This window comes from Azorhizobium doebereinerae UFLA1-100, from assembly GCF_000473085.1.
In the GTDB taxonomy this organism is placed as follows: domain Bacteria; phylum Pseudomonadota; class Alphaproteobacteria; order Rhizobiales; family Xanthobacteraceae; genus Azorhizobium; species Azorhizobium doebereinerae.
Genome location: NZ_AXBA01000017.1, coordinates 1 through 55,544, shown reverse-complemented (window position 1 = coordinate 55,544; position 55,544 = coordinate 1). Strand labels below are relative to the sequence as shown.

Sequence of the window (55,544 nt, the reverse complement as noted above, 5' to 3'; positions counted from 1 at the left end):
CTGGGAGGAGTTCCAGCTAGGCGATGTGCTGACCGTCACCTTCCAGGTGGTGTTCCTGGTGGTGTTCCTGTCCGGCCTGATCGGAGTACCGGCGGCTTATGCCATGGCGCGGCGGGAGTTTCCCGGCAAGAGACTGGTGATGCTGCTGTTCCTGCTGCCGCTGCTGGTGCCGCCCATCACCTTCGGCATCCCGCTCGCCACAGTGCTCTACCGGGCCGGGCTGGCCGGCAGCATGACCGGCGTGGTGCTGGCCAATCTGGTGCCCACGGTGCCGTTCGTGGTGCTGGTGATGATCCCGTTCGTGGAGCAGATCGACCAGCGCATCGAGGCGGCGGCACGGGTGTTCGGGGCCAGCACCTTCCAGCTGTTCCGCTATGTGCTGGTGCCGCTGCTGCTGCCCGGCATCCTGGCGGCGCTGCTGCTGGTGCTGGTGCGCACCATCGCCATGTTCGAACTGACCTTCCTCACCGCCGGCCCCACCAGCCAAACCCTTGTGGTGGCGCTCTATTATGCGGTGTTCGCCTCGGGCGTGCGCTCGGTGCAGTCCATCGATGCCATGGCCGTGGTCTATATGATCACCACCCTGGTGTGGCTGCTGATCGCGCTGCGCTTCGTCAACCCCACCCAGATCGTGGCGCGGGCCAAATCCGAGCACGCCCACTGAAGGCCCCGTGATGCGCCTGTCCCTCGCCACCCTGAACCGGCTGCCGCCCGATGTGCGGCGGCCGGGCTATGATGTCTCGGCCGCCACCGTGGGCGTGGTCCATTTGGGCGTCGGCGCCTTCCACCGCGCCCACCAGACGGTCTATCTGGACGACTGCCTGGCCCGCGGCGCGAATGGCTGGGCGGTGTGCGGGGCCAGCCTGCGCTCGCCCGACACCTCGCAAGCCATTGATCCGCAAGACGGTCTCTACACGCTTGCGGTGCGCTCCGGGGCCGGGGACGACCTCCGGGTGGTGGGCGCCCTGCGCCGCCTGCTGGTCGCCCCGCGCGACCCGGAGGCGCTGCTCTCGGCCATGAGCGACCCCCGGGTGCGCATCGTCACCCTCACCGTGACCGAGAAGGGCTATTGCCACGACCCGGCCACCGGCACCCTGGACGAGGCCCACCCGGACATCGTCGCCGACCTCGCAAACCCTTCCGCGCCAAGGAGTGCGCCCGGCTATCTGGTCGAGGCGCTGGCCCGCCGCCGGGCCGCCGGGACACCGCCCTTCACGGTGCTGTGCTGCGACAACCTGCCGGCCAACGGCGCCACCGTGGCCCGGGTGGTGGCGCGCTTCGCCACCCTGCGTGACTCCGACCTCGGGCGCTGGGTGGAGGGCGAGGTGGCCTTCCCCTCGACCATGGTGGACCGCATCGTGCCGGCCACCACGGATGCCGACAAGCTGATGGTTTCCAACAGGTTGGGCCTGCAAGATGCTTGGCCGGTGATGACCGAGCCGTTCAGCCAGTGGGTGATCGAGGACCGCTTCCCCACCGGCCGCCCTCCGCTGGAGGAGGTGGGGGCGGAGCTGGTCGCCGATGTGCGGCCCTATGAGGACATGAAGCTGCACCTGCTCAACGGCTCGCACTCGACCCTCGCCTATCTCGGCTATCTCGCCGGCAAGGCGACGATTGCCGAGACGATGGCCGTGCCGGCCTTCCAGCGTCTGGTGGAAAAGCTTCAGGATCAAGAGGTTACGCCGACCGTCCCGGCGCCGCCGGGGGCCGACCTTCAGGCCTACAAACGGGCGCTCCGGGCGCGCTTCGCCAATCCGGCGCTCAGGCACCGCACCTGGCAGATCGCCATGGACGGCTCGCAGAAGCTGCCGCAGCGCCTGCTCGCCCCGATCCGCGAGCGGCTGGCGGCGGGCGCGCCCATCGACCTGCTGGCGCTCGGCGTGGCGGGCTGGATGCGCTATGTCTCGGGCGTGGATGAGACAGGCCAAGCCATTGATGTGCGGGACCCTTTGGCCGCCCGCTTCGCGGCGGCGGCGGCCGGCGCGGGTGGCGATGCCGGCCGGCTGGCGGATGGATTGCTGGCCATCCGCGAGGTGTTCGGCGCCGATTTGCCGGCCGATCCCCGCTTCACCGGCCCGGTCCGGGCGGCGCTGGCCGGGCTGTACCGGGAGGGGGCGGCGGCGCGGGTCGAGGCGGCGGTGGCCGGCTGAGGCCGAGGGTAGCCGATTGCGGATAACTCCGCCGCGCCGTCATGTATCACACATGGATTCCGCGCCTGTTCCGCGCAATTCCCCTTTTGAGACACCGTGTCATGCGACACGCCTGCTTGATGCCCGCGAAGGAGACCCCATGACCGGCCCAGACGCCCCCGCCGCCGAGACCGCCTTGCCGGTCTTCCCCGACCTCGCCGGCAAGGCGGTGCTGGTGACCGGTGCCTCCACCGGCATCGGCGCGGCGGCGGCGGAAGGCTTCGCCCGCTCGGGCGCGCGCGTCGCGGTGCATTACAATTCCAGCCGCGAACAGGCCGAGGCGGTGGCCGGGCGCATCCGCGCCGCCGGCGGCGAGGCGGTGCTGGTGGCCGGCGACGTGACCCAGGCCGACGTCCCCGCCCGCCTCATCGCCGAGACCGTGGCCGCCTTCGGCCGGCTGGACGTGCTGGTGAACAATGCCGGCGGCCTTGTTGAGCGCACGCCCATCACCGGCTATTCCGACGCCTTCGTCGCCCGCGTGCTGGAGCTGAACGTCACCCAGGTGATCGCCTTCATGCGCGAGGGCGTGAAGCAGATGACCGCGCAGGGCACCGGCAGCATCGGCGGCGGGGCGATCATCAACGTCTCCTCCATCGCCGCGCGCAACGGCGGCGGCAACGGCGCGGTGCTCTATGCCGCCGCCAAGGGCTTCATCTCCACCGCCACCAGGGGCTGGGCCAAGGAACTGGCGAGGAGCGGCATCCGCGTCAACGCGGTCTCGCCCGGCGTCATCGCCACCCCGTTTCACGAGCGCTTCTCGACGCCCGCGCAGATGGAAGCCATGCGGGCCAGCGTGCCCATGGAGCGCATCGGCACGCCGCAGGAATGCGTCGGCGCCTTCCTGTTCCTCGCCTCGGCGGCGGCGAGCGGCTATGTCACCGGCCAGATCCTGGAAGTGAACGGCGGCCAGTACATGCCCTGACGCCGCCGCGCGGCTCCGGCGCGCGGCCTGCGCGACGCATCGCCCGCAGCGCCCGAGGCGCCCGCGCCGGACGGTCCTATACTTACGCTTAAGCTTTCGCGGCCCGCGCCGGCTCCAGCCCGCGCGGGCCGCGTCGTGTCCGGCGCCCGTCGGAGACGGGGGCGACGCCCGTTGCGCAGATCCCGGCGATGTGAAAGCATGACGTAAGCTTTCAGACATCAGCAGGAGCCGCGGCAAATCAAGCTCTAAGCCGGAAAACGTCAATAATGAATAATAACCGTTTCGATGCGCGCCAACTCATCATGCGGAGAACAGGACGTTGGACGACCAGCAGAAAGACGCCTTCCGCCTGGTGGTGGAAGCGGTGCCCACCGCCATTATACTGGTGAATGCCCAGGGCCTGATCGAGATCGCCAACTCCGAGACGGAGCGCATTTTCGATTACACGCGGGCCGAGCTGGAGAACCGGCCGGTCGAGATGCTGATCCCGGAACGACTGCGCGGCGGCCATCCCGCCCATCGGCAGGGGTTCGCGGCGGCGCCCGCCACCCGCGCCATGGGCACCGGGCGGGAATTGAAGGGGCGGCGCCGGGACGGCAGCGAATTCCCCGTCGAGATCGGCCTCAACCCACTGTTGTGGCCGCAAAAGCCGAAGGTGCTCGCGGCCATCACCGACATTTCCGAGCGGGTGGAGACCATCCGCCGGCTGGCCGAGCACCGGGAGGAGCTGGAGCGCAGCAATGCGGAACTGTCCACCTTCGCCTTCGTCGCCTCCCACGACCTGAAATCGCCGCTGCGGGGCATCTCGCAACTGTCGAACTGGATCGAGGAGGACATCGGCGAGGGCAATTACGCCGCCATCCCCGGCCAGCTCAACACCCTGCGCGGCCGCATCCGGCGGATGGAGAACCTGCTGGACGACCTGCTGGCCTATTCGCGCGTCGGCCGGGTGGAGGGCGTGCTGCGCCAGGTGTCGCTGGCCGATCTCGCCCGCAGCGTGTTCGAATTGCAGGCGCCCCCGCCGGGCATCGCGCTGGAGCTGCCGGAGGCGCTGCCCGAGATCACCACCCTGGTCACCCCGCTCGAACAGGTGGTCCGCAACCTGTTCTCCAACGCCATCAAGCACCATGACCGCCCGCAGGGCGTCATCAGTCTGCGGCTGGCCGCGCCGCCGGGCGGCTTCTGGACATTCCAGGTCGCCGACGACGGCCCCGGCATCCCGCCGCAATATCACGAGCGGGTCTTCCAGATGTTCCAGACGCTGCGCCCGCGCGACGAGGTGGAAGGCAGCGGAATGGGCCTGGCCTTCGTCAAGAAGATCGTTGAGACCTATGGCGGAACAGTCTCGATCAACCCTGAAGAAGGGCGAGGTTGCTGCATCTCATTCACGTGGCCGAAGAATATCGAGCGGAGATATGGTCATGAACGCGCATCAACACCCTAGTTATCACGAAGCGACAATTTTCATTGTTGACGATGATGATATCGATGCGATGACATTGACTCGCTCATTGAAAAAAATGAAAATCCTTAACCCCGTATGCCGGGCACGCGACGGCCAGGAGGCGCTGGAACTTCTGACATCCGGGCGCATTGCTGCGCCGTTCATCATCCTTCTCGATCTCAACATGCCCCGCATGGGCGGAATCGAGTTCCTGAAGGCCATCCGGGCCGATCCGGACCTGACGGGCACGGTCGTCTTCATGCTGACGACATCGAAATCAGATGAAGACATTTCGGCCGCCTATCGTGATCATGTGGCCGGATACATCTACAAGCAGGAAATCGATGGATCATTCATGGATGTGGTCCGTCTGATCGAACATTATTGGAAGATTGTCGAACTTCCTTACGACGGTCGCGTTATTTCGAAATGAAATTGCTCCTGATCGACGACGACGAGATCGACCGGCAACTGGTGTGCCGGCTGCTGCGCGGCTCGCACATGCCGATGGACATCGTCCAGGCCAGCACCGCGCGCAGCGGCCTGCAATTGTTCGAGGAGATGCGCTTCGACGCGGTGCTGCTCGACGTGCTGCTGCCGGATGTGAACGGCCTGGAGGTGCTGGACCTGATCCAGCGGCGGCCGGAGGTCCGGGCGGCCGTGATCATGCTCACCGGCGCCACCGACGAGACCATGGAGATCCGCTGCCTGGAGGCGGGGGCGCAGGACTTCCTGCTGAAGGGCGAGGTCAGCGCCCGGCATCTCCAGCGCGCGCTGCTGCACGCCCGCACCCGCCATTCGCTGGAGGTGAAGCTCATCGAGAGCCGGGAGAGCCTGCGCGTGCTGGCCGAGCAGGACCCGCTCACCGGGCTCGGCAACCGCTATTTCTTCGACCAGAGCCTGCGGCTGGTGCTCGCCCGCGCCAACCAGGAGGGGGGCAAGGTCGCGCTCACCCTGCTGGACCTGGATAATTTCAAGGTGATCAACGACAGCATGGGGCACGACAGCGGCGACCTCATCCTCGCCGCCGCCGCCCGCCGCCTGCTGGAGGTGGCGCCGCCCGGCGATCTGGTCTGCCGCCTGGGCGGCGACGAGTTCGCCATCATCACCCAGACGGTGGAGACCGAATTGTCCCTCGCCAAGCTGGCGGAGGACCTGCTGGCCGCCATGCGGGCGCCGTTCCATATCCACGGCACCGGGCTGGTCGTGCAATGCAGCATCGGCATCGCCATCTCGCCCGACTGCGGCGACACCGTCGACCAATTGCTCAAGAGCGCGGACCTCGCCATGTACCAGGCCAAGCGCGAGGGCCGCGACCGCTTCCAGTTCTTCTCGGCCAAGCTCCAGGCGGACGCCACGCGCAAGGCCTCGCTGGCCAACGACATGCGCACGCCGGACTTCCTCGGCCAGCTCCGGCTGTTCTACCAGCCGCTGGTGGATGCCCGCTCGCGCCGCATCTGCGGGGCCGAGGCGCTGGTGCGCTGGCAGCACCCCACGCTGGGCATGCTCATGCCCGCCGACTTCATCGTGGTGGCCGAGGAATTCGGCCGCATGAACATCATCGATTCCTGGTCGCGCCGGCAGGCCAGCCTGCAGATGGCCGACTGGCTGCGCCGGGCGGTGGTGGGCGAGGGCTTCAGCATGAAGTTCAACGTCTGCGCCCAGACGCTGAAGGACGAATGCCTGTCCTGCGCCATCCTGAGCGACCTGGACAGCGCCGGCGTGCCCGGCGCCTGCATGGAGATGGAGGTCACCGAGAGCCTGCTGATCGCCAGCTTCCAGACCGTCTCGCCCATGCTGAACGACATCAGGGCCCACGGCCTGCGCATCGCCATCGACGATTTCGGCACCGGCTATTCCTCGCTGGCTTATCTCAGCAAGATCCCCACCTCCACCATCAAGGTGGACCGCTCCTTCCTCGCCAACGTGCCGCAGAGCGAGACCGACTGCCGCGTCCTGCGCTCCATGATCGTGATGGTGAAGAGCCTGGAGCTGCGCGTGGTGGTGGAGGGCGTGGAGACCCGCGAGCAGGCGGACGTGTGCAGCACCTATGGCGCCGACATGCTCCAGGGCTACCTGTTCTCCCCGCCGGTGCCGCGCGACGAGTTCGAGCGCATGCTGACGGCGCGGCCGCAGCTCGCCCTGTCCTGAGGCGTGCTGCCGCGGTGGCGTCCGGCGCGGATGCAACCTCCGGGCAAGATCGCCCGCCTAGGCTGTGAGGTGCTCCGGCTCAACAATGCCGGGAGACGCACCCGTGCGACCGCCCAAGGCGGCCCGCCGGACGAGCGAAGGCGGGCACGCCGAACCGGGTCCGAAGCGATCCGGCCGGCGGCGACGCGGTCGCTGAGCGAGGGGATGGGGAGAACCCTCATGTGGGGATTGCTGGCGCGCAAGGCGCCGAAGACCGAGACCAAGACCACCGCTTCGGCTCAGCCGCACGGCAACCGGCCGCACGATGCCCAGGCAGGAGCAAGGCCGCAGGCCGGATCCGCCGAGGCCAAGATCGGCGAAGGCAAGATCGGCGACGCCAAGATCGCCGGCGCGCCGCCGGCCGGCCAGGACGAGGCCGAGCTGATCCACCTGCTGGAGGCCGACATCCGCCGCGCCGAGGGCAAGCTGGCGAGCGCCGGCGCCACCATGCGCGCGGCCGCCGCCGCCGGCGTGCGCGACATGGAGCGCATCCGCGGCGACAGCGACGAGATGGCCGCCGAGACCACCTCGGCCAAGGACAATGCGGCCGGGCTCGCCCGCGCCATCGGCGCCTTCGCCGAGACCACCAGCGAGATCGGCCGCCAGGCCCAGGCCTCCGGTCGCCTCGCCGGCGAGGCCGAGACCGCCAACCGCGACGTCACCGCCGCCACCAAGGAATTGCAGACCGCCATCACCCAGATCCAGGCGGTGGTGGCGCTGATCTCCGACATCGCCTGCCAGACCAACCTGCTGGCGCTGAACGCCTCCATCGAGGCGGCGCGGGCGGGCTCCGCCGGAGCCGGCTTCGCCGTGGTGGCGAGCGAGGTGAAGGCGCTGGCCAGCGAAACGCAGAAGGCCACCAAGGAGATTTCCGAGAAGATCGGCCGCCTGGAAGCCGCCGCCAAGGCCAGCAGCCACGCCGTCAACAAGGTCAGCAGCACCATCGCCGAGATCAGCCCCGTCGCCGCCCGGGTGGCGGATGCGGTGGCCGGCCAGGTGGCGGCCATGGACGACATCGGCCGCAGCGCCGAGGACGTGGAGCGCTTCGCCGAGACGGTGGCCGCGCGCGCCCTCTCGATCCGCGCCGCCACCGGCGCCGCCGCCGAGACCGGCGTCGAGATCGAGCGCTCCACCGCGCTCGTCGCCAGCGGCGTGCAGGAGATGGCCCGCCATCTGCTCAGCGTGCTGCGCCAGACCTCCATGGGCGACCGCCGCCGCTTCGAGCGCTGGCCGGTGGAGATCCACGGCCGCATCGCCATCGCCGGCTCCAGCCAGCCGGTGAAGACGCTCGACCTGTCGCAGGGCGGCGCCCTGCTCGCCGCGCTGGTGCCGCCGCCGGCGGTGGGCGCCCGGGCGCAGCTGGAGCTGTCCGGGCTCGGCACGCTGGCCGGCCGGGTGGCCGGGGTGAGCGAGCTCGGCTGCCACATCGCCTTCGACGACCGCGACAACGGGGCGGTGAAGGCCCGCCTCGCGGCGGTGGCCGCCGAGGCCGCCGAGGTCATCGCCCGCGCCACGGCGGGGGCCGAGAAGGTGCGCCTCGCCTTCGAGGCGGCGCTGAAGGACCACCGCATCTCCACCGAGCAATTGTTCGACACCCATTACCGCGCGCTGCCGGACACCTATCCCGAGCAGGTGGAGACGCGCGCTTTGCCGTTCCTGGAGAGCGTGCTGCCGCAGGTGCAGGAGCCCATCCTCGGCGAGGACAAGCGCATCGCCTTCTGCGCGGCGGTGGACATCAACGGCTACCTGCCGGTGCACAACGCGCAATATTCCAAGCCGCAGCGCCGCGGCGACCACGAGTGGAACAACGCCAACAGCCGCAACCGCCGCATCTTCGACGACCGCGCCGGCCTGCTGGCGGCGCGCAACACCAAGCCCTACCTGGTGCAGGTCTATGCCCGGCAGATCGGCGGCGGCGTGGTGATGATGCGCGAGGTGGACGTGCCCATCATGGTCAACGGCCGCCACTGGGGCGCCTTCCGCATCTGCTACAAGCTGTGAGGCGGGCGCCGCTCGCCGCCCTGCCCTGAACATCGCGCCGGCCCCCTCGGGCCGGCGCGGCCTTGACCAACTATCCATTATAATGGAAATTCCCGGCATGATCGTGGCGCGCGCGCCGATGACGGGAGGCTCCATGGACGTGGTCACGCAGACCCTGGCCCGCCGGGTGCGGCAGGAGCGCGAGGCGCGCGGCTGGTCGCTGGCGGAGTGCGCCGAACGCTCCGGCGTGTCGCGGGCCATGATCTCCAAGATCGAGCGGGCCGAGGCGAGCCCCACGGCGGAGCTGCTCAACCGCCTCGCCACCGCGCTCGGCCTGACGCTGGCCGCCATCTTCGCCGATCCTGAGGCGGACGCCGACCCTGCCGCCACCCGCCTCGCCCGCCGCGCCGCGCAGGGCGAGTGGCGCGACCCGGCCACCGGCTATCTGCGCCGCACGGTCACCCCGCCCGGCGCGCCGGGGGCGAAGATCGTCGAGGTCGAGTTCCCCGCCCACGGGCGGGTGGTGTTCGACACCGTGGCGGACATCGGCATCGCCCAGCAGGTCTGGATGCTGGAAGGCGAGATGGAGCTGACGCTCGCCGGCGAGACCCACCGCCTCGCCGCCGGCGACTGCCTCGCCATGACGCTGAGCCAGCCCGTCGCCTTCGCCAACCCCGCCGGCCGGCCGGCGCGCTATGCCGTGGTGCTGGCGAGGCCGGAGGCGCGGCGATGATCATCCGCGCACTCGATGGGGTAGAGGCCCGCGCCGCCGTCCCCGCGCTCTCCGGCATCCTGATGGACTGCGTCGCCGGCGGCGCCTCGGTGAGCTTCATGGCCGATCTGGCGCCCGCCGAGGCGGAGGCCTTCTGGCACGGCGTCGCCGCCGATGTGGCGGGCGGCGGCCGGGCGCTGCTGGTGGCGCAGGACGAGGGCCGGCTGCTGGGCACGGTGCAGGTGATCCTCGCCATGCCGCCGAACCAGCCGCACCGCGGCGAGATCGCCAAGATGCTGGTGCATCGCGACGGCCGCCGGCGGGGCCTCGGCGCGGCGCTGATGGGCGCGGCGGAGGACGCCGCCCGCGCCGCCGGCAAGCGCCTGCTGACCCTCGACACGGTGACCGACGGCGACGGCCACCGGCTCTACCGCCGGCTCGGCTGGCAGGTGGCCGGCACCATTCCCGACTATGCGCTGGGACCGGAGGGCGGGCCGTGCCCCACCACCTTCATGTGGAAACGGATCAGCTGACCTTCGGATCAGCGGACGCCTAGCCGCCGGCCTTGAAGAACTTCAGCCCACCGCCCAACCGGCAGCGGAAGCCCACCTGCACCTTCCGCCGCGCATAGTCGGGCAGGTCCATGATGGTCATGGTGAAGATGACGCTCTCGTCCGGCTTCACCTCGTAGCGGATGAACTGGATGATGGGCTTGCCGTCGCGATCCAGCGTGACATGCTGATCGGCGAACATCAGTGTGTTGTCCGGCAGGATGCGATAGGCGGCGATGCGCAGGCCGCCGCGCACCGTGCCCGGCGCGGGCGGCGTGGCGGTGGAGAGGCATTGGGTCAGATCCACCCTCGCCCGCCACGCGCCCGGCCTGCGCGTCGTCGGCCCCTGGCCGCAGGTGAGCGGCCATGCCGGCATCCGCCGGGTGAGCAGCATGTCCGTGGCCTGGGCATGACCCGCCGGGGCGCGGCGAAGAATTTTCCGGAACCCGCCCTTGCGGATGGCGGATGAGGCCCCATCTTAGGTTCACCAGCATCGTGGCGCTGCCGCAGGTTCCGGGCCGAACGGCCTGAGAGCGCGGCAGGACGGCGGGAGACGGACGGATGTACTCCGATCCCGCCCGCGCCCGGCTGGGACCTCCCATCCCCAATGCGTGGCCGGCCTTATAAGCCGTCGTGCCGTGCGGATGGCGGGGACACCCTTTGAGCTTCACCCGTGGTGCGTGGCACCGCCGCGGGGTCCGGGCCGATGGCCCGGGCGAGCGGCGGGACGGCGGGAAATGGACGGATGGACTCCGATCCCGCCGGCGCAAGGCTGGGACCAGCTTGCCATGGTGAAGTCATCCTCGATCGATAGCCCCAGCTGATCGAAAGACGCGACGCGCGCAACGGGACACGGACGGATGTACTCCGGTCCCAGGCCGCGCGAAGCGGATGCCAGCATCTTCGTGGACCCATCCGGCGATCGCCGGGGATCGAACGCGGCGATGTGCACGGCGGGAGACGGACGGATGTACTCCGCCCCGCCCGTGCCCGGCTTTCCCTCACCCTTCCAGGGTCATGTCGTCCCACGCCAGCCACGGCTAGAGCACGTTCCGTTCAAATGGCATCGCCATTTGAACGGTAAAACGTTCTCTATCAAAGTGTTAGAGGGCGATTCACCGATCAGATTGAGTCAATCTGATCGGATCGCGCTCTGGGACCACGGCAGCGATGCGCGGCAGGAGACGGACGGATGAACTCCGATCCCGCCCGCGCATACACGCCATCCTCTCATTCGCCCGATCAGCAACGGCCCGGCGCGGGATCCCTCGCGCCGGGCCGTCGCGCGTCCCGCGCGGCCGGCCCGCAAGGCCGGCCGCGTGATCGTCCGCTCATCAGCAAGCCCGTGACCCCGCTCAGAAAGCGCGGGCCACGTAGAGCAGGCCGCGATGCGCCTTGGTGGAGGCCAGCGCCGGCGAGAAGTCGGTGGCGACGGCATTGTTCAGCTCGATGGCGGTGTAGTCATACTGGATCGCGATGGTGAGGTTGGCCACCGGCGTCCAGGCGAGGTTCCCGCCCACGTTCCAGTTGCGCCCGCCGCTCGCCCCATAGGCCAGCTGGGCCACGCCGTCCTCCACTTCGAAGGCGGCATAGCCGGCGAACAGCGCCGTGCTCCACTTGTCGTTCCAATTGTGCAGCACTTGCCCGGTCACGTTCCAGCCGCGCAGCAGCGAGAGGCCGGCCGGCCCGAGATAGGCGTCGGGCACCGCATAGGCCCCGCTCGGGTCCTGCAGGCCGAGATAGGACATGGCGCCGTCCGCATAGGCGGTCTGGAGATAGAGATTGTCGCCCTCCCCCAGCATGGGCAGGTTGACCATGACGCCGCCTTGCAGGGCATAGCCCCAGCGGTCGGTGGTGGTGAACAGGTCCGCCTGGGTCAGGCTGCGCACCTGATGCAGCGCGCCGGACAGCTGCGCCGCGCCCCATTTGCCCTCGATCCGCAGATTGCCCACCACGTCGGGGGCGGTGACGCCGGCCTGATAGTCCGACAGCGCGTCGGGCAGGGCCGGGTCCTGCGGCAGCACGCCGCCCAGCCGGTCGGAGGCATCCTCCAGCGACAGCGTGGCGCTCACCCCTTCCGCGAACTCGGCGGTGTAGGCGAGAAGGTTGATGCGGGTGTCGTCGCCGATGGTGGCCGGGTCGGTGCCGAGCACATTGGCATTGGCATAGAAATCGAAGAACGACTGGGCATGGCCGAAGGTGAAGCCGGCGAACTGGATATAGGCGTTCCACACCTCCATCTCCGAGCCGTTCGGCCCGTCGGACCACGGGTCCGAGGTGCGCCAGCGGAACCGGCCTTCGAAATAGGAGCGCAGCGTGCCGTATTCGGTGTCGGTGCGCGCGTCGAGGATCAGGCCGGCGGTGGCGATGGAATAGGTCTTGTTGTTGGCCGCCGGATAGTCGGTGTAGCTGTTGTAATAGCCCTCGCCCCACAGATAGCCGCCGATGCGCAGGCAGGTCTCGGTGCCGGGAATGTAATAGAAGCCCGGGCCATAGGCGGTGCACTGGCGCACATAGACCGTGCCTTGGGCCGCGCCTTGCGCCTTCACCGGCAGGTCCGCCGCCCGGGCACCGGGCGCCCCGCTGAGCCCCGACGCCAGCGCCACCAGGCCGCAACCGGCCGCGATTGCTTGAAATTTCATGCCAGCCTCCTCCAATGCGGAGAAACTGATACATTATATCTTTTATCGAGGCCAGAGGCGGTGGATGCCGCCCCCCGCCCCCTGTGGACAGCGCCCGCCGCCGGCACGCGCCGCGCGGGCCAAGTCCCGGCCAACAAAAATCGCCGCCGACGCCTCCAAAAAGGCCCGTTGCGTCCCCATCTTTCCGCAACGGCGCCGAACGCGCCCTCGCGCGGCCGTCCGGCGGCGCGGCGGGTGCCCGTAGCGCCATTGAGACCGGAGAAAGAGAAGACGATGAACCGCCTGTTGACCATTGCCCGCGCCGTGGCCGCCCTGCTGGTCGCCGCCGTGGTGGCCGTGCTGGTGTTCACCGTGCTCGGCAGCCTGCTGATGGCCGCCGGCATCTTCATCGCCGTGGTCATGGTGGCCGGCGGGCTCTACGTGCTGTTCTTCGGCCGCCCGGTGACGGTGCGGCGCTCGGGCAGCTACGAGATCATCGACATCACCGCCACCGACATCACGCCCCCGCGCAAGCGCCCGGAGCGCTGATCCGCCGCCCGGAACCTCCGCCGCCGGCTGCGCAGGCTTGCTGGTGCGCGCCCGTCCTTGATACAAGGGCGTCCGTGATACAAGGGCGTCCATCGACGCACGATGATCAACGGCGCAGACGATCAACGGCGCAGACGATCAACGACATGGGGACGCGGGCCGGCGGCCCGCAGGCGACGCATTCGATGCCGGACGACGACAGTCTCAGCGAAGGCCCCGACCGATGCGGGCTGGCATGGCGCGCGCCCTGCCAGCGAACATGCCCTGATGCTTCCCCTCCCCGCCGCGCCGGCACGCCCGCGAATGCCGCGCGCGCCCGCCGCTCGCCGTCCCATCGGCTGAGCGCCCGCCGGCCGCCCTCGCAATCCCGGTCGCGGCCCGGCCGGCTTTCCCCGCTCATCCCTGAACCGCAGCCCCGCCCCGGCGTTTCGCCAGGGGCGGCCGGCGCGCGCCCGAACGCCTGAGGCAGGACACGCCATGGAGTTTCTCGCGGATCCGAACATCTGGATCGGCCTCGTCACCCTGGTCGCCCTGGAAGTGGTGCTGGGCATCGACAACCTCGTGTTCGTCGCCATCCTGGTGGACAAGCTGCCGCCCGGCCAGCGCAACCGGGCGCGCCTCGTCGGCCTGTCGCTGGCGCTGGTCATGCGCATCCTGCTGCTGCTCTCCGTGTCCTGGCTGGTGGCCCTCACCCAGCCGCTGTTCAGCGTCGCCGGCCTTGCCTTCTCCGGCCGCGACCTGATCCTCATGGTGGGCGGCGCCTTCCTGCTGGCCAAGGGCACCATGGAGCTGCACGAGCGGCTGGAGGGCGAGGCCAAGGCCAAGGACGCCAATGTGGTCCATGCCGCCTTCTGGCAGGTGATCGCCCAGATCATCGTGCTGGACGCGGTGTTCTCGCTCGACAGCGTCATCACCGCCGTGGGCATGGCCAACGAATTGTGGGTGATGATCACCGCCGTCTGCATCGCCATGGCGGTGATGATGCTGGCCTCCCGGCCGCTCATGAGCTTCGTCTCGCGCCATCCCACCGTGGTCATATTGTGCCTCGGCTTCCTGCTGATGATCGGCTTCAGCCTGGTGGTGGAGGGCTTCGGCTTCCACATTCCGAAGGGCTATCTCTACGCCGCCATCGGCTTCTCGGTGGCGGTGGAGGCCGCCAATCAGGTAGGCCGCCACAATCGCGAGAAGCGCATCACCACCAACGACCTGCGCGCCCGCACCTCGGAGGCCGTGCTGCGCCTGCTGGGCGGGCGCACCGGCGAGGAGAGCCTCGCCGACACGGTGGACGTGATCGCCGAGCAGGCGGCGCAGTCCGCCGTGTTCGAGCCGCAGGAGAAGGAGATGATCCGCGGCGTGCTGGATCTCGGCGCGCGCCCGGTCTCCTCCATCATGTCGCCGCGCAACGAGGTGGAGTGGCTGGACCTCGACGACGACCCGCAGGACCTCACCGCCGCCATCCGCCGCCTCACCCACGGCCGCGTGGTGCTGGCGCGCGGCCGGGTGGACGACTTCCTCGCCGTGGCCGTCACCAAGGAACTGCTGGACGCGCTGATCGACGGCCAGCCCATCGACTGGGCGCGGGTTTCGCGCCAGCCGGTCATCGTGCATGAGAACACCAACGTGCTCAAAGTGATGGAGCAGTTGCGCTCCTCGCCGGTGCAGATGGCCATGATCGTGGACGAGCACGGCTCGCTGGAGGGCATCGCCACCCCCACCGACGTGCTGGAGGCCATCGCCGGCGAATTCCCCGACCTGGACGAGGAGGCCGCCGCCGTGGCGCGCCAGGACGACGGCTCCTGGCTGGTGGACGGCTTCATCGACATCCGCCAATTGTCCGGCGCCATGGACCGCGACCTGGTGGACGACGCCAACCGCTTCTCCACCCTGGGCGGCTACGTGCTCACCCGGCTCGGCCACCTGCCGGAGGCCGGCGAGGCGTTCGAGGCCGACGGCCTGCGCTTCGAGGTGCTCTCGCTGGACAAGCGCAGCGTCGGCAAGGTGCGCATCGCCCCCCTGCAACAGGCCGCCTGAGGGCGACCGGCCGGGATGCGCTGCGCAGCGCCGCCGATCCGGCTATAGTCCGGGCGAGATGACCGCCCGCGCCGGAGCGTGGGGATAGCCGCGCCGGGGGGCCCCTTGCCAGAGTTAGCGTCCGTTGTCGGCGACATCGCCGCCGATCTGTCCGCCGTGACCGAGCGCGGCACGGTGGCGAGCTACATTCCCATGCTGGCCGAAGTGCCCATCGGCCAGTTCGGCATCGCCGTGACCACGGCGGACGGGCAGGTCATCACCGCCGGCGACGCCGAGGTGCCCTTCTCCATCCAGAGCATCTCCAAGGTGTTCACCCTCACCCTGGCGCTCGGCCAGATCGGCGACGCGCTGTGGCAGCGGGTGGGCAAAGAGCCCTCCGGCAACGCCTTCAACTCCATCGTGCAGCTGGAGTATGAGCACGGCGTGCCGCGCAACCCGTTCATCAATGCCGGCGCCATCGTGGTGGCGGACGCCATGCTGTCCGGCCACCAGCCGCGCGAGGCGCTGGGCGCCATCCTGCGCTTCATCCGCTTCGTCGCCGCCGACGAGGCCATCACCATCGACGAGGCGGTGGCCCGCTCGGAGAAGGAGACCGGCTTCCGCAACACCGCGCTCGCCAACTACATGCGCGCCTTCGGCGTGCTCCAGCACCCGGTGGACCACGCGCTCGGGGTCTATTTCCACCAGTGCGCGCTCTCCATGACCTGCCGCCAGCTGGCGCTGGCCGGGCGCTATCTCGCCTTCTCCGGCCGCCTGTCGCCGGGCGGCCCCACGGTGGTGGCGCCGGAGCGGGCGCGGCGCATCGCGGCGCTGATGCTCACCTGCGGCCATTATGACGGCTCCGGCGAGTTCGCCTTCCGCGTCGGCCTGCCGGGCAAGAGCGGGGTGGGCGGCGGCATCCTGGCCATCGCCCCGGGCAAGGCCTCCATCGCGGTCTGGTCGCCGGGGCTCGACCGGCACGGCAATTCGGTGCTCGGCTCGCTGGCCCTGGAGCGCCTCGCCAAGGCCATGCGCTGGTCGGTCTTCGCCGGCTGACCGGCGGCGATCTTCCGTTCGGGCATCCGCAACGGCACGCGAGGCCCGCCGGTCCGGCAACCGCAAGTGCAAGGCCCGGACAAGCCTATCCCCCTACCCTCGTTCGACATACCTCTGAAGCAACCACGGTACCCGTGGAGACGCCCTTGCGGCACGTGGTGCCGGGACGGTCGCCACGGGAACGCGAAGGAGCCAGTGCCAAGGGGCGGAACGCAACGGACGGGATAGCGGAGGCCGGGGTGCGGCGTGCGATCAGGATTTCGAGGCAGCTCGGACTGCTCGGATTCGTGGCGTCGGGTGCCATCCTGGTATCCATGGCGGTCACCCTGCGCCTGTCCTACCAGGACACGACCTTCGCCGCCCACCGCACCGCCGAGAACGTCCTCAAGTTCGTGGTCCTGGAAGTCGCCGACAGCGTGGGCACGGTCCGCGGCATGCTGGAGGATCTGCGCTTCGCATCCAAGAGCCCGGCCATCGCCGCGCTGCCGGACGACGAGGTGGAGCGCGTCCTCATCGGCCGCACCGAGCGCACGCGGCAGCTCAGCGCCCTCGCCATCATCGATGCCGAGGGCAAGGTGACGGTCAGCTCGACGCCGCTGCTTCCCGCCGGCTTCGACGCCTCCGACTTCGAGTCCTTCAAGGCCCAGCGGGACGATCCGGCGCAGGGGCTCTATATCAGCCGCCCGTTCGAGGCTCCGTTCGGCGAGCCCAGCGTCGCCATCACGCTGCGCCGCACCGATGCGCACGGCCGGTTCGAAGGCGTGGCGCTGGGGGTCCTGCGCCTCGCCGCCGTGTCGGACGTGATGGACACCGCCCAGCTCGGCAGCGACGGCAAGATCAGCCTGATGACCGCCGGCGGCACCCTGCTGGCCCGCACCCGCATGTTCGGCAAGCCGGTGGACGTGACGCAGGAGAACGAGAAGATCGATCCCCTGCGCGCGCTGCTCAAGGGCCCGACCGGAAGCTTCATCACCCACAGCCCGGTGGACGGGCTTGAGCGCCACTACGTCTATGCCGCCCTGCCGGACCTGCCGCTGGTCGTGTGGGTGTCCATGAGCGATCGGCAGATCTATGGCGAGTGGTACCGCCGCGCCGCCGGCATGGCCGGGGTGACCGGCCTGTCGGCGCTGGGCATCGTCACGCTGACGCTGCTGTTCCGCCGCGAACTGCTGCGCCGGGCGCAGATCGAGGCCCAGCTCGCCGCGCTCGCCACCGTGGACAGCCTCACCGGCATCGCCAACCGGCGCCGCTTCGACGAGCGCCTCGCCCAGGAATGGCGGCGGTCCTACCGGGCGATGCTGCCGCTCGGCCTGATCATGATCGACGTCGACAATTTCAAGGCGTTCAACGACCATTACGGCCACTGGCTGGGGGACGATCTGTTGATCCACATCGCCGATGCCGTCTCCCGCGCGCTGCGCCGCCCCGGCGACCTCGCGGCGCGCTACGGCGGCGAGGAGTTCGCCGTCATCCTGCCCGAGACCAACACGGAGGGCGCCATGCGCATCGCCGAGCAGATCCGGGCCGCCATCGCCGCCACCGGGATCGAGGACCCCACCGGCCGGGTGGTCGGCGCCACCGCCAGCCTCGGGGTGGCGGTGATGGTGCCCCGGCTCGGCACCGATGCCGGGACACTCGTGCAGCGTGCGGACGCCGCCCTCTACACCGCGAAGGATAGCGGGCGTAACCGCGTCATGGTGGCACCGGACGAACCGGCGGTATTGCCGACAGTCGCAGAGGCCTCGTAAAGAATGCGTGGCGCGCGGCGGCCATGGCGGAATGAAGGGAGGGGGGCGTGAGCAAGCACGGCAGCGCCGCACCCCTCGTCACGCCCGTGTCGGTGCTCGTCACCCTGCTGGCGACGCTCATCATCATGGGTATCACCTCCACCTCCTGGGAATTCCTGTTCCAGGAGCAGGTGCTGGCCCGCTTCGGCCTTTCGCTCGGCAACCCCACCGATTCCGTCGCCCGCTGGCGCTTCATCATCACCGCGGTGGCCTTCGCCACGCTCAGCCAGATCGGCCCGGCGCTGCTGCTGTTCCGCGCCATGCGCCGGCTCGACAAGGCCCGCATCGCCGTCATCAAGGCGCGCGAGGAGGCGGACGCCCTGGCCCGCCACGACCCCCTGACCGGCCTCGCCAACCGCCGCATCCTGCGCGAGACGCTGAAGCGGCGCCTGTCCGCGGCGCCTACCACCGGCCAGAACACCGCCCTGCTGCTGATCGACATCGACCGCTTCCGGCAGGTCAACGACCTGCACGGCCATTCTATGGGCGACCTGGTGCTGGTGGAGGTGGCCAACCGCATCAAGGCCACGCTGCCCTCCGATACGGTGACCGCGCGCCTCGGCGGCGAGGATTTCGTCGCCGTCCTGCCACGCCCCACCAGCATCGAGACCCTGGGCAAGCTGGCCCACCAGGTGATCCTGCGGGTGTCGGCGCCCTACCAGATGAACGGGCTCGACGCCCGCCTCGGCGCCACCGTGGGCATCGCCGTCTCGCCCGACAACGGCACCGACGAGGGCGAGCTGATGCGCTCCGCCGAGGCGGCGCTCTACCGCGCCAAGGCCAACCCAGGCACCTACCGCTTCTTCGAGCACGCCATGGACCGCGAGCTGAAGCAGGCCCACCGCCTCCAGCGCGACCTGCACGCGGCCATCGCCTCCGGCGCCATCGTGCCGTTCTACCAGCCGCTGATCCGCCTCAACGACGGCAAGGTGGCCGGGTTCGAGGTGCTGGCGCGCTGGAACCATCCGGTGCGCGGCCACATCTCGCCGGAGGCCTTCATCCCGGTGGCAGAGGAGGCCGGGCTGATCGGCCAGCTCACCACCCTGATCCTGCGCCAGGCGTGCCTGGACGCCTCCAAATGGCCGGCGCACCTGAAGATCGCGGTGAACCTCTCGCCGGTGCAGCTCAAGGACGTGTCGCTGCCGGACCAGATCTACCGCACCCTGCGCGCCGCCGGCTTCCCCACCCAGCGGCTGGAGATCGAGATCACCGAGAGCGGCCTCGTCAACGACGTGAGCACGGCCAAGAGCATCCTGACCAACTTCCGCACCTCGGGGATCGACGTGGCGCTGGACGATTTCGGCACCGGCTATTCCAGCCTGCAGAACCTGCGCAGCTTCCCGGTCACCAAGCTGAAGATCGACAAGTCGTTCGTCCGCGCCATGAACACGGACCCGCAGTCCAAAAGCCTGGTGATCGGCATCCTGGCCATGAGCCGCAGCCTCGGCATCGCCACCACGGCGGAGGGCATCGAGGAGGCCTCGGAGGGCGCCTGGCTGCAATCCATCGGCTGCGATTTCGGCCAGGGCTATTGCTATGCCAAGCCCATGCGCGGTGACGAAGTGCCGGACTTTCTCGGCGCCCGCGCCGCCTGAACGGACCACGCGGCCTGCGCCGGCCCGCGTCACGGCTCCCGGCGCAAGGCCTCGTGGAACGGGCCCGCCGTGCCCTGGGAGATGAAGCCGAGTCGGGCATAGAGCCGCGCCGCCGGCGCGCCGCGCACCACTTGCAGCGTCACCGGCCGCGCCCCGGCCCGCTCGATCACCTGCCCCATCAGGGCGGTGCCGATGCCCCGGCCCCGCACCGCCGCGCGCAGGGCGATGTCGATGACATGGACGCTGTCCCCGTCCCAGGCCACGGCGAGCCGCCCCACCGGCCGCCCTGCCCGCTCCACGATGCTGAAGTCGGCACCGGGATGAGCACGTGCATAATGCGCCTCGCGCAGCCGGAACTGGTCGTCCAGGAACGCCGCCTTCATGGCCTCCGGCCAGGCAGCCTGCGCCATCTCCTCGGCACGGCCCTCGGCGAACAGGGCGCGCAGGAAAGCCGCATCCGCCGGCGCCTGCCGCCGCAGCCGCAGGCGATCCGGCACACCGGGCGCGGCATCACGGACGCGGCGGGAAGACGCCGTCATAGCAGATGCCGGCCTTGAAGACCTGGTAGGGCTGGAGGTTGTCGTGCGCCAGCCCGCCGCCCACGGCCGTGACCGCCGACTGGTGCAACATCATGTTCGGCGAGCCCGTATTGGCCAGGGACTTGATGGTGCCGCCGTTCGACAGTGCCAGCGAGCCCGGCGCGGCGACGGAACTGGGGGTGTCGAGCTTCTGCGCATAGGGCTTGCCGCCGCCGGGACGCACCATCTGGTGGGTGTGCGGCGGCAGTTCCGGCACGCTCAGCGTCACGGTTTCCGCGCCGAAGACCTCGCCGCGCTGATAGGTCGGCGCGAGACCGATGGCCGCGCGCCCGCGCAGGTCGGGCACATTGAAGGTGGTGCTCCCGTCCCCGCCGTAGGCGTTGCCGATCACCGCGAACAACGCCGCGTAGGACCGGACGTTAAACTGTGTGCCGTCGCACACGAGCCAGCCTTCCGGCACGTAGTCGAAGCAGAAATACCGAATCTCACCGATGAAATCCGAATCGTTCATGATCCACGCCTTCCGATGCGGGGCATGTTCTCCAGAGCCGGCGTCAGGCCGGCTGCGGATAGATCCCGTTGAGGCAGATGATGTAGGCGACGACGAGACTCGGCATGCGGTTCTCATGCGGAACGGCCGAACCCTCGACGCCGATGGCGGACGGCGAGAACAGGGCATTGCCCGTGCCCGGCTGGGTCATGTCGTTATAGGGATGCACGTCGGGCACCGTGGCGGCGAGCAGGTTCTTGGAGCTGGGCACGCTGTCGGTGGCCGGGACCGTGGTGCCTTCCAGCACATGGCTGTGCACCGGGATGTGATTGCTCAGCAACGTGACCTGCTCCTGCCCGGCATGCTCGCCCCGAGGGTGGGCGGCGGCACCCGGGCGCTGCCCGGCGCCGATGGGCACGCGCCCGCTGAGGTTCGGCAGGGCGAACGTGCGCAAGCCGTCGCCGCCGTAGGTCGTGCCAATCAGCGAATAGAGCGCCTCATTCCCGGCGATATTCAGCACGCGGCCATCGCAATAGGCCCAGTTCTGCGGCTCCCAGTGCCCGGCGAAAGGACGGACCTCTCCGGTAAAAGCGTCCATCTCTGTCCTCCTCTGTCACGGACGGGGCGGATAGATGCCCTGAGTGGCGATGATGTACTTCATGGCGAGATAGGGTTGCATGTTCGAATGCGCCTGGCCTCCGCCCGTCTCCAGCAGGGAGCCCGGATAGAGCTGCACGACGTCGTTCGACACCTTCGGCTCTCCATAGAGCAAGGTCGGGCCGCTGGTCGCGGACACGGGTTCCGGCGCCGCATACCAGGCCCCCGCGACCCCCGCCACCGTCCCCGTGGTGGTGGAGACCTGGAAGCGGTGGGTGTGGGCCGGCACGTGGTCCGTGGCGAGGGTCACCGTCTCCACGCCCCCGGCGGTGCCGATCGCCTTGACGGCCGACACATGCAGCGGCGTGCGCCCCCTGAGATCCGGCAGTTGGAAATTGACCCGTCCGTCGCCGCCGAAGCGGTTGTTCAGCAGCGAGAACAGCGCCTGATTTGCGGTGATCGAAAGCAACTGCCCTTCGCAAGGGAGCCAGCCGCGGGGAAGGGCATCGAAGGCGACCATCCGGATTTCACCCAGATAGGGCTCTGACATGGGCATTTCCTCCAATTTCCGGCACGCGAAGGCCCGTCACCGCCACAACCGATGTTGAATGGCGATAAATCGTCTTGGACGATCAGAAATATACGGCGGAACGACAGGAAGCATTCTGAAGGCGCGAGGACAACCGCGCCGCGTTTCATCTTCTCCACTTGCTCTCTTGAAGCCGGAGCTTGGCGAAAGGCTAACCGGCCGATTTCAGATATGCAAGCGGGGCGATAGACGCGGAATAAAATAAATTCACGGTTGCATATTCGGCATGGAATGCACGTTCCGATAGGCCCGCCCGGCCGGCACGTGGCGCGCCACCGGCCCGGGACACCCGGTCCGCCTGCTGAGCAGGCGCATATCAGCCGGCGCGCGGGGCGGGACGGCGCGGGCCTCAGCCTCCGGCGCGCGCCGCCTGCGGCAGGATCACGCCGGAGGCGCGGGCGTGGCGCAGGATGATGCCGACCGTCTTGGGAATATCCGTGAAGACGTAATTGTCATGGCTGAGCAGGTGCGAGAAGACGCTGAACTCCGCATCTCCCGCTGTGGTGTCGCGCACGCACGTCGCCGGCAGGTAGAGGGCCGGCGCCGCCGCCTCCGAATGCCGGGCGATGGCCTCCCCCGGCGCCTCATGCAGCACGTACTCATTGCTGTGAACCACGCCGGGCGTGGCGTTGAACCAGCCCACCTTGTGCTGCACCGTGCCGTGGTGACAGAAGTAGAAATCGGCGTGTCGGCCCAGCAGCAGGCTTTCGGCGATGGTGAGCCCGACCGCCACATGGACGCGGCTCGCGGCCTGCGGCCCCAAGGCGGCGGCGATGTCCGCCCGCACCGCCTCGGCCGCGACGCGGTCGCGCGCCGCCGTCTCCAGCGCCTGGTCGCGCAGCACCGGATGGATGTCGGCGAGGTCGCAGGCCAGCGAATGGCCGTCGATGACGACGGCGCCCGTGGGCGCCAGTTCGAGGAAGCGGCCGCCCAGCGCCGCCAGCATCGCGCGCAGGTTCACGGCGGTGCGGTTGCGCGTGCGCACGCTCACCCACAGCACCGGCCCGGCGACCGCCGCGAGCGCGGCGTCCATCTCCCGGCACAGCGGGGAGGCACCCGCCTCGGCCACCGCGAACAGCCGGTCGACGAGGCTGCGGCGGATATAGCTGCCGCCCACCGGCGCGAACAGCGCGCCCGGCGCGTTCATCGCCTCCAGGTGGTAGTCCGGCGTCGCGGTCACCGGCCAGGCGGCCAGCTCGGGCAGGAGCGTGTGCAGCGGGCCGAGCGGGGCGTGGGTCATCACCAGGCGGATGTCCCCCGCCGGCACGCCCGCCCGCACCAGGTCCTCCAGGCCGGAGAGCTGGTTCCATACGTGATGGGCATAGTTCGGATCGCCCAGCACCAGCGTCAGCGGCGCGGTGGCCGGGCCCGGCTGCCAGCCGGTGGCCGCCACCACGGCGCGGAAGGCCTCCAGATGCCGCTCCGCGAAGCCCCAGTGGCTGGCCGCGACATCGACCCACAGCCGCCGGCCAGTCATCAGCACGGCGGTGATGGGAAAGCCCATGCTGAGATCACCCACCGCCACCAGCAGGCCGGGGCTGCCGGGAAAGGAGAAGACCGTGGTCTTGTCCGCCAGCATGACCGAGGCGCCGCTGCGCACCGGGCGGCCGGTCTCCGGGCAGGCCAGCTCGAAGCCGCCGTGCCGGACCAGGTCGTCCAGGTAGCGGCGCACGTTGCCGCCGGGGCTTGCCTGCATCCGCTCGATGCTGGCGTGGCACCGTGCCCAGTGCTCCAGGCCGTAGCGGGACTTGAACATGCCGAACTTCGCTGCCCGGCGGGCGGGAATCCTGGTGAAGTCGGACAGGTCGGGAATCATGCGCACACGGTCTTGCTCGGGGCGAAGGTCGGCGGGGACGAGCGGCGGCAGGATACCGCCGCCCGGGTCGGCAATACGTCATCCCGCCGGATTTCGCCATCCATATCCGGCGCCCCCGCGCGGTCCTGTGCTCGGTCCTGCTCTCAATCCTCCTGGAGCGTCACCCCCGCTTCGGTGAACATGAAGCGGGCGGCGGCGATCTCCTCGCTCCATTCGCCGCCGAAGCCCGCCCCGCCCACCACCACGCAGACGATGCCCGCCTGGATGATGCTGCGCGCGCAGGACGAGCAGGGATGATGCGTCACATAGAGCGTGCAGTCGGCGGTGCGGATGCCCTGGCGCGCGGCGAAGGCGATGACATTCTGCTCCGCATGGCTGGAGAACAGGTATTTGCGCGGCCGCTCGAAGCGGTCGGGCGTATCCTTCACCCCCTTGGGCGGGCCGTTGTAGCCGGTGAGGCGCAATTCGCCGTCCGGCCCCACCAGGGCCGCGCCGACCTTGGTCGTATCCTTGGAGCGGGTCGCGGCATGGGCGGCGAAGCCCATGAAATATTCATGCGGCGTCGGCCGCCGGGGCTCGCTGGCGGCGACAGGGCCGGCCTTGCCGGCAGCGCTCTTGGCCGAGGCACCCTTGGCAGAGCCACTCTTGGCAGGGCCACCTTTGGTCGAAGCCCCCTTGGCAGGGCCACTTTTGGCAGAGGCAGCCGGCGGCTTGGCCGGTGCCTGGGCGCGCGAAGCGGCCGGCTGCGCCGCAGGCTTGGGCGGCAGCGCCCGCACCGCCGGCTGGCCGGGGATCTTCAGCCGCCCCTGCCCCATGCACCGGGCGCAGGTGGTCAGCACACCGTTCGCGTCCGGCGTCGCGCCGGCACCGTCACAGTCCGGGCACCAAGTGTAGGGGCTCCTCGGCACCGGCATCGCAACGCTCTCCCTCGGCTCGGCCACGGCGGTCATGATGGCATTGCAGTGTGTATTGACACACACATTTCTATTGACGGCGAGGCAATTTGTGGTGTGTATTCATACACACATGGCGAGGCACGCACTTGGGGCGCAAGGGCAAATCCAACCAGCCGCGTATCATCCGCCAGATGCTGGAGCAGGCTGGGTGGGCGTTGGTCCGCAAAGGCCCCGGCGACCACCTTCAGTTCAAGCGGCCCGATCTGCCGGGGCGTGTCACCCTGGACATGGGGGCCAAGGCAATCCCCACCGGGACCCTCCGGTCCATCTACAGGCAGGCGGGTTGGGACTGGTAAGGAGCTTCCTCTCCTCCACGTACAGGAGCACAGGCACATGGCACATGTGATCGGCATCATCCACGGGGAGGACGGCGCCTTCGGCATCTCCTTTCCTGACTTCCCCGGCTGCATCTCCTCCGGCCGCACGTTGGACGAGGCGGTGAGCAACGGCACCCAAGCGCTGGCCTTTCATATCGAGGGCATGCTTGAGGACGGAGAGGCCGTGCCCGACTTCAGCCCTCTCGAAGTCCTGAAGGCCACCGAGGAGGATTGGCTGCGCGGCGGCGTCGCCGTCGCGGTACCAGTGGAGATTCCGGCCAAGTCGGTGCGAATCAACATCTCCGTGGACGAGACTGCCCTGGCGTGCATCGATCGCGCCGCAGAAGCCGAAGGCCTCAATCGCAGCAAGTTCCTGGTGACAACCGCTCTCGCCCGCGCGCGGGAGATCCAGTCCGCCCCCATCCTAGCCACCGCGACGCCCCGCAAGGCACGCAAGCAGGCCTGACATCAGCGCCGGGCGGCGGCAGCGCTACGCCTGCGGCCGTCCACGGCCTCCGGAAGAACGCGCTGACCGGCGGCGGGCGCCACCATGCCGAGCGCACGCCGAAACGCCACGTCGGCAAACGACGAAAAGAACGAGGCAGACCGGGCTTCTTGCGCAAAAAGCTCGCGCGAGAAGCCGAATTCCGAAGAACTTCCGGCGAACAGGATTGGGAACGCCCAGAAAAAATTGGGAACCGGCAATGCCGGAAATCTCACCACCTCCGGCGAAAACTGCTTGTTTTCAAGGGGAAAGTGGTGGGCGCACTAGGGCTCGAACCTAGGACCCGCTGATTAAGAGTCAGCTGCTCTACCAACTGAGCTATGCGCCCGCCCGGGGTGTTGGCCCCGTCTGGGAGCGCTCGTGTAGCAAACCCCCCTGCCCCTGTCCAGCGCCGAGGTGCGGAAAATCAAAGGCATCATGGCCGGCTGTGGACAACCGGCCCGGCCGCGCCCCGCGCCGCCGGGCCGCCGGCCTCACTCCTTGAAGGCCTCCTCGCGGGTCTTGCGCACCGCCGGCAGCAGCACCATCACCAGGGCCACCGCCGCCAGCAGCAGCAGCGTGGCGGAGATCGGCCGGGTGATGAACACCATGGGGTCGCCGCGGGAGATCAGCATCGCCCGGCGCAGATATTCCTCCAGCATCGGGCCGATGACGAAGCCCAGCAGCAGCGGCGCCGGCTCGCAGTCCAGCTTCACCAGCGCGTAGCCCAGCACCCCGAACAGGGCCATGGTGTAGACGTCGAAGGTGTTGTTGTTGACGCTGTAGACGCCGATGCAGCAGAACGCGATGATCGCCGGGTACATCACGTGGTACGGCACGGTCAGCAGGCGCACCCACAGGCCGATCAGCGGCAGGTTGAGCAGCACCAGCATGAAGTTGCCGATCCACATGGAGGCAATGACGCCCCAGAACAGGTCCGGCTTGTCGGTGACCACGTTCGGCCCCGGCGTGATGCCCTGGATGATCAGCGCGCCGATCATCAGCGCCATCACCGGGTTGGACGGGATGCCGAGCGTCAGCATGGGGATGAAGGAGGTCTGCGCGCCGGCGTTGTTGGCGCTCTCCGGCCCCGCCACGCCCTCGATGGCGCCGCGCCCGAAGCGCATCGGCGTCCGGGAGACCTTCTTCTCGATGGAATAGGCGGCGAAGGAGGACAGCATGGCCCCGCCGCCCGGCAGGATGCCCAGGAACGAACCGAGGATGGTGCCGCGCAGCACCGGGGCGATGATCTGCTTGAACTCGTCCTTGGTGAGCATCAGGCTCTTCACCTTGGCCGCCACCAGCGAGCGCTGGCTCTCGTCCTCCAGGTTGCGGATGATCTCGCCGATGCCGAACATGCCCATGGCCAGGGCCACGAAGTCGAAGCCGTCCGCCAGTTCGTCCACCTCGAAGGTGAGGCGCGGCACGCCGGTGTAGATGTCCTGGCCGGACAGGCCAAGCAGCAGGCCGAGCACGATCATGGCCAGCGCCTTGACCACGGAGCCCGACGCCAGGGTCACCGAGGCCACGAGGCCGAGCACCATGAGCGCGAAATATTCTGGCGGGCCGAACTTCAGCGCCAGGTCCGCCAGCGGCGGGGCGAACAGGGCCAGCAGGAAGGTCGCCACCGTGCCGGCGAAGAAGGAGCCGAGCGCGGCGGTGGCGAGCGCCGCCCCGGCGCGGCCCTGGCGGGCCATCTGGTGGCCGTCGATGGCGGTCACCACCGAGGAGGATTCCCCCGGCAGGTTGATGAGGATGGCGGTGGTGGAGCCGCCGTATTGCGCGCCGTAATAGATGCCCGCCAGCATGATGAGGGCGGAGACCGGCGGCAGCCCGAAGGTGATGGGCAGCAGCATGGCGATGGTGGCGATGGGGCCGAGGCCCGGCAGCACGCCGATCAGCGTGCCGAGCAGCACGCCGACGAAGCAGTAGAGAATATTCTGCAGCGACAGCGCGACGGAGAAGCCGAGCGCGAGATTATCGAGGAGTTCCATGGCGCCGCCTCCTCAATAGCCGCCGAGCCACGGGCCGAGCAGCGGCAACGGCAGCCCCAGCCCGAGGATGAACACCGCCCAGCAGAACACGCACATGACGGCGGTGATGATCAGCGCCGTCATCAGGTGGAACTTGCGGCTGGCGAGCGTGGAGAGGAACACGCTCGCCCCCAGCGCCGGCAGGAAGCCCAGAGGCTTCATGGCGAAGCCGAACAGCAGCGTGGAGAGGGTGAGCAGGATCAGCGCCCGCCACACGATGCCGGAGGGCGCCTCGCCCGGCGTGCGCAGCCCGTTGACCAGCACGATGAGGCCGAACAGGCCGAGCAGGCCGGACAGCAGCAGCGGGAAATAGCCCGGCCCCATGCGCATGGCGGTGCCGATGGTCAGCTCCCGCGACTGCCAGGCGAACAGCACCGCGAGGGCGATGAACAGCAGGCCTGAAATGACATCCTTCGGATTGCGCACGAAGCCCATGGTCCGTCCTCGGTCCCCCGTCAGAGAAAGGCAAACCGCCCGCCCCTTCCCCAGGGCGGAGAAGGGCGCGGGCGGCGCGTCGGTCAGGTGGTGATCAGTCGGCGTAGACGCCGGCGGCCTCGATCACCGGCTTCCACTTGGCCACCTCGGCGGTGAGGTAGGTCTTGTGGAATTCCGGGCTGCGGCGGTCCTTCGGCTCCGGCTCGGTGCCGAGGTCGGCGAAGCGGGCGACCACCTTGGGGTCCTCCAGCGCCACGCCCAGCGCCGCGTTCAGCTTGGCGACGATCTCCGGCGAGGTGCCCTTGGGCGCGTAGAGGCCGTGCCACACCGCCACCTCGAAGCCCTTCAGGCCGCCCTCCTCCATAGTCGGCAGGTCGGCCAGCGACTTCACCCGGTCCTTGGTGGTCACCGCATAGGCCTTCACCTTGCCGCCCTTGATCTGGCCGGTGGTGTTGGTGGTCTGGTCGCACATCAGGTCGATCTGGCCGCCGACAAGGTCGTTCATGGCCGGGCCCGTGCCCTGATAGGGCACGGTGGTGAGCTGGGTGCCGACCGCGGACATGAACAGCATGCCGCACAGATGCGAGGCGGAGCCGACGCCGGCGTTGCCGTAGGTCACCTTGTCCTTGTTCGCCTTCACATAGGCGATGACGTCGGCGATGGTCTTCGGCTCGTAGCCGGGCTTGGCGATCAGCGTCATCGGCACGGCGGTGATGAGGCCGGCGGTCTCGAAGTCGGTGACCTTGTAGGGCAGCTTGCGGTAGAGGCTCGGCGCGGTGGCCTGGCCGATATGGTGCAGCAGCAGGGTGTAGCCGTCGGGCGCGGCCTTCGCCACCTGGCCGGCGCCGCGCGTGCCGCCGGCACCGCCGACATTCTCGACGATGACCTGCTGGCCGAGCGTCTTGGTCATGGATTCGGCCACCAGGCGCGCCACCGTGTCGGTGGGCCCGCCGGCGGCGAACGGCACCACCACGGTGATGGGGCGGGCCGGATAGGCCTGGGCGCGGGCCGCGCCGGGCGCCAGCGCGAAGGCGGCCGCGGCGAGGCCGAGAACAGCGGCGCATGCCGCGCGGGTCGTCCTGGCGATCATCAAACCCTCCTGTCTGCCCCTCCCGGGGAATGGCCGGCGCTTGAACGCGCCCTTTTGTCTGTTGAAAAGCGGTGCGGCCCCTGCGTCAAGTCCTCCTTTCGGCCGGATCCCCGCCGGCACCTGACGCAGCCCCCGACGGGCATTTTCGGGCGCCCTGCCCTGCCGCGCTACCGCCTGTCCCGCAATTGCCACGCAACCGCCGCGTCCGTGGCGACAACGCCTTGTTTTATCTTGCATTTTCCCACGCCTCGCCACGGAACCCAGGCTTCATCTCAGCCGTTCTGCATCCCGAACGAGGAGGCGACCCTGATGACGGTGGGACCCGAATTGAAACGGCCGGCGCGCGTGCTGGTGGCCGGCATCGCCGCGAGCTTCCTGCTCGGCGGCGTCATCGCCCCGGCCCAGGCGCAGCCCGCCCCGCGCCCGGCGGCGGCGCGGCAGCAGGTGGACATCAACGTCTTCTACGCCCCCCTGGCCGAGCACGGCACGTGGGTGGCGCATCCCACCTACCAATATGTGTGGGTGCCCTCCGGGCTCGACGCCTCCTGGCGGCCCTATCAGGACGGGCGCTGGCTGTGGACCGACGACGGCTGGTACTGGGATTCGGCCGAGCCCTTCGCCTGGGCGACCTATCATTACGGCCGCTGGGGCTATGAGCCCGACTACGGCTGGTACTGGGTGCCCGGCGACACCTGGGCGCCGGCCTGGGTGCAGTGGCGGCGCGGCGGCGGGCGCACCGGCTGGGCGCCGGTGGCGCCCGACGCGCCGGGCTATGCCTATGGCGCCCCCCGCCGCTACGACGTGCCGGTGGCGGAAAGCTGGGTGTTCGTGGAGGACCGCTATCTCGCCGCGCCGGACCTTGCGGCGCGGGTGCTGCCGGTGGCGGCGCTGGCCGCCTGGCTCGGCGGCAATCCACGCAGCTACGACCCCGCTTACGGCAACGGCCGCGTGGTGACGCGCTTCGTGCCGCCCACCGAGTTCGGCGACGTGGTGGAGCGCGAGGTCATCACCCGCCGCCTGGTCTATGTGGACCGCTACCAGGAGGAGTTCGACGATACCGGCGGCGCGCGCATCGGCATCTACCGCCCCTATATCGGCCGGCCGGCGGACATTCCCCCGCCGCCCCGCGTGATGCGCGAACTGCCCGCCGACCGGCGCATCGTCATCCGCCAGTATGTGGAGCCGGGCGCGGCCGGCATCCTCGCCCCGTCGGCGGCGCTGCTCTCCGTGCTCGGCCCCGACCAGCGCCGCGCCCTGCGCGACGCGCGCTTTTCCGGCGACGAGCGGGCCTACCACCAGGATATCGACCGCTACCGCGCCGACCGCGAGCAGCAGTTGCAGCAGGAATGGCAGCAGGCCGAGCGCAACCGGGCGGCGTTCGAGCGCGCCCGGCTGGACGGCCTGCGCCAGCGCGAGCAGATGCAGCGGCAGATATTGGAGCAGCGCCAGCAGCGCGCCACCCAGGTGATCGAGCGGCTGGAGCGCGAGCGGCCGGACGCGGTGCCCCCCGCCCTGCCGCAGGCCCCCAACGCCCCCGGCGGGCGCGCCCTGCCCGGGCCGCAGCCCGGCACCCCGGCCCCCGCCGCCACCCCGGCGCCGGGCGCGCTTCCGGCGGGCGCTCCCCCGGCGGCCGCGCCGCCCGCCCCCAACGCCGCTCAGGCGCCGAACGCGCCGCGCCCCGCCGCGCCGCCGGCTACCGCCCCCGGCGCCCCGCCCCCGGCCCCCAACGCACCGCCGCCGCGTCCCTCCGGCGCAGGCGCGCCGCCGCCCGCCGCCGCGCCACGCCCGGCGGACGCGCCGAAGCCGGAAGCGCCGGCCTCGCGCCCGCAATCCGCGCCCGCCGCTGCCCCGCCGCCTCCGGCCGCGCCGCCCCCGGCGCCCAATGCCCCGCCCGCCGCACGCCCCGAACCGGCACGCCCGGCACCGCCTCCGGCCGCCGCCCCCGAGCGGCCGCCGGCTGCGGAGCGTCCCCCGGCGCCCCGGCCCGAGGCGCCCCGCGCGGAACCGCCTGCGGCGCGTCCGCCGGCACCGGCCGCGCCCGAGCGCCCGCCCCAAGCCGAGCGTCCACCCCAGACCGAGCGCCCGCCGGCGCCCCGGCCCGAAGCGCCCCGCGCGGAGCCTCCCGCGGCGCGTCCGCCCGCGCCCGCGGCCCCCGAACGCCCGCCGCAGGCGGAACGTCCGGCGGCGGCACCGCGCCCCGAAGCCCCCGCCGCCCGGCCGCCCCAGGGCGAGCATCCTCCCGCGCCCAGGCCCGAGGCGCCCGGTGGCCGGCCGCAGGGACAAGGCGGCGGCCGGCCGGATGCCCCGCCGGCACCGGGCGCGCCGCCCCCGCAATGACCGCCCGCCACGGGTAAGCGCCCGCTCAAAAGACGACACCCCGGTCGCGGATCGCGGCCGGGGTGTGGTGCTGGATGGACAATCGCGGGTGGGCGCCCCTCGGGTTCAGAAGGTCGCCTTCAGGCCGGCATAGACCGACAGGGGCTGGCCCGGTGTCTGCATCTCCGCATTGGCAAGGCCGAGGTAGCTGGCGTCGAAATAGGTGCCGTAGGTGGCGTATTTGGCGTTGAACACATTGTTCACCAGCGCGAACAGCTGGAAGTTCGCCGTCACCTGGTAGGAGGTGCGCAGGTTGGCGATCCAGTAGCCGGGCAGCTGCGGGTTCTGGTTGGCTTCGTCGCCCACGTAATACTGGCTGGACGCGGCGATGACGTCGCCGCCCACCTTCCATTTCGGCGTCACCATATAGTCGAGCCCGACCTTCAGCGTCTGCGGCGGGATGCCGGGGATGCGGTCGCCGGGGCTGACCTGCACCTCGCCGTCCACCGCCGAGGGATTGTTGGGCGAGGCGAGCGTGCCGGCGAACTGGAAGGTGGCGTCGATATAGCTGTAGTTGGCGTACATCGTCCACGGGCCGTTATTGTATTGCACCCCGGCCTCGAAGCCCTGGCGGCGGGTGTTCGGCACGTTGGTGTAATAGCCGTAGCCGGTCTGCGTGCTGGCCACCGCGATGATGTCGTCGTCGCTGTCGATGCGGTAGATGCCGAGCTTCCAGTTCCACCGCCCGCCGAGCAGCTCGCCGCGCCCGCGCAGGCCCGCCTCGTAGGTGTGTGACACCACCTGGTTGAGCGGCGGGTCAGCCACCAGCGAGTTCTCCAGCAGGCACGGCCGGTTGGGGTCGGCGCAGTTCAGCTCCAGCGGGGTCGGGGCGCGGTTGGATTCCGAATAGCCCGCATAGGCGGTGGCGTCCGGCGTGAGCTTGTAGGTGAAGCCGATCATCGGATTGACGCGCGAGAAGGTGTAGTCGCCATTGAGCTGCGGGCTGATGCCGGTGGCGTCCTCCATGGAGATGCGGGCGATGTTGAGTCTCGCCCCCAAGGTGGCGGTGAGGCGGTCGGTCATGTCGAAGGCGTTGCTGGCATAGAGGCCGTAATAGGTGGTCGTGGCGTTGAGATTCACCGGCTGGTAATAGACCTGATAGGCATCCGGCAGCGCGGAACTGGGCACGTTGTGCAGGTAGGTGCCGGTGCCGGCGACGCCCAGCGTGTTGGTGTCGGTGATGCCGAGCTCCGTGCTCGACTGGAAATTGATGGTGCTGTAGTCCAGTGAGCCGCCGACCACGAAGTGGTTGGTATGGCCCAGCAGCGTGTCGTCGCTCACCGCCTGCACCGAGCCGCCATAGGTGGTGGTGTCGGTCCAGGTGCGGTTGATGACGCCATAGAGCTGGTTGTCCGCCAGGGTCTGGTACGGCACCGTCTGGCCGAACTGGTTGTACAGCACCATCTGGCCGCGGAAGGCGGCGTATTGCGGGTTCGAGGCCACCGTCCCGCCGCTCGCCGGGCCGTTGAAGCCGTCCTCCTCCAGGCAGATCCGGCCGGTGCCGACGGTGGGGTTCCAGCGGCTGGAGCAGCTCTCCAGGTCCGCGTCATTGCCGTCCACGTGGGACTGCTTGAACTTGCGCACGTAGAGATTGCCCTGGAGCTGCCAGGTGTCGGTCAGGTCATAGCGGCCGTTGAGGGCGAGCGAGGACATCTCGTTGGTGGTGCTCTGCGGCCAAGTATAGACCGAGTTATAGTCGAGGTTGAGCATCTCCACCGGGGTCGGCCCGACCACGCCGAGGGTGTTGCGGGCGGCGCTGGCGGTGACGTGCACCTCGCCCTTGTCGCCCTTCCAGCCGAGGTCGCCGAAGAAGCGCACGAGGTCGGACGGCGACTGGTAGCGCCAGCCGTCGTCATGCACCGCGTCGGCGGCCACGTAGAGGCCGACGCCGTCCTTCTCGCCGCCATACTGCACCGACCCGCCGATCTGGCCGAACGAGCCGCCCTGGATGCTGCCTTCGAAGCCGTGATAGGTGAAGCCGTTCTTCATCTGGATCGACACCGCGCCGCCGAGCGCGTTGAGGCCGAACACCGGATTGTTGGTGAACACGTCGGCGCGGTCGATGGCGACGGTGGGGATGAGGTCCCAGTTGACCGTGTCGCCGAACGCCTCGTTGACGCGGATGCCGTTCTGGTAGACCGCCAGCCCCTGCGGCGTGCCCTGGAGCGGCGAGGCGGCGAAGCCGCGATAGCGGAAGTCCTGGAAGAACGGATTGCCCTGCACGTCGGAGGTGGTGGCGCCGGGCACGTTCTGGAACAGCGCATCGGTGACGGAGAACGAATAGAGCCGCTCGAAATCCTGCGCGGTCAGGGTGTTGACCATGCCCGCCACCTTGTCGGCGGCGATGCCGGTGCCGTGCAACGGCGAGGTGTCCACCACCTGGACGTCGGGCAGCTCGATGACCTGGCCGGAACCCGCCGAAGCCTGGCCGGAGCCCGCCGATTGCGCCGCGGCCGGCGCGGGAAGGACCGCCCCCGCCGAAACCATCCCGCCCGCCAGACCGAGCGCTGCCGCAATGGCACGCCGAGACGCCTGCCCCTTCATCCGCCCACCCCTTTTCGCTTCCCCTGGGGGGTCCCGGCAGATCAAGCGCCTGCGGATGGGCATCGGGACACGCCGGCGCGGATCGATCTTCCGGGGAAGACCGCGTCCGGACCCGGCACCGCGCCCCGGGCAATGTTACCGGGACAATGTGCGGATGTGCGTCGCAATGCTCAAACTATTCAAGGACCACGGCGTAAAAGTATAAGCCGATGAAATAACGTCAATATATTTGTATCTTATATTGTCATTATAAATTTTATCTTATCTTGAGCGAACCACCGGCACCCGGCTGGCACCCCGGCGTGCCCGCGGCGCTCCGCTCAATGACCGTGGTCGGGGCGCTCATCGGCGCCGTGGCGATGGCGGTGGTGCAGGTCGGGATAGTGTGGATGGCTGTGCCGCAGCGACGCGTGGACGTGCCAATGGGTGTGCGGCTCGCCCGGCGGCACGTCCGGGCCGTGGGCATGCTGGTGGTGCGCGTCGTGGCTGTGGCGGTGGGCGTGGGCCAAGGCCGCGTGGGCATGCTCGTGGGCATGCCGTTCGGACAGATGCAGCCACAGGCCGAGCGCCATCAGCCCGCCGGCGATGACGAGGCGCACGGTCAGCGGCTCGCCCAGCAGCGCCACCGCCAGCACCGCGCCGACGAAAGGCGCCAGGGAGAAATAGGCCCCGGTCCGCGCCGCGCCCAGGTGGCGCAGGCCGAGCACGAACAGCGCGAGGCTCACCCCATAGCCCAGGAAGCCGACGACGGCCGCCGCCGCGATCCCGCCCACCGGCGGCAGCGGCACGCCGGCCGCGAGCGCCAGCGACAGGTTCACCGCTCCCGCCACCAGCCCCTTGAGCATGGCGATCTCCACCGGGTCGGCGGAGGAGAGCTTGCGGGTGAGGTTGTTGTCGATGCCCCAGCACAGGCACGCCCCGGCGATCAGCGGGGCGCCCCAGCCCAGCGCCGCCCCGCCCTGCCACGACAGCACCGCCGCCCCGGCGAGGATGGCGGCGGCGCCGGCCAGCAGGCGGCGGTCCACATTCTCCCGCAGCACCAGCCAGGCGATGGCCATGGTGGCGAGGCCTTCCAGATTGAGCAGCAGCGCGGCGCTGGCCGCGTCCGAGCGGGCGAGGCCGAACATCAGCAGCAGCGGCCCCAGCACGCCGCCGGCGAGGATCACCAGCCCCAGCCAGGGCAGGTCGGCCGCCTTGAGCGGCGCCTCGCGCGGCGGCAAGCGCAGCGCCGTCCGGCCGAGATGCACGCCCGCAAGGCCGAGGCCGGCGCCCAGATAGAGCAGCCCGGCCAGCATCCAGGGGTCGATGGCGCCGAGCAGCAGCTTGGCCAGCGGCGTGCTGGCGCCGAACAGCACTGCGGAAAAAAGCGCCAGCGCGATTCCGGTGCGGTGCATCCCGTCCTCCTGCGGCGAATGAAAAAGGGCCCGTGGCGCGGACGCCACGGGCCCTTACGGTTTGCCCCGCGCGGGCCTCAGCCCACCGCAGCCTGCGGATTGACCGAGGTGCGCTTCACCGCCAGCTTGTTCAGCGCGGTGATATAGGCGCGGGCCGAAGCCACCAGCGTGTCGGGATCGGCGGCGCGGGCGGTCACCACCTTGCCGTCCTCCTCCAGGCACACGGAAACTTCCGCCTGGGCGTCGGTGCCCTCGGTCACGGCGTGCACCTGGTAGAGGTCGAGCTTCGCGCTGTGCGGCACCAGCGCCTTGATGGCGTTGAAGGTGGCGTCCACCGGGCCGTTGCCCTCGGCCTCCTCGGTGTGCACCACGCCGTCCACCGCCATGCGCATGGTGGCGCGCTGCGGGCCGTGGGTGCCGGCGATCACCGACAGCGAGACCAGCTTCATGCGGTCGTAGGCATTGGCGATGCCCTGGTCCACCAGCGCCTCGATGTCCTCGTCATAGACCACCTTCTTGCGGTCGGCGAGGTCCTTGAAGCGGGTGAAGGCGTCGTTCAGCGCGTTCTCGCCCAGTTCGTAGCCCAGCGCCTTCAGCTTGTCGCGGAAGGCGGCGCGGCCGGAATGCTTGCCCATCACCAGCGAGGTCTTGGTCACGCCCACGCTCTCGGGGGTCATGATCTCGTAGGTAGTGTTGTTCTTCAGCATGCCGTCCTGGTGGATGCCGCTCTCATGCGAGAAGGCGTTCCGGCCGACGATGGCCTTGTTGTACTGCACCGGGAAGGAGGTCACCGCCGACACCAGCTTGGAGGCGCGGGTCAGCATGCGGGTGTCGATATTGGTGCGGTAGGGCAGCACGTCGCGGCGCACGGTCAGCGCCATGGCCACCTCCTCCAGCGCCGCATTGCCGGCCCGCTCGCCGATGCCGTTGACGGTGCACTCGATCTGCCGGGCGCCGCCCTCCAGGCCGGCCAGCGAATTGGCCACCGCCAGGCCCAGATCGTTGTGGCAATGCACCGAGAAGATCGCCTTGTCCGCGTCCGGCACGGTCTCCCGCATGGTGCGGAACATGTGGCGGTATTCCTCCGGCGTGGCGTAGCCCACGGTGTCCGGCAGGTTGATGGTGGTGGCGCCGGCGCGGATGGCGGCCTCCACGCAGCGGGCCAGATAGTCCAGCGGCGTGCGGGTGGCGTCCATGGCCGACCATTCCACGTCCTCCACCAGGTTGCGCGCCTGGGTGACGGTGGCGGTGATGATCTCCAGCACCTGCTCCTGGCTCTTGCGCATCTGGTGCTCCAGATGGATCGGCGAGGTGGAGACGAAAGTGTGGATGCGGCCGCGCTTGGCGTGGCGCACCGCCTCGCCGGCGCGGGCGATGTCGGCGGGGATGGCGCGGGCGAGGCCGGCCACCGTGGCGCGCTGGATGCGGCGGGCGATCTCGGACACGGATTCGAAATCGCCGATGGAGGCGATGGGGAAGCCCGCCTCGATCACATCGACGCCCATCTCGTCCAGCAGGGAGGCGACCTCCAGCTTCTCCTCCAGCGTCATGGAGGCGCCGGGGCACTGCTCGCCGTCGCGCAGGGTGGTGTCGAAGATGATGACGCGGTCGGAGGCGGATACGGGCGCCGCTTGGGTCTGGCTGTCGGTCATGGCACGGGTCCTTCTGGGGTCGGGCCGTCTCGATCCATCTGTCGGGAGAGCGGCCACTGGGGCGTCTGGTCGGCTTCGAAGCGTCCCCTGAGTGCCCAGGCGCGTGCGCCCGGCCGGCCCTCAGGGGCGGCTAAGGAGAAGGAGCGCGCGCGCAATAAGAGCGTTGCCCGGATTGATCTCAATCCGGGTGGCGGACCCAGCTATGTTCGTCGGATAGGACGACACGGACGTGCTGCTCGCTCACCAAATATGCGCTCTGCCTCGCTCATAGCCGCAAAGGCGCCCCGCGCGCAAGAGGCGGCGTCCGCCATGTCCGGTCCTGCGGCGTCCGCCCGCACCGCCGCGGGGCCGCAGGGAGAGGTGTTCAAGCGCGCCGGAACATGCTCTAAGCTCGCCCATCTATCGGACCCGAAGAGACTGGCCATGGCGGATCACGGCATTCCTCATTTCTGCAACGATCGCGGCGTCGGCGTGATCGAGGTGGGCGCGCACGAGTTCATGTGCATCGGCGCCACGCCGCCCTTCGACCATCCGCACATCTTCATCGACCTCGGCTCCGATCCCGAGGCGGTGTGCTCCTACTGCTCGACCCTCTATCGCTTCAACCCGGCACTGAAGGCGGGCACCGCCAAGCCGGAGGATTGCCTGTGGGTGGAAAAGCCGGCGGCCTGACGATGGCCGGCACCGCGCCATCGGGCGCGCTGATCGTCGGCGCGGGCATCGGCGGGCTGGCCTGCGGCATCGCCCTGCGCCGCGCCGGCCTCAAGGTCCGCCTCCTGGAGCAGGCGGACGCGCTGGCCGAAGTGGGCGCCGGCCTCCAGCTCACGCCCAACGCCACCCGCCATCTGCGCGATTTCGGCCTGCTCGATGCGCTGGAGCAGGTGGCCGTGGCCCCGCGCGCGCTGGAAGTGCGCGACGGCCGCAGCTTCGCCCTCCTCGCCCATTGCGACTACGCGCCCATGGCCGCGCGCCTCGGCGCCCCCTTCCTGGTGGTGCACCGCGCCGACCTGCTGGCGGTGCTGGCCGAGGGCGCGCGGGCGGCCGGCTGCGAGATGCGCCTCGGCGCCCGCCTGCAAAGCCTGGAGCCCCACGGCGCCGGCATGCGCGCGGTGGCGGCGGAAGGCGATGGGCTGATCGCCGAGACCGCCGATATCGTCATCGGCGCGGACGGCGTGCGCTCGGTGGTGCGCGAGCACCTGCACCTCGGTGCCCGGCCGGTGTTCGCCCGCCGCGTCGCCTATCGCGCCACCATTCCGCTGCGCGCCGACACGCCGAAGGACGTGCGGCTGTTCCTCGGCCCCGACGCCCATCTCGTCACCTATCCGGTGAAGTCCGGCACGGCGGTGAACGTGGTCGCCATCGTCAAGCAGGACCGGCCGGTGTCGCGCTGGAGCGAACCGGGCGAGGCCAGCGCCGTGCACGCCGCCTTCGCCGGCTGGGCGCCGGAGGTGCGCGCCCTGTTGCAGGACGCCCCCGCCTTCCTGTGCTGGGGCCTCTACGACGTCGACCCGCTGCCGCGCTGGAGCGAGGGGCCGATCACGCTGCTGGGCGACGCCGCCCATGCCATGCTGCCCTTCCTGGCCCAGGGCGCGGCCCAGGCCATCGAGGACGCGGCCGCGCTGGCCGCCGCCATCGCGCGCGGCGGCGCGACGCCCGCGGCGCTGCGCAGCTACGAGGCCGCCCGCCAGCCGCGCACCGCGCGCATCCAGCGCGGCGCCCGGCGCAATGCCGGCATCTATCACATGAAGGGGCCCGCGCGCCTCGCCCGCGACGCGGTGATGCGCGCCACCGGCGCCGGCCTGCTGGAGCGCTACGACTGGATCTACGCGGGCTGAGGCCGCATTCTGCGCCTCTAATACGTCCGCGGCGTGCCGAGCATGGCGCAGGCATGGGCGTAGAGTTCCATGTCGTGGCGGTTGTAGCGGGCGATCTTCTCGGCCAGCGCCGGGTCGATCTCCCGCACCGATCTGCGCTCCGGCGTGACGTTGAGGGTCGCCATGGCGACCCCCGCCATCTCCGGCAGCGCCGCCGGCAGGCGGGCCAGATCCGCATCGAGATGCTCCTGCCGGCCGACCCAGACGCAGGCCTCCAGCGCCCGCTTCGCCCGGTCCAGCGCGGCGTCGAGATCAACCTCCGTATTCAGCACGTGGTCGCCCAGTTGGCGGACCTGCCGGTTGAAGATGTTGCGGAAGACGATGGCCGCGTCGAGCGCGAAGAAGGCATCCACGTCATGGGACTTGGCGGCGTCCACGTCGGTGGCGATGCCCCAGGCCTGCATGCGGGCGTAATAATACCAGGACAGGGCGCGGTCGATGGGCTCGCGCAGGATGGTGAAGGTGGCGGCATGCGGGAAATGGCGCGTCACGTCGGCCATGCTGATGTGGCCCGCCACCACGTCATAGGCCGCGAGGCGCCCGGCCTCCTCCGGCGAGATCCGGGTGGCGGCGAAGGACGGGCTGACGGAAGCCTCGCCGAACCCCGCGCACAGCGCTGCCCGGAAGCTGGTGCCCGCCGTCTTGGGCACATGGACGAAGACCGAGCGGACCATCGCACCCTTCCGCGTTCAACCCGAACCAGGCGGCGACATGCGCCTCAGCCGGGCACGCCGTCAACAGCCGCGAGGAAGGCGCGCAGGGCCTCAGGGTCGAACGGCCGCGCCGTCCAGGCGAGATAACCGTCCGGCCGCACCAGGAAGGCGTTGCCGGGCGCCGCCTGATAGGCCGCCGCGAAGGTGCCCGCCGCATCATGCACCAAGGCGAGGCCCGCCGGCTCCGGCACGCGGGGCGCGGCGAGATGGCCGATGAGCGGCACACGCTCCAGCGCCGCCATGGGCGTGATCGCCACCGCCCGCAGCGGCAGGCCGCCGCCGCGCAGGCGGCGGATGTCCGCTTCCAGCGCGGCGAGCGCCGCCGCGTCCGCCGTGCTCATCAGCAGCAGCACGTGCTCGGTGCCCCGCAGCAGGTCGAACAGGCGCAGCGGGAAGCCGACCCCGTGCCGGCGCAGCGACTGCGCATCCGGCGCCCGGTCGCCGGCCCGCGGCGCGGCGGCAGGCGCGGGCGCGCCGGCATCGGCAAAGCCGGCCCGGCCGCGATAGGACAGCAGGATCTGAGTATCCGCCAGCCGGTTCGGCGGCGTGCGGCGGCGGCCGAGATTGACGCTCTCCTCCACCGTGCGGGCGATGACCTCCCGCGCCACCGGGCGGCGCTCGGCCTCGTAGCTGTCCAGCAGCGCGGCCGAGGCCTTGTGGCGGATCACCAGCGCCAGCTTCCAGGCGAGATTGTAGGCATCCTGGATGCCGGTGTTCATGCCCTGCCCGCCGGTGGGCGGGTGGATGTGCGCCGCGTCGCCGGCCAGGAAGGCGCGGCCCGCGCGATAGCGCGCCGCGAGCCGCATGGAGATGCGGAAGCGCGACGACCAGCGCAGGTCCGACAGCACCGGCGGCCTCGCCACCACCCGGTCGGCCACCGCCTGGAGCGCCTCCAGCGTCGCGCCCGGCTGCTCCGCCTGGATGCCGTGGGCGATGCCGTCGGCCGGGGCCTCCTCCGCCATCGCCTCGGCCAGCATGGAGACGCGGTAGCGGCCGGGCTCGGGCAGGGGAATGGCGATGAACAGGTCCGGCGGGGCGTCCTCCTTCAGCTCCAGCGCCCTGAGCGCGAAGCCGCGCGGCAGGTCGGCGTCGGCGGGCCATTGCGCGTGCACGTCGCCCAGCATGAAGGGATAGGGAAAGGCATCGCCCTCGAACGGAATGGCGAGGCTGCGCCGCACCGCGCTGTGGGCGCCGTCGCAGCCGATGACATAGGACACGTGGTCCACGCTGGCCTCGCCCTCGGCGTCGATCAGGTCCACCCGCACCCGTGTCACCCCCTCGGTGAGCGAGATGAAGCCGACGCCGCGCTCCACCTTCACCCCGAGGGTGGCGAGATGGGCGGCGAGGATGCGCTCGGTCTCCGGCTGGGGAATGCCGAGCCCGGCATAGGGCAGGTCGGAGAGGTCCACCCGGCGGGTGCGGTTCATCACCCCCTTCACCTCGATGCGCAGGCCGTCCAGCCACAGGCCGGCATCGATCATGGCGCGGGCGACGCCCATGTCCTCATAGACTTCCAGCGTGCGCGGGGTGACGCCGATGGCCCGGCAGTAAGGCGAGGGCTTCAGCGCCTTGTCGATGATGCGGACGGAAACGCCGTGGCGCACCAGCTCCGCCGCCATGACGAGGCCCACCGGCCCCGCGCCCACCACCAGAACGTCCGCCATGCCGCACCCTCCTGCTGGGAGGCCAGTTGTGGCCGAGCGCCCCGCCGGCCGCAATGCCGTTCTGCACGGCGCGGGTGCCCGGACGCACCGCGTCCCGCCTCACCCCCAGGCCGCGATCAGCGCGCGCGCCTCGGCGGCGGGATCGGCCGCGCGCATGATGCCGCCCATCACCGCCGCGCCGGCGATGCCGCAGGCCCGGCAAGCGGCCAGCGTAGCGGCATCGATGCCGCCCAGCGCCAGCAGGGGACGGGCCGTGGCGCGCGCCAGCCGCGCCAGTCCCTCCGGCCCCAGCGCCGGGCCGTAGCCGGGCTTGGAGGCGGTGAGGAAGGCGGGACCGGCGATCAGATAGGACACGCCGGCGGGCGCTGCCGCCGCTTCCGCCTCGGAATGGATGGACAGCCCGACAAGGGCCGCCGGCCCCAGCAGCGCGCGGGCGGCCGCCGCATCGGCCCCGGCGGGCAAATGCACGCCGTCGGCCCCCGCCGCCGCCGCCAGCGCCGCCGAGCCGTGCAGCTTCAGCCGCGCGCCATAAGCATGGGCGACCGGCAGCAGCGCTCGCACCAGCGCCACCTGTTCCGCCTCCGGCAGGTCCTTCTCCCGCACGCTCACCCAGCGCAGCCCGGCACCGAAGGCGGCGGCGAGGATGCCGCCGAGATCACCCCGCGCCTGGGTGCGGTCGGTGATGAGCAGGAGCGGAGGCGAGGGCAGCACGGCAGGGTCCTGGGAGATGGGCGCGCGCAGACTGGCCCGCACGGGACGCGGCGCCCAGGGGGATGAAACACGCAAGGTGACCGGACGATCCCCTGCTAGACTGCGCGTGCCGAGGCTCTTTTCACGGAGTGCCGCGCGTCTTCCAGGGAGATGTCAGCCCATGGACCCGCCCAAACCCCGCCGCCCAGCCCGCAAGCCGCTCAAGCGGATGAGCACGGAAGAATTGTTCGATTTCTTCATCGACCGCTCGCTCGAAATGAAGCGGGCAGACGACTGGATGGAGAACGGCGCCTACAACCGGGCGCACAAGATCGTCCGCGACATCCGAGAGGAATTGAAACAACGCCCTGGAGATCAGCGCCACGCGCTGCTTCCGCTGCTCGCCCACCGCAACATTCAGGTCCGCCTCAATGCCGCCATTGCGACCCTCGCGCTTTCCCCTGCAGCCGAGGAGGCGCTGAAGGGTATTGCTCCATTAGGATACTGCGCCCAGGCCATCGATGCCGCGAATCTGCTGAAGGCGATGGCGGCGGGAAGATACAAGCCCTCGTGACGCGCGGCGTCACATGGCGCAGCGCCGGCGGTCAGCTCCCCACGAGGCCAAATTCGGGGCTGGAGGCTTCCGCATGCAGCTTCTTCGGGATGCGGCCGGCGAGGCGCGCGAGGCGCCCGCCCTCCACTGCGTGGCGGAAGGCGCTCGCCATGCGCACCGGGTCGTGCGCCTTGGACACCGCCGTGTTGAGCAGCACGGCCGCGCAGCCCAGCTCCATGGCCAGCGCCGCATCCGAGGCGGTGCCCAGCCCCGCGTCCAGCACCACCGGCACCGGGGAACGGGCACAGATCAATTCGATCATGTGCGGGTTGGCGATGCCGAGCCCGGTGCCGATCATGGAGCCGAGCGGCATCACGGTGGCCGCGCCCAGGTCCGCCAGCTTCTGGCAGATCACCGGGTCATCGTTGCAATAGGGCAGCACCACGAAGCCGCGACCGACCAATTCCTCGGTGGCCTTCAGCAGCTCTTCCACATTGGGATAGAGCAGCTCGCGGTCGCCGATCACCTCCAGCTTCACCCAGTTGGTCTCCAGCGCCTCGCGGGCCAACTCCGCGGTGAGCACGGCGTCCTTGGCGGTCTGGCAGCCGGCGGTGTTGGGCAGGAAATGCACCCGGCCCGAGAGCAGGTCGGCGAGGCTTTCCTCATAGCCCGAGAGGCTGATGCGGCGGATGGAGGCGGTGGCCATCTCGGCGCCCGAGGCGGCGAGCGCGTCGAGGAACACCTGCTGGTTGGGATAGCCCGCCGTGCCGAGGAACAGGCGCGAGGCGAAGGTGCGCCCGGCGATCACCAGGGGATCGGCCGGGGCGGCGGGGGGAGCGACATTGACGTTCATGCTGGTCTCTTTCCCGCCGGGCTGATCCGGCGCTCATTCTGAATCGACGCCCGGCGAGAGACCGGGCGGCGCGCCTCAGCCGCCCTGCTTGGCGTGGATGATCTCCACCGCGTCGCCGGAGGCGAGCGCCGTTTCCGCCCAGGCGCGGCGGGACACGACGGCGCCGTTCAGCGCCACGGCGATGCCCTTGCGGGTGGCGTCGAGCCCGACCGCGCCGAGCAGATCGGCCACGGTCGAGACGGCGAGGCGCTCGTCCTTGCCGTTCACCCGCAGCTCTATCCCGTCGGCCTTAGCCATCTGCTCGATCACGTCGGAGGTCATCAGGGTCAACTCTTGCCGGTCCATCTGGTTCGTCATTCCGCCGCCGCGCGGGGCAGGAAACGCTCGGCGGCGAAGGGCGCGATCACCGGGTCGGCCTCGCCGTCGAGGATGAGCCTGGAAATCGCCCGCGCCGTCACCGGCAGCAGCAGGATGCCGTTGCGGTGGTGGCCGGTGGCGAACACCAGCCCCTCCACCTCGGCGCTCAACCCCAGGATCGGCGCGTCGTCGCGGCTGCCGGGGCGGAAGCCGACCCATTGCTCGAGGATGGTGAGTTCCTCGATGGTGGGCAAGGCCCGCCAGGCATGGGTAAGCAGGGCCAGCTGCCCGCCGGCGGTGAGGTCGGTGTTGAAGCCCCTCTCCTCCACCGTGGCGCCGACGATGAGGCGACCGTCCCTGCGCGGCACCAGATAGGTGCCCGGCGCCCAGACCACATGGCTGAGGATGGGGGCCGCCGGGTCCATGGCCAGCGCCAGCATCTGGCCCTTCACCGGGCGCACCGGCAGCGGCGTGGCGGGCGCGATGGCGATGCCGCGCGACCAGGCGCCGGCGGCGAGCACCACCACGTCGGCGCCGAAGCGCTCGCCCTTGGCGATGACGCCGCGGGCGCGGCCGTCGACCGTCTCCACGCGCTCGACCGGGCAGTCCTCGTGCAGCCGCGCGCCGGCATTGAGCGCGGCGATGCGCAGCGCGGCGGACACCTTGCGATTGTCCACCTGATGGTCCTCGGGGCACCACACGGCACCGGCGAGCTTGGTGGCGAGATGCGGCTCGCGCCGGCGCACCTCGGCGCCGTTCAGCCATTCCACCGGCAGGCCGAGGCCCTGCTGGAAGCTGATGAGGTGGCGCAGCTTGGCGCCGTCGTCCGCATTCAGCGCCAGAACGATGGTGCCGTCGGTGCGCAGGTCCACCGCCATGCCGGCGGCGGCTTCCAGGTCCGCCGCGAAGGACGGCCACAGGCGCTGGCTCTCGCGGTTGAGCGCCAGCAGGCCTTCCTCGCCGGGCTCGGCCTCCGCGCAGGCGGCGAGCATGCCGGCGGCGGCATGGCTGGCACCAAGGCCGGAACGGCCCTGCTCGAAGATGTCCACCGTGCAGCCGGCGGCGGCGAGGCGCCAGGCGATGGACAGGCCCATGACGCCGGCGCCCACCACCGCCACATGCGGGCGGGCAACGCCGGACGTGCGGGACGTGGCTGTACCGGACTTGGCTGTGCCGAAAGCGGAATTCGATGCGTGTTGCGACAAGCTCTCGCTCATCGGCTCCTCCCTACGCTGGCATGACCCAGACAGGTTCGATGGGTATGATCTCAGCCGCGCGTGACGCGCGGCACCCCAGGCCGTCAAGTCATTACTATCGCCGGATATGCTTCGACGGCAAGGTAAACCGGAAGCCTCCGCCTGCGCCCGATGGGCGCGCCCCGGCTGTGGCATGTTTCGCCGGGCCGGGCAATGCTGGGCGGCGGCGCCCGTCAGTCGACGGCGGCGTTGAGCCGGTCGCGCAGGGTGATCATCTTTTCGCGCAAGGCGGCGGCGTCCTCCCGGCACAGGCCGATGGCCGCGCCCATGGAGCGGATCACCTCCTGCGCCTTGACCTCCAGCGCCCGGCCCTGCTCGGTGAGGGTGATGTTGACCACCCGTTCGTCTGCCGGATTGCGCGCCCGGCGCACGTGGCCGGCGCTTTCCAGCCGCTTCAGCAGCGGCGTCAGGGTGCCGGAATCGAGGTGCAGCTGCTCGCCCAGCTCCTTCACGCTCTGTCCGTCCGCCTTCCACAGCAGCACCAGGATCAGATACTGCGGATAGGTGAGGTCGAGCGCCTTGAGCAGCGGACGGTAGGCCCGGGTGAAGGCGTGCTCGGCGGAATAGACCGCGAAGCACAGAAGGTCGTCGAGGCAGAAGCTGGACATGGCAGGGCCGGACACGGGACTTTCGAGGCGCAGGTCTGGGCGCGGGTTGAGTTGGATGGGCTTATACACCAACGGCAATTAAATTGCACCCAACCTTTTTTGCATGTGCAGCATCCAAGAGCATTGCATAAAATTGTCTCGCGTGCAATTAATTTGGAATATCCGGCGTAACGCCGCCCCAAATGTCCGGCCCCCGCGGCCGTGGAGCATGCCAGATGACGCCTCGCCCGACCCTGCGGGATGGCCAGCGGCCTCCCACTCCCGACACCTCCCCCGTGCCGCCCGACGTCCGCGACGACGCGGTGCCGCGCGGCTGCCTGTGCCGCATGGACGATCTGACCGCGCCCTGCCCCGCCGACCTCTCGACCTGCGAGGACCTTCCGGTCATGTTCTTCTCCTGATTCAGGAGGAACGCTGACCATGAAACTCTATTGGGCGCCCCGCAGCCGTGCGTTCCGGACCCTCTGGCTCATGGAGGAAACCGGGGCGCCCTACGAGTTGGTACGGGTGGAGCTGTCGAGCGGCGCCACGGAAGGCTCCGACTGGCTGGCGGCCAACCCCATGGGCAAGGTGCCCACCCTGGTGGACCGCGGCGTGCCCGTGGCCGAGAGCGGCGCCATCGCGCTCTATGTGGCCGACCGCTTCCCCGAGACCGAACTGTCGCCGCGCCTCGGCGATCCCGAGCGCGGCCCGTTCCTGCACTGGCTGTTCTTCGCCGCCACCTGTATCGAGCCGGCGCTGCTGCAGAAGCTGAAGGGCATCGAACTGCCGCCGAGCTCCGCCGGCTGGGGCAGCTATGACAAGGTGATGACGGTACTGGAAGGCCGGTTGAGCGAAAACCATTTCATCGCCGGCGACCGCTTCACCGCCGCGGACACCCTGCTCGCCACCGACCTGCGCTACTTCATCGAGATCTTCAAGCTGCTGGAGCCTCGCCCCGCCTTCACCGCCTATCTGGCGCGCTGCGCGGAGCGGCCCGCCTTCCACCGCGCGCTGGCGATCGAGGCGGAATACGCCTGAGCCCAGCGCCTCCCGCCCCTTGCGCGGGGCGGGCTTCGGCGCGCAAATGGCGGCCATGTGGCTGCTGCGCACCCTCCTGCCCCTCGCCCCGTTCGCGCGCCGGATGCGCCACGGCATGACGCTCGGCGTGCGCGCCATCGCCATCGGCGCGGACCGGCGGGTGCTGCTGGTGCGCCACACCTATTCGCCCGGCTGGCACCTGCCGGGCGGCGGGGTGGATGTGGGCGAGACCGCCGTCGAAGCCGCGCGGCGTGAACTGCTGGAAGAGACCAATACCCGCGCCATCGGCCCGCTGGAGCTGCACGGCGTGTTCTTCAACCCGCCGGTGGGCGGGCGGGACCATGTGGTGTGCTTTCGCGTGCCGCGCTTCGAGATGGGTCCGCTCCCCGCGCCGACCTACGAGATCGCCGAGGTCGGCGCCTTCCTGATCGACGCCTTGCCCGAGACGGTGACGCCCGCCACGCACCGGCGCCTGCAAGAAGTTGCGTCCGGGGCCGCTCCGGACGATTGTTGGTAGACAAACAAAATGCCATGATCGGCCCGGCGCCGGGCGCCTTGCAAGAATCCGCTCCAAATTCGGCTCGCAAGACCTTAAAGGACGGAGCGCAAGCCCCGCGGCACGACATATTGCGGCAGAGAGGAGCCACAGATGGGTGAACCAGCCAAGGCCGAGACGGCCTCCGGACAGAAGGCGGCATTCGATTGGGCCGATCCCTTCCGCTTTAACGACCAGCTGACCGAAGAAGAGCGCATGGTGCGCGACACGGCCCGCGACTATGCGCAGGAGAAGCTCCTGCCGCGCGTCACCTCGGCCTATCTCGACGAGCGCTTCGACCGCGAGATCATGAACGAGATGGGCGAGCTCGGCCTGCTCGGCGTCACCATCCCGGAGACCTACGGCGGCGCCGGCCTCGGCTACGTGTCCTACGGCCTCGCCGCCCGCGAGGTGGAGCGGGTCGATTCGGGCTACCGCTCGGCCATGAGCGTACAGTCCTCGCTGGTCATGCACCCGATCTACGCCTATGGCGACGAGGCCCAGCGCAAGAAGTACCTGCCCAAGCTCGCTTCGGGCGAGTGGGTCGGCTGCTTCGGCCTGACCGAGCCGGACGCCGGTTCCGACCCCGCCGGCATGCGCACCCGCGCCGAGAAGATCGACGGCGGCTACCGCCTGACCGGCGCCAAGATGTGGATCACCAACTCGCCCATCGCCGACCTCGCGGTGGTGTGGGCCAAATCGGCGGCCCATGGCGACGCCATCCGCGGCTTCGTCGTCGAGCGCGGCATGAAGGGCTTCTCCACGCCCAAGATCGAGAAGAAGCTTTCCCTGCGCGCCTCCATCACCGGCGAGATCGTGCTTGAGGGCGTCGAGATCCCGGAAGCGAACCTGCTGCCCAACGTGGCCGGCCTGAAGGGCCCGTTCGGCTGCCTCAACCGCGCCCGCTACGGCATCGGCTGGGGCGTGATCGGCGCGGCGGAGGCCTGCCTCGACGCCGCCCGCCAATATACGCTCGACCGCAAGCAGTTCGGCCGGCCGCTGGCCGCCACCCAATTGGTGCAGAAGAAGCTGGCGGACATGTCCACCGACATCGCCTTCGGCCTGCAGGCCTGCCTGCGCGCCGGCCGGCTGTTCGACGAGGGCCAGTTGGCGCCGGAGACCATCTCCTACATCAAGCGCAACAATTGCGGGAAGGCGCTGGACATCGCCCGCGTCGCCCGCGACATGCACGGCGGCAACGGCATCTCGGCCGAGTTCCACGTGATCCGCCACGCCGCGAACCTGGAGACCGTGAACACCTATGAAGGGACGCACGACATCCACGCGCTGATCATCGGCCGCGCCATCACCGGCATCCAGGCCTTCTTCTGAGCGGCACGGCCCCGGCGGGCCGCTCCCTCCCCCCGAAACGCGAAAGGCCCCGGCATGCGCCGGGGCCTTTTCGTTTGCGCGCCATGCACGCCTCACGTCGGCTTCCATGAACCACTATCCAGAGAGCGCAACATGCGTGTCGCATCGACAGCTTGAGCGCAATATCCCAGCGGAGCGATCCCCCGCATGGCGGCCACGGCAGCGGGTGAGAGAGCCAAAGTAGCTACTGCCGCATTGAGACGAACCTGTATATTGGGATGCTCAAGCAGCGGCAGCAGCGCATGGCGCCCGTCGCCTGGCCGCGCCTTCATTTCCGCCTCGACATCGCGCAATTTTTTGTGCGCACGATTATAGGCGCCGTTCTCCATCCAGTCGTCCGCCCGCTTCATTTCCAGCGAGAGGTCGACGAACAGGGCAACGAGTTCGTCGGTGCTGCAGGTCTCAATTCCGCGTTTCGCCATCCCACAACGCCTCAGGTCGGCTTATAGGAGCCCTCTTCCAGGGCTTCCAGCATTAGCCTGGCCTCGAAAGGCTGGCTCCCTGGCCCCAACGGCGCGATCCCACGCAAGGCGGCTTCGGCATCGGGCGAGAGCGCGAGTGTGGCAAAAGCCGCATTGAGACGCACCTGTATGTTTGGATGCGCAAGCAATGGCAGCAGAGCATGGCGCTCATCTCCAGGCCTTGTCTTCATCTCTGCCCTCACGTCGCGCAACTTCTTGTGGGCGCGATTATAGGCACCGTTCTCAAGCCAATCATCCGCCCGTTTCATTTCCAGCGAGAGGTCGACGAACAGGGCGACGAGTTCGTCGGTGCTGCAGGTCTCAAATCCGCGTTTCGCCATCCCGCAACGCCTCAAGTCGGCTTATAGGAGCCCTCTTCCAGGGCTTCCAGCATTCGTCTGGCCTCGAAAGGCTGGCTCCCTGGCCCCAGCGGCGCGATCCCACGCAAGGCGGCTTCGGCATCGGGCGAGAGCGCGAGTGTCGCGAACGCCGCATTGAGCCGAACCTGAATATTCGGATGCGCAAGCAATGGCAGCAGGGCATGGCGCTCATCTCCCGGCCTTGTCTTCATCTCTGCCCTCACGTCGCGCAACTTCTTGTGGGCGCGATTATAGGCGCCGTTCTCAAGCCAATCGTCCGCCCGCTTCATCTCCAGAGATAGTTCGACGAAGAGAGAGACAAGCTCGTCAATGCTTAATCTAGATATTTTGCTTGAATTTTTCATTTCGATAAAACCTTCACTTGCTTAAGTATTTTCAATCCGAACTCCGTCCGATCCTCCCAGCTTTTGCCTCGCAAGTAATTTCGTGGCGAGGCTCCAAGCTGCTCGTCGTACCGATTGTAATATCCGTTGATCTCCCAATGTTTGAACGTCGAGATGCGGACGAGGTTGTCCGGCCCGTCGATCAGGTTTCGGGAGAAGCCCTCGGCTTCGGCGGGACCTTGCTCGACGATGTGGTGCACATCAGTCCCCTGCCGGGGCTGCCGAACATCGGCTTGCAACTGGTCCAGCGTCTTCGGCGCCTCAAGATAAGACGAAATGTACCCGCCGTAAGTCTCATGCAGCCAGAAGCCCGCGACAAGGCCTGCGGCGACAAGGGCGGTCGTCACAGGGTTTGCTATGGCCGCGCGCGCCACCCATTGCGCCGCGACGCGCGCGAGACGAATGGCCTGCCAGGGGCTTGCCGGAGGCTCCGGTGGAATCGGCGGGGGAGGCTCCTCGAATGGGGCGCTGTTCGAGGGCCAGATGGCGATGAACAAGCGGGGATTGGGCGTCCTGGAATTCTCGTCCCCACCGGAATCCGCGGGCTCGCGGAAAGCGGCAGATCCATCGGCGTCGACCCATCTGCCGCTGACTTCCCCCATGCCAGCGGGATTGCGTGGCTGGTTGTGATCGAAATTCGCCTTTCGCCACGCCGCGCTCAGGATCATGCCCTTGGTCAGGAACCGGAGGGCCGCCAGTTCGGACCGCAGGCGCAGCAGTTCAAGCCTCTGATCCTGCCAGTTGCTCTCATCCTCCGCTGCGCTGGGCGATCGGTGCTGCGTGACGGCCATGATCCACCTCCCTGTGACCCACTCAAGGATGAGCGCGACGCCAGGGAGAGGGGATAAGTATATAGGAAAATTTTCTTATGACGAAGCCTCTCCGCGACAGATGCGCGGGAAAAGACACATATATTGAGATACTTGTGAAAATTTAGCGCCGCTGCCCTATGTGGCTTCACGCGCAGCGCATGCAGACTTATGTCCCACCTTGCATGATACTGCTGCCGGAACGGCAGGCCTCGAACCGAGGCCTGCCCATCAGCACATGCGAGCCCCTTTTGCCTTGGGCGAACCGCCTTGCCGCCTGTAAGCTCCCGCCACCCCGGCGGGCACGCGCATTGCATCCACCGGGCAACGTCGCGTGGAGGCCGTCATGACCTATGTCCATCAAGTGGGAAGCCGCAGGTTCGCCTTCGCCGACCTGAAAGACCTGATGGCCAAGGCCACGCCGCCCCGCTCCGGCGACATGCTGGCGGGCATCGCGGCGGCCACGGCGGAGGAGAACGTCGCCGCCAAGATGGCGCTGGCCGACCTGCCGCTGAAGGCCTTCCTCAGCGAGGCGGTGGTGCCCTACGAGGCCGACGAGGTCACGCGCCTCATCATCGACGGCCATGACGCGGCGGCCTTCGCGCCGGTGTCTGCCTTCACCGTAGGCGATTTCCGCGACTTTCTGCTCTCGGATGCGGCGGACAGCGCCGCGCTGGCCCGCCTCGCCCCCGGCCTTACCCCGGAGATGGTGGCCGCGGTGTCAAAATTGATGCGCAATCAGGACCTTATCCTGGTAGCGAAAAAGTGCCGGGTGGTGACGCGCTTCCGCAACACCATCGGCCTGCCGGGCACGCTGGCCGTGCGCCTCCAGCCCAACCACCCCACCGACGATCCGGCCGGCATCTCCGCCGCCATGCTGGACGGCCTGCTCTATGGCTGCGGCGACGCGGTGATCGGCATCAATCCCGCCTCCGACAGCCTGCCCGTGCTGGACCGCCTCATCAAATTGACGGCGGAGGTGATCGAGCGGTTCGAGATCCCCACCCAGAGCTGCATCCTCACCCACATCACCTCCTCCATCGAACTGATGAACCGGGGCGCGCCGGTGGACCTGGTGTTCCAGTCCATCGCGGGCACGCAGGCGGCCAACAGCTCCTTCGGCATCGACCTCGCCGTGCTGAAGGAAGGCACGGACGCCGCCCGCGCTCTGAAGCGCGGCACGGTGGGGCAGAACGCCATGTATTTCGAGACCGGCCAGGGCTCGGCGCTCTCCGCCAATGCCCATCACGGCGTCGACCAGCAGACCCTGGAAGCCCGCGCCTATGGCGTCGCCCGCGTGTTCGAGCCGCTGCTGGTCAATACCGTGGTCGGCTTCATCGGGCCGGAATATCTCTATGACGGCAAGCAGATCATCCGCGCCGGCCTGGAAGACCATTTCTGCGGCAAGCTGCTGGGCGTGCCTTTGGGCGTCGACGTCTGCTACACCAACCATGCCGAGGCCGACCAGGACGACATGGACACATTGCTCACGCTGCTGGCGGCGGCGGGCGTCACCTACATCATGGGCATTCCCGGCGCCGATGACGTGATGCTCAACTACCAGTCCACCTCCTTCCACGACGCGCTCTATGTGCGCGAGGTGTTCGGCGCGAGACGAGCGCCCGAGTTCGAGGCGTGGCTGGAGCGCATGGCCATCACCGGGCCGGACGGCCGCCTGCTGCCCGCCAGCGGCTCGCACCCGCTGCTCGGCTTCGCCACGGACCACACGAGCGCGGGCCGCGCGGCATGAGCCCGCGCGATCCCTGGCAGGGCCTCGCCCGCCACACCCCGGCGCGCATCGCACTCGGCCGCACCGGCGCCAGCCTGCCCACCGCCGAGGTGCTCAAATTCTCCCTCGCCCACGCTCTGGCGCGCGATGCCGTGCACACCCCCTTCGATGCCGCCGCGACCGGCGCGGCGGTGCGCGCGCTCGGCTTCGACACGCTGGACGTGGCCAGCGCCGCGCCCGCCCGCGATACCTATCTGCGCCGCCCGGACCTCGGCCGCCGCCTGTCGCAGGACAGCCGCGCCCTGCTCGCCGCCCGGCCGCCGGAGCCGGTGGATCTGGCCCTGGTGGTGGCCGACGGCCTGTCCTCGGCGGCGGTGCATGCGCAGGCGGTGCCGTTCCTCGCCGCGCTGAAGCCCTGGATCGCGCGGGAAGGCTGGACGACCTCGCCGGTGGTCGTCGCCCGCGAAGCCCGCGTGGCGCTGGGCGACGAGGTGGGCGCGCTGCTCAACGCCCGCGCGGTGCTGGTGATGATCGGCGAGCGCCCCGGCCTGTCCTCGCCGGACAGCCTCGGCCTCTATCTCACCTTCGCGCCCAAGGTCGGCGCGAGCGACGCGCAACGCAACTGCATCTCCAACGTGCGCGCCGAGGGGCTCTCGCATGAGGCCGCCGCCTTCAAGCTCGCCTGGCTGCTGAAGGAAGCCTTCCGCCGCGGCCTCACCGGGGTGGAGTTGAAGGACGAGAGCGACGAGGCCCTGGTGGACGGCCGCCCGCCGCTGCGCCTGCCCTGAGGAGGGCCTGCGTCTTCTGGTTGCGCGGCATGGAACTTGCCTTACGATAAACGGGGCACAGCGCCGTTTGGGCGGGCCGCCCCGCGCACGCGGAGATGTCTCATCATGAGCGAAAGCACTGCACCGAGACCGACAGGCGTCAGTTACACCACCGTTGATGTCACCTATTTCGAGCAGCGCCAGCTGAAGCGGCATGCCCGCGTCTGGTCGCTCTGGGCGCTGGGCGTCGGCGCCGTCATCTCCGGCCATTTCTCCGGCTGGAACCTCGGCATCGCGTCGGGCGGCTGGGGCGGCATGTTCATCGCCGCCGTCATCATCGCCATCATGTATCTGGGGCTGACCTTCTCCATCGCCGAGATGTCGCCGGCCCTGCCCCACACCGGAGCGGCCTATTCCTTCGCCCGCACCACCATGGGGCCATGGGGCGGCTTCGTCACCGGCCTGTGCGAGAACGTGGAATATGTCATCACCCCCGCCGTGGTGGTGTCCTTCATCGGTTCCTACATGGGCTCCATCTTCGGCACGCCGCCCGCCTTTCAGCCGGTCTACTGGATCTTCGGTTACGTCATCTTCGTCGGTCTGAACGTGGTTGGGGTGGAGCTGTCGTTCAAGGTGACGTTGGTGGTGACGCTGGCCGCGCTCGCCTGCCTCGTGGCCTTCTGGGTCTCGGCCATTCCGGTGATGGACTTCTCCCGCTGGGCGCTGAACATCGGCGTCGGGCCGGACGGGGCGGCGGTGGAGCTGCCCAATGGCGGCGGGCCGTTCCTACCGTTCGGCATCGGCGGCGCGCTGGCGGCCATGCCGTTCGCGGTGTGGCTGTTCCTGGCCATCGAGCAACTGCCCCTGGCGGCGGAGGAATCGGTGGATCCCGCCACCGACATGCCCAAGGGCATCATGCTGGGGATGGCGACGCTGATCGTCTCCGCCTTCATGATCCTGTGGCTGAATTCCTCGGTGGCCAACGGCGCGTTCGGCCTGTCCACCTCGCTGGAGCCGCTGCTGGACGGCTTCAAAGCCATCTACGGCACCGGCATCGCCAAGCTGCTGGCGCTGGTGGCGGTGATCGGGCTGATCGCCTCCTTCCACACCATCATCTATGCCCAGGGGCGGCAGATCTATTCGCTCTCCCGCGCCGGCTACTTCCCGCGCGGGCTGTCGGTGACGCACGGCTCGCGCCGCACGCCCCATGTGGCCATGGCGGCCGGCGCCCTGGTGGGCCTCGTCATCATGCTGGGGATCTGGTTCGCGCTGGGGGCGGATGCGGGCGCGGCGGCCATCGGCGGCACGCTGCTCAACATGGCGGTGTTCGGCGCCATGCTGTCCTACGTGATGCAGGCCGTCTCCTTCATCCTGATGCGGCGGAACATGCCGCACATCCCGCGCCCGTATAAGAGCCCGTTCGGCATCCCCGGGGCGGTGGCCACCATCGTCATCGCGCTGGTGACCATCTACTTCCAGCTCTCCGATCCGCTCTACCGGGCCGGGGTCATCGGGGTTGCCGTCTGGTTCGCGGTGGGCATCGCCTATTTCGCCGCCATCGGCCGCCACAAGCTGGTGCTCTCGCCGGAGGAGGAGTTCGCCCTCTCCGGCGGCACCACCGACTACAAGAGCTACTGACCGGCGCAGGCCTCGCCCCCTCGCGCCCGGCCCCCGAGGCCGGGCGCGGTTCGCCGGGTTTCAGACCGGCTCGACGGACACCACGCGGAAGGTGTGGAACGCCTCCCCCTCGCGGATCGACACATATTCGCCGACCGTGAAGCGCTCGTCGTTGAAGCGGTAGCCCGCCTCGTCCTCCTCGTCGCCGGTGAGGTCATAGCGGAACGCCCAGCTGCCGCCGGGCCGGCGCACCAGATGGCCCTTGTCATCGGCCTCGTTCGGCCGGAAGCGCACCACATGGCAGGCATCGCGATGCGCCGCCCACAGATCGGCATCGATCTGGCCATTGGCATCGAGCGGCGCGACGAACAGGTAGCCCACGTTCCGGGCGCCTTCCGGATGATCCTTCTCGCGGGCCAGTTCGAGCCGGACTTCTTTGAAGGCATGGGGAAGCTCGCTCATGACATCTCTCTCCCTTGGAGGCATTCGTCTGCGATTGCCGGACGGGCGCGGCCGCGCGCGGCGGCGCAGCCCGGACGGCCTGGACTGGGCGGCAGCGCGGGCGCGCCGCCCCCGTGGCTCGGGTCCAAACGGTCCCGAACTAGAGCGCGATCCGATCAGATTGTTTCAATCTGATCGGTGAATCGCCCTCTAACACTCTGATAGAGAACGCTTTACCGTTCAAATGGCGATGCCATTTGAACGGAACGTGCTCTAGGTAGTGTGGACTCTTGGGGTTCCCGGGCTGAATGATCTGTGATTCAAAGCTGCCTTTGATGAGGCAGCGATGGGTGTTCTTGATCGACTGGTGCTTGGGGATGAGCAGTGGGCGCGGATAGCGCCGCACATCATCGGCGACGAGCGGACGCGCGGCTCTTCGGGCCGGGACAATCGTATGTTCATCGAGGCGGTGCTGTGGATCGTGCGCACCGGCTCGCCTTGGCGCGATCTGCCGGAGCTGTTTGGAGAATGGAACACCGTCTTCC

The 55,544-nt window shown here is 69.4% G+C and carries 55 protein-coding genes, 1 tRNA gene and 1 riboswitch (1 of these 57 running past the window's edge); of the genes, 28 read left to right on the top strand and 28 right to left on the bottom strand.

The annotated features are described in order from the left end of the window. From YU1_RS0114305 to YU1_RS0114265, 9 genes are all read left to right on the top strand, one after another. A protein-coding gene (locus YU1_RS0114305; RefSeq protein ID WP_029004658.1) for an ABC transporter permease crosses the window boundary here: on the top strand, positions 1–664 show its 3' portion. 179 nt of this gene lie to the left of the window's left edge; only the last 664 of its 843 coding nucleotides appear in the window; its start codon lies off the left edge, out of view; it ends in the stop codon at positions 662–664. A 10-nt stretch (positions 665–674) separates the two neighbouring features. After that, entirely contained in the window at positions 675–2,150 is a 1,476-nt protein-coding gene (locus YU1_RS0114300) for a mannitol dehydrogenase family protein (protein WP_029004657.1), read from the top strand. Positions 2,151–2,289: 139 nt separating this feature from the next. After that, entirely contained in the window at positions 2,290–3,111 is an 822-nt protein-coding gene (locus YU1_RS0114295; protein WP_051356868.1) for an SDR family NAD(P)-dependent oxidoreductase, read from the top strand. Between the two features lie 319 nt (positions 3,112–3,430). After that, positions 3,431–4,555 (top strand): sensor histidine kinase, encoded by a 1,125-nt coding sequence (locus tag YU1_RS29490; RefSeq protein ID WP_035715399.1) that lies wholly within the window; start codon positions 3,431–3,433, stop codon positions 4,553–4,555. Then, entirely contained in the window at positions 4,533–4,988 is a 456-nt protein-coding gene (locus YU1_RS0114285; protein WP_029004655.1) for a response regulator, read from the top strand. The genes YU1_RS29490 and YU1_RS0114285 overlap by 23 nt, the downstream gene beginning before the upstream one ends. Further along, positions 4,985–6,706 (top strand): putative bifunctional diguanylate cyclase/phosphodiesterase, encoded by a 1,722-nt coding sequence (locus YU1_RS0114280; protein ID WP_029004654.1) that lies wholly within the window; start codon positions 4,985–4,987, stop codon positions 6,704–6,706. Before YU1_RS0114285 ends, YU1_RS0114280 begins: the two co-directional genes overlap by 4 nt. A 219-nt stretch (positions 6,707–6,925) precedes the next feature. Beyond that, a complete protein-coding gene (locus YU1_RS29485) occupies positions 6,926–8,746 on the top strand; it encodes a methyl-accepting chemotaxis protein (RefSeq protein ID WP_051356867.1) in 1,821 nt (606 codons plus the stop codon). A 97-nt stretch (positions 8,747–8,843) separates the two neighbouring features. Further along, complete coding sequence (locus tag YU1_RS0114270; RefSeq protein ID WP_425339154.1) at positions 8,844–9,458, top strand: helix-turn-helix domain-containing protein; 615 nt, start codon at positions 8,844–8,846, stop codon at positions 9,456–9,458. After that, positions 9,455–9,970 carry a GNAT family N-acetyltransferase gene (locus YU1_RS0114265; RefSeq protein ID WP_029004652.1) on the top strand — a complete coding sequence of 172 codons (516 nt, stop codon included), beginning with the start codon at positions 9,455–9,457 and terminating at the stop codon, positions 9,968–9,970. The genes YU1_RS0114270 and YU1_RS0114265 overlap by 4 nt, the downstream gene beginning before the upstream one ends. 19 nt (positions 9,971–9,989) lie before the next feature. On the opposite strand, the gene YU1_RS32700 is transcribed toward YU1_RS0114265, so the two are convergent. Together YU1_RS32700 and YU1_RS29475 are read right to left on the bottom strand one after the other, a co-directional pair. Next, positions 9,990–10,295 (bottom strand): VirK family protein, encoded by a 306-nt coding sequence (locus YU1_RS32700; protein WP_198018929.1) that lies wholly within the window; start codon positions 10,293–10,295, stop codon positions 9,990–9,992. Between the two features lie 1,048 nt (positions 10,296–11,343). Then, entirely contained in the window at positions 11,344–12,630 is a 1,287-nt protein-coding gene (locus YU1_RS29475) for a porin (protein WP_029004651.1), read from the bottom strand. Between the two features lie 273 nt (positions 12,631–12,903). Between YU1_RS29475 and YU1_RS0114250 the strand changes: the two genes are divergently transcribed. The 5 genes from YU1_RS0114250 (at position 12,904) to YU1_RS29470 (ending at position 19,606) form a co-directional block, all read left to right on the top strand. Beyond that, positions 12,904–13,158 carry a hypothetical protein gene (locus YU1_RS0114250; protein WP_029004650.1) on the top strand — a complete coding sequence of 85 codons (255 nt, stop codon included), beginning with the start codon at positions 12,904–12,906 and terminating at the stop codon, positions 13,156–13,158. A 477-nt stretch (positions 13,159–13,635) separates the two neighbouring features. Then, positions 13,636–15,189, top strand: coding sequence for a TerC family protein (locus tag YU1_RS0114245; RefSeq protein WP_029004649.1), 1,554 nt, complete (start codon positions 13,636–13,638; stop codon positions 15,187–15,189). A gap of 105 nt (positions 15,190–15,294) precedes the next feature. Continuing rightward, positions 15,295–16,224 (top strand): glutaminase, encoded by a 930-nt coding sequence (locus YU1_RS0114240; RefSeq protein WP_029004648.1) that lies wholly within the window; start codon positions 15,295–15,297, stop codon positions 16,222–16,224. A gap of 287 nt (positions 16,225–16,511) precedes the next feature. After that, complete coding sequence (locus YU1_RS0114235; protein ID WP_156922141.1) at positions 16,512–17,972, top strand: sensor domain-containing diguanylate cyclase; 1,461 nt, start codon at positions 16,512–16,514, stop codon at positions 17,970–17,972. Between the two features lie 47 nt (positions 17,973–18,019). Then, positions 18,020–19,606 carry a putative bifunctional diguanylate cyclase/phosphodiesterase gene (locus YU1_RS29470; protein WP_051356865.1) on the top strand — a complete coding sequence of 529 codons (1,587 nt, stop codon included), beginning with the start codon at positions 18,020–18,022 and terminating at the stop codon, positions 19,604–19,606. A gap of 29 nt (positions 19,607–19,635) precedes the next feature. Here YU1_RS29470 and YU1_RS29465 read toward each other — a convergent pair whose 3' ends face one another. From YU1_RS29465 to YU1_RS34460, 6 genes are all read right to left on the bottom strand, one after another. Then, entirely contained in the window at positions 19,636–20,145 is a 510-nt protein-coding gene (locus tag YU1_RS29465; protein WP_084539867.1) for a GNAT family N-acetyltransferase, read from the bottom strand. Next, entirely contained in the window at positions 20,117–20,656 is a 540-nt protein-coding gene (locus YU1_RS0114220; RefSeq protein ID WP_029004646.1) for a phage tail protein, read from the bottom strand. The genes YU1_RS29465 and YU1_RS0114220 overlap by 29 nt, the downstream gene beginning before the upstream one ends. Before the next feature lie 43 nt (positions 20,657–20,699). After that, positions 20,700–21,233, bottom strand: coding sequence for a phage tail protein (locus tag YU1_RS0114215; protein ID WP_029004645.1), 534 nt, complete (start codon positions 21,231–21,233; stop codon positions 20,700–20,702). Between the two features lie 15 nt (positions 21,234–21,248). Beyond that, positions 21,249–21,782, bottom strand: coding sequence for a phage tail protein (locus YU1_RS0114210; protein ID WP_029004644.1), 534 nt, complete (start codon positions 21,780–21,782; stop codon positions 21,249–21,251). Between the two features lie 388 nt (positions 21,783–22,170). Beyond that, positions 22,171–23,637, bottom strand: coding sequence for a hypothetical protein (locus YU1_RS0114205; protein ID WP_029004643.1), 1,467 nt, complete (start codon positions 23,635–23,637; stop codon positions 22,171–22,173). 143 nt (positions 23,638–23,780) lie between these two features. Beyond that, positions 23,781–24,551 (bottom strand): deoxycytidylate deaminase, encoded by a 771-nt coding sequence (locus YU1_RS34460; RefSeq protein WP_245263334.1) that lies wholly within the window; start codon positions 24,549–24,551, stop codon positions 23,781–23,783. A 173-nt stretch (positions 24,552–24,724) separates the two neighbouring features. On the opposite strand from YU1_RS34460, the gene YU1_RS29455 reads away from it, so the two are divergent. After that, entirely contained in the window at positions 24,725–24,889 is a 165-nt protein-coding gene (locus YU1_RS29455; RefSeq protein WP_084539879.1) for a type II toxin-antitoxin system HicA family toxin, read from the top strand. Positions 24,890–24,926: 37 nt separating this feature from the next. Further along, positions 24,927–25,376 carry a type II toxin-antitoxin system HicB family antitoxin gene (locus YU1_RS29450; protein ID WP_084539865.1) on the top strand — a complete coding sequence of 150 codons (450 nt, stop codon included), beginning with the start codon at positions 24,927–24,929 and terminating at the stop codon, positions 25,374–25,376. Between the two features lie 2 nt (positions 25,377–25,378). Here the strand turns inward: YU1_RS29450 and YU1_RS32695 are convergent, their stop codons facing one another. The 5 genes from YU1_RS32695 to YU1_RS0114170 form a co-directional block, all read right to left on the bottom strand. Next, positions 25,379–25,615 carry a hypothetical protein gene (locus YU1_RS32695; protein ID WP_084539864.1) on the bottom strand — a complete coding sequence of 79 codons (237 nt, stop codon included), beginning with the start codon at positions 25,613–25,615 and terminating at the stop codon, positions 25,379–25,381. Positions 25,616–25,667: 52 nt separating this feature from the next. Continuing rightward, a tRNA-Lys gene (locus YU1_RS0114185) sits at positions 25,668–25,743 on the bottom strand. A gap of 145 nt (positions 25,744–25,888) precedes the next feature. Then, positions 25,889–27,388 (bottom strand): tripartite tricarboxylate transporter permease, encoded by a 1,500-nt coding sequence (locus tag YU1_RS0114180; protein WP_029004642.1) that lies wholly within the window; start codon positions 27,386–27,388, stop codon positions 25,889–25,891. A gap of 12 nt (positions 27,389–27,400) precedes the next feature. Continuing rightward, positions 27,401–27,862, bottom strand: coding sequence for a tripartite tricarboxylate transporter TctB family protein (locus YU1_RS0114175; protein ID WP_029004641.1), 462 nt, complete (start codon positions 27,860–27,862; stop codon positions 27,401–27,403). Between the two features lie 94 nt (positions 27,863–27,956). Next, positions 27,957–28,952 (bottom strand): tripartite tricarboxylate transporter substrate binding protein BugD, encoded by a 996-nt coding sequence (locus YU1_RS0114170; protein WP_029004640.1) that lies wholly within the window; start codon positions 28,950–28,952, stop codon positions 27,957–27,959. A 309-nt stretch (positions 28,953–29,261) separates the two neighbouring features. Between YU1_RS0114170 and YU1_RS33470 the strand changes: the two genes are divergently transcribed. Next, positions 29,262–31,289 carry a DUF6600 domain-containing protein gene (locus tag YU1_RS33470; RefSeq protein ID WP_029004639.1) on the top strand — a complete coding sequence of 676 codons (2,028 nt, stop codon included), beginning with the start codon at positions 29,262–29,264 and terminating at the stop codon, positions 31,287–31,289. A gap of 105 nt (positions 31,290–31,394) precedes the next feature. Here YU1_RS33470 and YU1_RS0114160 read toward each other — a convergent pair whose 3' ends face one another. The 3 genes from YU1_RS0114160 to YU1_RS0114150 all read right to left on the bottom strand — a co-directional run bounded on the left by YU1_RS0114160 (position 31,395) and on the right by YU1_RS0114150 (position 36,918). After that, a complete protein-coding gene (locus YU1_RS0114160) occupies positions 31,395–33,815 on the bottom strand; it encodes a TonB-dependent receptor (RefSeq protein WP_245263333.1) in 2,421 nt (806 codons plus the stop codon). Between the two features lie 377 nt (positions 33,816–34,192). Further along, positions 34,193–35,266: a DMT family transporter gene (locus YU1_RS0114155; RefSeq protein ID WP_029004637.1), complete on the bottom strand. Its 1,074-nt coding sequence runs from the start codon at positions 35,264–35,266 to the stop codon at positions 34,193–34,195. 77 nt (positions 35,267–35,343) lie between these two features. Further along, entirely contained in the window at positions 35,344–36,918 is a 1,575-nt protein-coding gene (locus YU1_RS0114150) for a 2-isopropylmalate synthase (RefSeq protein ID WP_029004636.1), read from the bottom strand. 423 nt (positions 36,919–37,341) lie between these two features. Between YU1_RS0114150 and YU1_RS0114145 the strand changes: the two genes are divergently transcribed. Together YU1_RS0114145 and YU1_RS0114140 are read left to right on the top strand one after the other, a co-directional pair. Further along, positions 37,342–37,590, top strand: coding sequence for a zinc-finger domain-containing protein (locus tag YU1_RS0114145; protein ID WP_029004635.1), 249 nt, complete (start codon positions 37,342–37,344; stop codon positions 37,588–37,590). Further along, positions 37,566–38,753 carry an FAD-dependent monooxygenase gene (locus tag YU1_RS0114140; protein WP_245263332.1) on the top strand — a complete coding sequence of 396 codons (1,188 nt, stop codon included), beginning with the start codon at positions 37,566–37,568 and terminating at the stop codon, positions 38,751–38,753. Before YU1_RS0114145 ends, YU1_RS0114140 begins: the two co-directional genes overlap by 25 nt. A 17-nt stretch (positions 38,754–38,770) precedes the next feature. On the opposite strand, the gene YU1_RS0114135 is transcribed toward YU1_RS0114140, so the two are convergent. The 3 genes from YU1_RS0114135 to YU1_RS0114125 form a co-directional block, all read right to left on the bottom strand. Then, on the bottom strand, positions 38,771–39,466 hold the full coding sequence (locus YU1_RS0114135) for a sulfotransferase family 2 domain-containing protein (RefSeq protein ID WP_029004633.1): 696 nt from the start codon (positions 39,464–39,466) through the stop codon (positions 38,771–38,773). Positions 39,467–39,510: 44 nt separating this feature from the next. Beyond that, positions 39,511–41,169, bottom strand: a complete 1,659-nt coding sequence (locus tag YU1_RS0114130; protein ID WP_029004632.1) for an FAD-dependent monooxygenase — start codon at positions 41,167–41,169, stop codon at positions 39,511–39,513. A gap of 99 nt (positions 41,170–41,268) precedes the next feature. After that, entirely contained in the window at positions 41,269–41,880 is a 612-nt protein-coding gene (locus YU1_RS0114125) for a thiamine phosphate synthase (RefSeq protein ID WP_029004631.1), read from the bottom strand. 160 nt (positions 41,881–42,040) lie between these two features. Between YU1_RS0114125 and YU1_RS33465 the strand changes: the two genes are divergently transcribed. Continuing rightward, complete coding sequence (locus YU1_RS33465; RefSeq protein WP_029004630.1) at positions 42,041–42,433, top strand: DUF2019 domain-containing protein; 393 nt, start codon at positions 42,041–42,043, stop codon at positions 42,431–42,433. 31 nt (positions 42,434–42,464) lie between these two features. Here the strand turns inward: YU1_RS33465 and thiG are convergent, their stop codons facing one another. The 4 genes from thiG to YU1_RS0114100 form a co-directional block, all read right to left on the bottom strand. Further along, positions 42,465–43,265, bottom strand: a complete 801-nt coding sequence (thiG, locus tag YU1_RS0114115) for a thiazole synthase (RefSeq protein WP_029004629.1) — start codon at positions 43,263–43,265, stop codon at positions 42,465–42,467. A gap of 75 nt (positions 43,266–43,340) precedes the next feature. Further along, complete coding sequence (gene thiS, locus YU1_RS0114110; RefSeq protein WP_245263331.1) at positions 43,341–43,586, bottom strand: sulfur carrier protein ThiS; 246 nt, start codon at positions 43,584–43,586, stop codon at positions 43,341–43,343. 32 nt (positions 43,587–43,618) lie between these two features. Beyond that, positions 43,619–44,839: a glycine oxidase ThiO gene (gene thiO, locus YU1_RS0114105; RefSeq protein ID WP_084539862.1), complete on the bottom strand. Its 1,221-nt coding sequence runs from the start codon at positions 44,837–44,839 to the stop codon at positions 43,619–43,621. After that, positions 44,828–44,927, bottom strand: a riboswitch (TPP riboswitch). (Overlaps the previous gene by 12 nt.) Before the next feature lie 124 nt (positions 44,928–45,051). Then, the gene (locus tag YU1_RS0114100; protein ID WP_029004626.1) at positions 45,052–45,486 is read right to left on the bottom strand and encodes a MarR family winged helix-turn-helix transcriptional regulator; all 435 of its coding nucleotides are present in this window, start codon (positions 45,484–45,486) and stop codon (positions 45,052–45,054) included. Positions 45,487–45,701: 215 nt separating this feature from the next. Here YU1_RS0114100 and YU1_RS33460 point away from each other — a divergent pair, with 215 nt between their 5' ends. The 4 genes from YU1_RS33460 to YU1_RS0114080 all read left to right on the top strand — a co-directional run bounded on the left by YU1_RS33460 (position 45,702) and on the right by YU1_RS0114080 (position 48,373). Then, positions 45,702–45,887, top strand: coding sequence for a hypothetical protein (locus YU1_RS33460; RefSeq protein WP_156922139.1), 186 nt, complete (start codon positions 45,702–45,704; stop codon positions 45,885–45,887). Positions 45,888–45,906: 19 nt separating this feature from the next. Next, positions 45,907–46,506: a glutathione S-transferase family protein gene (locus YU1_RS0114090; RefSeq protein ID WP_029004625.1), complete on the top strand. Its 600-nt coding sequence runs from the start codon at positions 45,907–45,909 to the stop codon at positions 46,504–46,506. Between the two features lie 46 nt (positions 46,507–46,552). After that, on the top strand, positions 46,553–47,023 hold the full coding sequence (locus YU1_RS0114085; protein ID WP_245263330.1) for an NUDIX domain-containing protein: 471 nt from the start codon (positions 46,553–46,555) through the stop codon (positions 47,021–47,023). Between the two features lie 132 nt (positions 47,024–47,155). Then, on the top strand, positions 47,156–48,373 hold the full coding sequence (locus YU1_RS0114080; protein ID WP_029004623.1) for an acyl-CoA dehydrogenase: 1,218 nt from the start codon (positions 47,156–47,158) through the stop codon (positions 48,371–48,373). Between the two features lie 92 nt (positions 48,374–48,465). Here YU1_RS0114080 and YU1_RS32680 read toward each other — a convergent pair whose 3' ends face one another. From YU1_RS32680 to YU1_RS32020, 4 genes are read right to left on the bottom strand one after another with little or no spacing between them, the layout of a single operon-like run. Continuing rightward, positions 48,466–48,834 (bottom strand): DUF2019 domain-containing protein, encoded by a 369-nt coding sequence (locus tag YU1_RS32680; protein WP_029004622.1) that lies wholly within the window; start codon positions 48,832–48,834, stop codon positions 48,466–48,468. Between the two features lie 11 nt (positions 48,835–48,845). After that, positions 48,846–49,214, bottom strand: coding sequence for a DUF2019 domain-containing protein (locus tag YU1_RS29440; RefSeq protein ID WP_035715389.1), 369 nt, complete (start codon positions 49,212–49,214; stop codon positions 48,846–48,848). 11 nt (positions 49,215–49,225) lie between these two features. Next, a complete protein-coding gene (locus YU1_RS0114065; RefSeq protein ID WP_029004621.1) occupies positions 49,226–49,597 on the bottom strand; it encodes a DUF2019 domain-containing protein in 372 nt (123 codons plus the stop codon). Then, positions 49,594–50,427 (bottom strand): hypothetical protein, encoded by an 834-nt coding sequence (locus tag YU1_RS32020; protein WP_051356863.1) that lies wholly within the window; start codon positions 50,425–50,427, stop codon positions 49,594–49,596. The genes YU1_RS0114065 and YU1_RS32020 overlap by 4 nt, the downstream gene beginning before the upstream one ends. A 364-nt stretch (positions 50,428–50,791) precedes the next feature. Between YU1_RS32020 and YU1_RS0114055 the strand changes: the two genes are divergently transcribed. The 3 genes from YU1_RS0114055 (at position 50,792) to YU1_RS0114045 (ending at position 54,579) form a co-directional block, all read left to right on the top strand. Beyond that, on the top strand, positions 50,792–52,195 hold the full coding sequence (locus tag YU1_RS0114055; protein WP_029004620.1) for an ethanolamine ammonia-lyase subunit EutB: 1,404 nt from the start codon (positions 50,792–50,794) through the stop codon (positions 52,193–52,195). Next, positions 52,192–52,962: an ethanolamine ammonia-lyase subunit EutC gene (eutC, locus tag YU1_RS0114050; RefSeq protein ID WP_029004619.1), complete on the top strand. Its 771-nt coding sequence runs from the start codon at positions 52,192–52,194 to the stop codon at positions 52,960–52,962. Before YU1_RS0114055 ends, eutC begins: the two co-directional genes overlap by 4 nt. A gap of 105 nt (positions 52,963–53,067) precedes the next feature. After that, positions 53,068–54,579: an amino acid permease gene (locus YU1_RS0114045; protein ID WP_029004618.1), complete on the top strand. Its 1,512-nt coding sequence runs from the start codon at positions 53,068–53,070 to the stop codon at positions 54,577–54,579. Positions 54,580–54,639: 60 nt separating this feature from the next. On the opposite strand, the gene YU1_RS0114040 is transcribed toward YU1_RS0114045, so the two are convergent. Further along, positions 54,640–55,020 (bottom strand): hypothetical protein, encoded by a 381-nt coding sequence (locus YU1_RS0114040; RefSeq protein ID WP_245263329.1) that lies wholly within the window; start codon positions 55,018–55,020, stop codon positions 54,640–54,642. A 325-nt stretch (positions 55,021–55,345) separates the two neighbouring features. Here YU1_RS0114040 and YU1_RS29430 point away from each other — a divergent pair. Further along, positions 55,346–55,544 (top strand): transposase (locus YU1_RS29430; RefSeq protein WP_035713249.1); only part of this gene is annotated, 199 nt, incomplete at its 3' end.

Coding starts and splice junctions, on each gene's coding strand:
- YU1_RS0114300 (WP_029004657.1), top strand. CDS start 675: ATGCGCCTGTCCCTCGCCACCCTGAACCGGCTGCCGCCCGATGTGCGG.
- YU1_RS0114295 (WP_051356868.1), top strand. CDS start 2,290: ATGACCGGCCCAGACGCCCCCGCCGCCGAGACCGCCTTGCCGGTCTTC.
- YU1_RS0114285 (WP_029004655.1), top strand. CDS start 4,533: ATGAACGCGCATCAACACCCTAGTTATCACGAAGCGACAATTTTCATT.
- YU1_RS0114280 (WP_029004654.1), top strand. CDS start 4,985: ATGAAATTGCTCCTGATCGACGACGACGAGATCGACCGGCAACTGGTG.
- YU1_RS29485 (WP_051356867.1), top strand. CDS start 6,926: ATGTGGGGATTGCTGGCGCGCAAGGCGCCGAAGACCGAGACCAAGACC.
- YU1_RS0114270 (WP_425339154.1), top strand. CDS start 8,844: ATGATCGTGGCGCGCGCGCCGATGACGGGAGGCTCCATGGACGTGGTC.
- YU1_RS0114265 (WP_029004652.1), top strand. CDS start 9,455: ATGATCATCCGCGCACTCGATGGGGTAGAGGCCCGCGCCGCCGTCCCC.
- YU1_RS29475 (WP_029004651.1), bottom strand. CDS start 12,630: ATGAAATTTCAAGCAATCGCGGCCGGTTGCGGCCTGGTGGCGCTGGCG.
- YU1_RS0114250 (WP_029004650.1), top strand. CDS start 12,904: ATGAACCGCCTGTTGACCATTGCCCGCGCCGTGGCCGCCCTGCTGGTC.
- YU1_RS0114245 (WP_029004649.1), top strand. CDS start 13,636: ATGGAGTTTCTCGCGGATCCGAACATCTGGATCGGCCTCGTCACCCTG.
- YU1_RS29465 (WP_084539867.1), bottom strand. CDS start 20,145: ATGACGGCGTCTTCCCGCCGCGTCCGTGATGCCGCGCCCGGTGTGCCG.
- YU1_RS0114220 (WP_029004646.1), bottom strand. CDS start 20,656: ATGAACGATTCGGATTTCATCGGTGAGATTCGGTATTTCTGCTTCGAC.
- YU1_RS0114215 (WP_029004645.1), bottom strand. CDS start 21,233: ATGGACGCTTTTACCGGAGAGGTCCGTCCTTTCGCCGGGCACTGGGAG.
- YU1_RS0114210 (WP_029004644.1), bottom strand. CDS start 21,782: ATGTCAGAGCCCTATCTGGGTGAAATCCGGATGGTCGCCTTCGATGCC.
- YU1_RS0114205 (WP_029004643.1), bottom strand. CDS start 23,637: ATGATTCCCGACCTGTCCGACTTCACCAGGATTCCCGCCCGCCGGGCA.
- YU1_RS34460 (WP_245263334.1), bottom strand. CDS start 24,551: ATGCCGGTGCCGAGGAGCCCCTACACTTGGTGCCCGGACTGTGACGGT.
- YU1_RS29455 (WP_084539879.1), top strand. CDS start 24,725: ATGCTGGAGCAGGCTGGGTGGGCGTTGGTCCGCAAAGGCCCCGGCGAC.
- YU1_RS29450 (WP_084539865.1), top strand. CDS start 24,927: ATGGCACATGTGATCGGCATCATCCACGGGGAGGACGGCGCCTTCGGC.
- YU1_RS0114180 (WP_029004642.1), bottom strand. CDS start 27,388: ATGGAACTCCTCGATAATCTCGCGCTCGGCTTCTCCGTCGCGCTGTCG.
- YU1_RS0114175 (WP_029004641.1), bottom strand. CDS start 27,862: ATGGGCTTCGTGCGCAATCCGAAGGATGTCATTTCAGGCCTGCTGTTC.
- YU1_RS0114170 (WP_029004640.1), bottom strand. CDS start 28,952: ATGATCGCCAGGACGACCCGCGCGGCATGCGCCGCTGTTCTCGGCCTC.
- YU1_RS33470 (WP_029004639.1), top strand. CDS start 29,262: ATGACGGTGGGACCCGAATTGAAACGGCCGGCGCGCGTGCTGGTGGCC.
- YU1_RS0114160 (WP_245263333.1), bottom strand. CDS start 33,815: ATGGTTTCGGCGGGGGCGGTCCTTCCCGCGCCGGCCGCGGCGCAATCG.
- YU1_RS0114155 (WP_029004637.1), bottom strand. CDS start 35,266: ATGCACCGCACCGGAATCGCGCTGGCGCTTTTTTCCGCAGTGCTGTTC.
- YU1_RS0114150 (WP_029004636.1), bottom strand. CDS start 36,918: ATGACCGACAGCCAGACCCAAGCGGCGCCCGTATCCGCCTCCGACCGC.
- YU1_RS0114145 (WP_029004635.1), top strand. CDS start 37,342: ATGGCGGATCACGGCATTCCTCATTTCTGCAACGATCGCGGCGTCGGC.
- YU1_RS0114135 (WP_029004633.1), bottom strand. CDS start 39,466: ATGGTCCGCTCGGTCTTCGTCCATGTGCCCAAGACGGCGGGCACCAGC.
- YU1_RS0114130 (WP_029004632.1), bottom strand. CDS start 41,169: ATGGCGGACGTTCTGGTGGTGGGCGCGGGGCCGGTGGGCCTCGTCATG.
- YU1_RS33465 (WP_029004630.1), top strand. CDS start 42,041: ATGGACCCGCCCAAACCCCGCCGCCCAGCCCGCAAGCCGCTCAAGCGG.
- thiG (WP_029004629.1), bottom strand. CDS start 43,265: ATGAACGTCAATGTCGCTCCCCCCGCCGCCCCGGCCGATCCCCTGGTG.
- thiS (WP_245263331.1), bottom strand. CDS start 43,586: ATGACCTCCGACGTGATCGAGCAGATGGCTAAGGCCGACGGGATAGAG.
- thiO (WP_084539862.1), bottom strand. CDS start 44,839: ATGAGCGAGAGCTTGTCGCAACACGCATCGAATTCCGCTTTCGGCACA.
- YU1_RS0114100 (WP_029004626.1), bottom strand. CDS start 45,486: ATGTCCAGCTTCTGCCTCGACGACCTTCTGTGCTTCGCGGTCTATTCC.
- YU1_RS33460 (WP_156922139.1), top strand. CDS start 45,702: ATGACGCCTCGCCCGACCCTGCGGGATGGCCAGCGGCCTCCCACTCCC.
- YU1_RS0114090 (WP_029004625.1), top strand. CDS start 45,907: ATGAAACTCTATTGGGCGCCCCGCAGCCGTGCGTTCCGGACCCTCTGG.
- YU1_RS0114085 (WP_245263330.1), top strand. CDS start 46,553: ATGGCGGCCATGTGGCTGCTGCGCACCCTCCTGCCCCTCGCCCCGTTC.
- YU1_RS0114080 (WP_029004623.1), top strand. CDS start 47,156: ATGGGTGAACCAGCCAAGGCCGAGACGGCCTCCGGACAGAAGGCGGCA.
- YU1_RS32680 (WP_029004622.1), bottom strand. CDS start 48,834: ATGGCGAAACGCGGAATTGAGACCTGCAGCACCGACGAACTCGTTGCC.
- YU1_RS29440 (WP_035715389.1), bottom strand. CDS start 49,214: ATGGCGAAACGCGGATTTGAGACCTGCAGCACCGACGAACTCGTCGCC.
- YU1_RS0114065 (WP_029004621.1), bottom strand. CDS start 49,597: ATGAAAAATTCAAGCAAAATATCTAGATTAAGCATTGACGAGCTTGTC.
- YU1_RS32020 (WP_051356863.1), bottom strand. CDS start 50,427: ATGGCCGTCACGCAGCACCGATCGCCCAGCGCAGCGGAGGATGAGAGC.
- YU1_RS0114055 (WP_029004620.1), top strand. CDS start 50,792: ATGACCTATGTCCATCAAGTGGGAAGCCGCAGGTTCGCCTTCGCCGAC.
- eutC (WP_029004619.1), top strand. CDS start 52,192: ATGAGCCCGCGCGATCCCTGGCAGGGCCTCGCCCGCCACACCCCGGCG.
- YU1_RS0114045 (WP_029004618.1), top strand. CDS start 53,068: ATGAGCGAAAGCACTGCACCGAGACCGACAGGCGTCAGTTACACCACC.
- YU1_RS0114040 (WP_245263329.1), bottom strand. CDS start 55,020: ATGAGCGAGCTTCCCCATGCCTTCAAAGAAGTCCGGCTCGAACTGGCC.